Raw genomic sequence first — 57671 nt, forward strand, 5'->3', positions numbered from 1 at the left:
TCGTACAGCAACACCGGACGCCTTCCGGCTGTCACAGTCTCCCGACAATGCTAAGGTTCGGCCCTAGCTTTTGTATTTTTCCAAGGAAGCCTTTATGCCGGACGCAACGTCCCTCAGTGCTGGTTTTATGGTGGTTCACGGCAACCGCCTGGACGAGTTGCGCAGCCTGGTGGTCAGCTGGATGCGGCGCTACCCGCTGGCACCCTTGGAAAATGAAATCGCTTTGGTCCAGAGCAACGGCATCGCCCAATGGCTGAAGCTGGCACTGGCTGAGGATCCGAAAGAGGACGACATGGGCGGCTGCGGTATCGCCGCAGCGATCGATGTGCAGTTACCGGGCAGCTTCATGTGGCAGCTCTATCGCATGGTCCTGGGCCGAGATGAAATCCCTGTCAAATCCCTGCTCGATAAAGCCCCACTGACCTGGCGCCTCATGCGCCTGCTTCCACAGTTGATCGATCAGCCACACTTCGAACCTCTGCAACGCTTCCTTACCCATGACACCGATTTGCGCAAACGCTATCAATTGGCCGAGCGACTGGCTGACCTGTTTGACCAATACCAGGTATACCGAGCTGACTGGCTCGAGGACTGGGCAGAAGGTCATCATCAATTACGCAACGGTCGAGGTGAAGCGAAAGCCCTGACTGCGGCAAACTGCTGGCAGGCAGAATTGTGGCGTGCACTGTTGCTGGATGTCGGTGAACAAGGCATGGCGCAAAGCCGTGCCGGCGTCCATCAACGATTTATCGAGCGTATCAACAGCCTCGACGTTGCGCCTGATGGACTTCCCTCGCGGGTGATCGTTTTCGGTATTTCTTCACTTCCCGCCCAGGCGCTTGAAGCGCTCGCCGGGCTGGCTCGTTTCAGTCAGGTCTTGCTGTGCGTTCATAATCCGTGTCGCCACCATTGGGCGGACATCGTCGCTGATAAAGACCTGTTACGGCATCAATACAAACGTCAGGCTCGCAAGAGCGGCATGCCGGTTGTCCTGGATCCGCAAACCCTGCATCAGCATGCCCATCCCCTCTTGGCTGCGTGGGGCAAGCAGGGACGGGACTACATCAATCTGCTCGATAGCTACGACGATCCCAACAGCTATCGCTCGGCATTTCGTGACGGGAGAATCGACCTGTTCAGTGACAGTCAGCCACTGAGCATGCTCAATCAATTGCAGGACGACATTCTTGAATTACGTCCTCTGAATGAAACGCGTGAACGCTGGCCGGCAGTCGATCCAAAAGTGGATCAATCAATCCGATTTCACATCGCCCATAGCGCCCAGCGAGAGGTGGAGATCCTTCACGACCAGTTGCTCGCCCGTTTCAGTGCAGATCCCGATTTAAGGCCTCGCGACGTCATTGTGATGGTCCCGGATATCGACAGCTATGCCCCGCATATTCGTGCAGTATTCGGGCAGCTTGAACGCAATGACCCGCGCTTCATTCCCTTCACGCTCGCAGACCAGGGGCAACGTGGCCGTGACCCGCTGCTGATCGCTGTCGAACATCTGCTTAAACTGCCGGACAGTCGATTCCCCGTCAGCGAAATCCTCGACCTGCTGGATGTTCCGGCCCTGCGCACTCGCTTTGGTGTGGAGGAGCGAGACCTGCCGACCCTGCATCGCTGGATCGAAGGCGCTGGCATTCGTTGGGGTATGAACGCCGGGCAACGGGCAGGTTTGGGCCTGCCTCAGGAACTGGAACAGAACAGTTGGCGTTTCGGACTGCGTCGGATGCTGCTTGGCTACGCCGTGGGAAGCGGCAGCGCTTGCGAAGGCATCGAGCCCTACGACGAGATCGGTGGTCTGGATGCCGCACTCATCGGGCCACTGGTTGCTTTGTTGGACGCGCTGGAGATTGCCCATCAGGAGCTCTCGCGACCGGCGCCGCCCAAGCAATGGGGTGTACGGTTGCAGGCGCTGGTGCAGTTGTTTTTCCAGGCCAGCAATGAACATGACGACTACTTGCTGGCCCAGCTCGAGGAGTTGCGTGAAACCTGGCTTGAGACTTGCGAGTCCGTCGGTTTGCATGACGAGTTACCGTTGACGGTCGTTCGTGAAGCCTGGCTCGCCGGACTTGATCAAGGTCGATTGTCCCAGCGCTTTCTCGCCGGCGCAGTCAATTTCTGCACGTTGATGCCGATGCGCGCGATCCCGTTCAAACTGGTCTGTCTGCTCGGCATGAATGACGGCGATTATCCGCGCGCGCAACCGCCTTTGGACTTCGACCTCATGGGCAGCGATTATCGACCGGGTGACCGTTCGCGCCGAGAAGATGATCGCTATCTGCTGCTGGAGGCACTGCTGTCGGCATGTGACCAGCTCTATATCAGTTGGGTTGGCCGTAGCATTCGCGATAACAGCGAGCGTCCCGCATCCGTATTGATCGGTCAGTTGCGTGACCATCTGGCCAGTGGCTGGCGATTGCGCAATGCAGATGAAGATCTGCTTGAGGCCATGACTCAGGAACATCCGTTGCAACCGTTCAGCGCCCGTTACTTCCATGAAGGCGATAACCTGTTCAGCTTCGCCAACGAATGGCAGGTGCTTCATCAGTCTGGTGAGCCAGTTATCGATAACAACATCCTGGACGCTTACGTTCAGGAAGAGCCGTTGAGCCTCGGTCAGTTGCAGGATTTCCTGCGCAATCCTGTGCGACATTTCTTCAGCCAGCGATTGAAGGTGTTCTTCGAAGCCGCTGAAGTGCCGCTGGCCGATGAAGAGCCCTTTGTACTTGATGCGCTGCAACGCTATAGCCTCAGCGACAGTTTGCTCGGCGCCGCGCTGGCACAGCTTGAACGTGTGGATGAGGTGTTGGATGCGCATGCCAAACGCCTGCAAAACAGCGGTCTGCTGCCCATGGCCGGTTTTGGCGAATGCCTGCAACGAGAGTTGATCGAGCCGTTACCGGATCTGCTGCAACGCTATCAACAGCTACTGGCGTTATGGCCCACGCCACTCACCAGCGCTCTGCCGGTCAATCTCGAACTTCAAGGTCTGCGTCTGGAAGGATGGCTCAGCGGTCTGCATCAACGCGCAGACGGCGGATTGTTGTCGGTCACTACGATCCCCAACAGCATCGGTTCGATTAAATCCCGCAAGTGGCATCGTCTGACACGACCCTGGGTCAATCATCTGGTTGCCTGCGCCAGTGGCATGGAGATGACCACTGCACTGGTGGCCAGTGACGACAGTCTGTTACTCGGTCCGATTGAAAAAAATACCGCATCCCTAATCCTGGGCGACCTGTTGATGGCCTGGCAAACGGGCATGCGCCAGCCTCTGCCCATTGCGGTGAAAACAGCGTTTGCCTGGCTCGCTCAGACCGACCCGGCCAAAGCCGATGCCGCTGGCCGCAAAGCTTATGAAGGCGATGGCATGACCACGGATGGCGAGCGTCGGGAAAGTCCCGCGCTCGCCCGACAGTTCGCTGACTACGACGCACTGATCGCCGACGAGACTTTCCCTGATTGGTGCAACGCTTTGTACAAACCGATGCTTGAAGCGCCGTGGCGCTCATTGAGCAGCGAGGAAGCACGCTCATGACCGCGAAAACACCGCTGGCCCTGGCATTCCCGCTGCGCGGCAGTCAACTGATCGAAGCCAGTGCCGGCACCGGGAAAACCTTCACTATTTCCGCGCTGTACCTACGCCTGGTCCTCGGCCACGGTGGCGAATCGAGTGGCTTCGGGCGTGAATTGTTACCGCCGCAAATCCTCGTCGTGACCTTCACTGACGCCGCGACCAAGGAGCTGCGCGAACGCATTCGAACGCGCCTGGCAGAAGCCGCGCGGTTTTTCCGCGATGAAACTCCGCCGCCGGATGCGCTGATCGCGGAGTTGCGTGATCAGTACCTTCCGGAGCAGTGGCCCGGATGCGCGAATCGTCTGGACATCGCTGCCCAGTGGATGGATGAAGCGGCTGTCTCGACCATCCACAGCTGGTGTCAGCGGATGTTGCGCGAGCATGCGTTCGACAGCGGCAGCCTGTTTACCCAGACCCTGGAAACCGATCACAGCGATTTGCTGGGCGAAGTCCTGCGCGATTACTGGCGATTGTTCTGCTACCCGATGCAAGGCGATGCGCTGAACTGGGTGCGTGGTAATTGGGGCGGTCCGGCGGCGCTGTTGCCACGCGTCCGTGGATTATTCGCCAGTGAGCGCGACAGCGTCGAAGGCAAAGAGCCTGCCGAGCTGATCAACGAATGTCTGCAGGAGCGCCGGGCAGCCTTGATCGAACTCAAAATGCCCTGGCGTCAGTGGGCCGACGAGTTGCTTGCGATCTGTCACGAGGGTGTTGCGAGCAAAAGCGTTGATGGGCGCAAGATGCAGGCGCGTTACTTCGAACCCTGGTTCGAAAAGTTGAAGGCCTGGGCCGAAGACGAATTGCTTGAGCAGTTGGATATTGGCACCGGCTTCACCCGCCTGACCCCTGAGGGCATGGCTGAAGCGTGGAAAAAAGGCGAAGTCCCCCACCATCCGGGACTGGACGCCATGCCGGGCCTCAAGGCCAGTCTCGATGGATTGCCGACTCCCGATGCCGCGGTTCTGCAACACGCCGCCCAGTGGGTGGGCGCACGGTTCGAGGCGGAAAAACGTCGTCGCGCGGAAATGGGCTTCGATGACATGTTGCTGCGCCTCGATGCCGCATTGCAATCCGAGGGTGGCGAACGCCTGGCGACCTTGATCCGCGAACAGTTTCCGGTGGCGTTGATCGACGAGTTCCAGGACACCGACCCGGTGCAGTACCGAATCTTCGAAAGCATCTATCGCATCGAAGACAACAACCCCGAATGCGGCCTGTTCCTGATCGGCGACCCAAAGCAGGCGATCTATGCCTTCCGTGGTGCCGATATCTATACCTACCTGCGCGCTCGTCAAGCCACCGCAGGCCGACTGCATACACTGGGGACCAACTTCCGTTCCAGCCATGGCATGGTCGGTGCGGTGAACCATGTGTTTGCGCGCGCCGAGTCGCGCGAGGCCGGTCGGGGTGCGTTCCTGTTTCGCGAACGGAATGGCGATAACCCCGTGCCGTTTCTGCCAGTCGCCTCCCAGGGACGCAAAGAAGTGTTGAGCATCGGGGGGCAGATTGTACCCGCGTTGAACATCTGGCATTTGTCCGTCGACCAGCCCCTGTCGGGCGCGGTTTACCGACAGCAATTGGCTGCCGCTTGCGCCAGTGAAATCACCGCGTTGCTGAACGGCGGACAGCAAGGCAAGGCGGGTTTTATCCAGGACGGCAAGGACTTCAGGGGCCTGTTGCCGGCGGATATCGCAATTCTGGTGCGCGACGGTAAAGAAGCTCAGGCCGTACGCGCCGAACTCTCCGCCCGTGGTGTGCGCAGCGTTTATCTGTCGGACAAGGATTCCGTGTTCGCCGCCCAGGAAGCCCACGATCTGCTGACCTGGCTCAAGGCGTGTGCCGAGCCGGATGTCGAGCGTCCGTTGCGGGCCGCGCTGGCGAGCATCACGTTGAACCTGTCGCTGGCAGAACTTGAACGGTTGAATCAGGACGAGCTGGCCTGGGAAGCGCGGGTCATGCAGTTCCGTGGTTATCGCGAGCTCTGGCGCAAGCAAGGCGTGCTGCCCATGCTGCGTCGTTTGCTGCATGACTTCCAGCTGCCTCAGGCATTGATTGCGCGCAGTGACGGCGAGCGGGTGCTGACCAACTTGCTGCACCTGTCCGAGTTGCTGCAACAGGCGGCCGCCGAACTGGATGGCGAGCAAGCGTTGATCCGGCACTTGTCCGAACATCTGGCGCTGTCCGGTCAGGCGGGTGAGGAACAGATCCTGCGTCTTGAAAGTGACGAGCAACTGGTCAAGGTCGTGACCATTCACAAGTCCAAGGGGCTTGAGTATCCCTTGGTGTTTCTGCCATTCGTGTGTTCGGCGAAACCGGTGGACGGAAGCCGTTTGCCGCTGCATTACCACGATGAAGCGGGCAATGCTCGAGTGACCCTCAAGCCCACGCCCGAGTTGATCGCGCTGGCGGATGATGAGCGGCTGGCCGAGGATCTGCGTTTGCTTTATGTCGCCCTGACCCGGGCTCAACATGCCTGCTGGCTCGGTGTCACTGACCTCAAGCGCGGTAATAACAACAGTTCGGTGTTGCACCTCTCTGCGTTGGGTTATCTGTTGGGGGGCGGTGCTCCATTGGTGGAGTCGCAAGGTTTGAAGCGTTGGCTGGAAGACCTGCAGCAGGATTGTCCCGCGCTGAATTACAGTGAGATGCCTGAAAAGACGGATGAGCATTACCATCCGCCGCAGAACGATGCGAGCTTGCTCGCCCCCCTGATCCCCAAGCGCAAAGCCAGCGAAAACTGGTGGATTGCCTCCTACAGCGCCCTTCGCATAGGCGACAGCCTGAGCGTGGGCAGTGATGAAGCACCGGAAAACCCGCAGGCGCAAAAGCTGTTCGACGACGAGCGCCTCGATCCTGAAGCGCCGCGCGAAGTGATCGCCGGCGGTGCCGATATCCATCGGTTCCCGCGTGGTCCGAATCCCGGCACCTTTCTTCATGGTTTGCTTGAGTGGGCGGGTGACGAAGGTTTTGCCGCCACGCCGCGGGCCGTGGAAGACGCGATTGCCCGTCGCTGCAACCGTCGTGGCTGGGAAGGCTGGATCACCACGCTGAGCGATTGGCTGCAGCACTTGCTCAAGTCGCCGCTGCACATCGGCGCTGGGCAGGCGCCCGTGATTTTTGGGCAACTGAAACAATACCGTGTCGAGATGGAGTTCTGGTTCGCCAGCCATAAGGTCGATGTGCTCAAACTCGACGAGCTGGTCCGCCAACATACCCACAACGGCGTCGCCCGTGTTGCGGCCGAACCGGTACTGCTCAATGGCATGTTCAAAGGCTTCATCGACCTGACTTTCGAGCACGATGGTCGCTATTACGTCGCCGATTACAAATCCAACTGGCTGGGCGTCGATGACATGGCCTACACCGAGCAGGCGATGGAACAGTCGATCCTGGATAATCGCTACGACCTGCAATACGTGCTGTACCTGTTGGCCCTGCATCGTCAGCTCAAGGCGCGGCTTGCCGATTACGATTACGACCGGCATGTCGGAGGGGCGTTGTATCTGTTTCTGCGCGGCACGCGCTCATCCAGTCAGGGCGTGTATTTTGCCCGTCCGCCACGGGAACTGATCGAGCGTCTGGACCGGCTGTTTCAGGGCAAGCCGGAACCCAAGGCCGAACCGGCCTGGGAACAGGGAGTATTGCTATGAGCCGCACCTTTGCCGATGTGTTGCCGACGCCGTTGGCAGCCGAAAGCCTGGCAAATCTGGCGCCGTTGAGTCGCGCCGATGACTTGTTGTCGTTGCTCACGCGCTGGGTCGAGCGCGGCTGGTTGCGAGCGCTGGACAAAGCCTTCGTTGCCTTTTTGCACGAGCTCGCCCCCGACGATGATCCGCTGGTGCTGCTGGCGGCGGCATTGACCAGCCATCAACTGGGCCACGGTCACGTCTGCCTGGATCTGTTCGAGACGCTCAAGGCGCCGGATTTCGCCCTGTCGTTGCCGCCGGAAGGCGACCTGCAAAGTGGTGCGATGTTGCTGCCTTCGCAATTGCTTGAGACGCTGGACGGCGCCCACTGGTGCAAGGTCCTGGCCTCCAGCCGGCTGGTCGCATTGGCGGCCGATGGCAGCGAAACGGCGTTGCAAAGGCCGTTGGTGTTGTCGGGAAAGCGCCTGTACTTGCGCCGTTACTGGGTGTACGAGCGACGTATCGATAACGCGCTGCGCCTGCGTCTGGCAGAACACGAATCCACACCGAATGACTTGCCTCAACGCCTCACCGGTCTGTTCGGCCCGGCCCGGCCCGGCGAACTGATCGACTGGCAGAAACTCGCGTGTGCCTTGGCGACCCGCAGTGCATTCAGCATCGTCACTGGCGGTCCCGGAACCGGCAAGACCACCACGGTCGTGCGTTTGCTGGCGCTGTTGCAGGCACCGGCGGTGGAGGCTGGCAAACCACTGCGCATCCGTCTTGCGGCCCCCACCGGCAAAGCGGCGGCGCGGCTGACGGAATCCATCAGCCAGCAAGTCCGGACGCTGGAAGTGGCCGAGGCCGTACGAGAAAAAATTCCGTCAGACGTCACCACCGTGCACCGCCTGCTCGGCAGCCGTCCCGGTACCCGACACTTTCGGCACCACGCCGGTAATCGCTTGCCGCTGGATGTCTTGGTGGTCGACGAAGCCTCGATGATCGACCTGGAGATGATGGCCAATCTGCTCGACGCGATGCCGGCTCATGCGCGACTGGTGCTGCTCGGTGACAAGGATCAACTGGCATCGGTGGAAGCCGGCGCCGTGCTGGGCGATTTGTGCCGCGACGCCGAGGCAGGTTGGTACAGCCCGCAGACCCGACAGTGGCTGGAAGCGGTCAGTGGTGAACACCTCGAAACCAGCGGTTTGCAGCAAGACACTCACGGGACTCATCCGCTGGCCCAGCAGGTCGTGATGCTGCGCCACTCGCGCCGGTTCGGCGAGGGCAGTGGCATTGGCCAACTGGCTCGCTGGGTCAATCAGCAACAACCCGAAGAAGCTCGCAAGTTGTTGGCGGCCGGAAACCACGATGATGTGTTTTCCCTGCCTCTCAAAGGTGAGCACGACAGGGCACTGGAGCGCTTGTTGCTCGAAGGCCATGGCGATGGACCGCAAGGGTATCGGCATTACCTGAGCCTGCTGCGCAGTCGGCGACCGTCGCTCGACAGCACCCTCGAGGATCCGCGCTGGACCGATTGGGCTCGCGACGTGTTGCAAGCCTTCGATGCCTTCCAGTTACTGTGCGCCGTGCGCAAGGGACCATGGGGCGTGGAAGGCCTGAATCAGCGAGTGACCGATGCGCTGCTCAAGGCCAGGCTGATCGACAGCAATCAACAGTGGTACGAAGGTCGGCCAGTGCTGATGACCCGCAACGACTATGGCCTGGGCTTGATGAACGGCGACATTGGCATTGCGCTCAAGCTGCCGGAGCGCGAGGGACCCGAGGCGGGGCGCCACGTGCTGCGCGTGGCCTTCCCGCGTAACGACGGCCAGGGCGGCGTGCGCTTTGTCCTGCCGAGCCGGCTGAATGATGTCGAAACGGTGTACGCCATGACCGTGCACAAGTCCCAGGGCTCCGAGTTCGCCCATACGGCGCTGATTTTGCCGGACGCCCTGAACCCGGTTCTGACCAAGGAGCTGATCTACACCGGCATCACCCGCGCCAAACACTGGTTTACTTTGATCGAACCGCGTAGCGGCGTGTTTGAGGAGGCCGTGCGACGCAAGGTCAAGCGCCTGAGCGGGCTGATGCTGGAATTGGAAGAGGCCATACCGCCGGGGGATTGAGGACGGCAGCGCCAGACGACGGAAACTGTCCGAAGTGCCGTCTTGCGCGGCCTCGCGAGCGTTTCGACGCTATGCTATCGTTGCGGCATCATCCCGTTACGACCGAATGGAATCCCTGCATGAAAGTGGCTGTCTGGACGACAGAGCACATTGTTGCCTGCAAGCGAGTCATGCTGGCAGGCGTTCTCTGTTTGCTCAGTGGCCTCGTGTTCGCGCAAGCGCAAACGCCCCCCGGCATGGCCGATCAACGCGCCCAAGCCGTTACGCAGGTTGTACTCGGCATCCTCAGTTATGCCCGTTGGCCTGTTGAGCCAGCACAACTGCGTTTGTGCATAGTGGGCCCCACCGAATACACCGACGATCTGGTCAAGGGCACGACCCAGGCCACCGGCCGTCCTGTCACCGTGCGTCGGTTGCTGGCGGATAGCCCGTCCATTGTCGGTGAGTGCGACGCGGTGTACATCGGCAAACTGACCAGCGAGGAACGCAGCCGGCTCTTCGCTTCTCTGGCGGGGCGGCCGGTGCTGAGCATCAGCGAAAGCGACGACCAATGCACCGTCGGCAGCCTGTTCTGCCTGCGAGTCGGCGATGAGCAAGTGTCCTTCGAGGTCAACCTTGATTCCGTCGCCCGCAGCGGCGTGAGAATTCACCCCAGTGTGCTGCAACTGTCCCGCCGCAAGCCGGCGGCACCATGACGCTATTCAAACCGGATAGTCGTCCGACCTTGCGCTCCGTCATCGGTCGCGGTCATTTGATCGTCGCACTGGTGGGCGTGGCCATGGCCAGTGTTTCGCTGACGTTGCTGGGCGTGCTGGCCTTGCGGGTTTACGCCGACCACAACCTGCACCTGATTGCACGCTCCATCAACTACACCGTGGAAGCGGCGGTGGTGTTCAATGACAAGGCAGCCGCCACGGAGGCGCTGGCATTGATCGCGTCCACCGAAGAAGTGGCTGATGCCCAGGTGCTGGACGAGCAAGGCAAGTTGTTGGCCCGTTGGCAGCGACCGGAAACCGGATTTTTCTCGGACCTGGAAATGCAGATGGCCAAGGCGTTTCTGGAAAAGCCGATCAGCATGCCGATTGTCCATCAGGGCCAGGAAATCGGCAGTGTCCAGCTCATTGGTCACGGTGGCAGCCTGATGCGTTTTTTGCTCAGCGGACTGGTGGGGATCGTTCTGTGTACCGCTGTCAGCGCCTGGGTGGCGCTGTATCTCGCACGCCGACAACTTCGCGGGATCACCGGCCCACTGCGCAGCCTGGCTTGCGTGGCTCACGCTGCACGCAGCGACCGTGCCTTCGACCGGCGTGTGCCACCGGCGGCCATTGCCGAACTCGACAACCTGGGCAACGACTTCAATGCCTTGCTCGATGAACTCGAATCCTGGCAGACCCACCTGCAAAGCGAAAATGAAACCCTGGCCCACCAGGCCAGCCATGACAGCCTCACCGGGCTACCGAACCGGGCGTTTTTCGAAGGCCGGCTGAGTCGTTCGCTGCGCAACGCCAACAAACTCAACGAGCGCGTGGCGGTGCTTTTTCTCGACAGCGACCGATTCAAGGAGATCAACGATAACTTCGGTCACGCCGCCGGCGATGCGGTGCTGGTGGCCGTGGCCAATCGGGTTCGTGCGCAGCTGCGCGAAGACGATCTGGTGGCGCGTCTGGGGGGGGATGAATTTGCCGTCCTGCTGACCCCGCTGCACATGACCGAAGACGCCGAGCGCATCGCCGACAAAATCCTAGAAAGCATGGAAATGCCGATCCCGTTGCCGGGGACCAGCCAGGTGCTGACCTCTCTCAGTATCGGCATCGCCGTGTACCCTGATCATGGAACGACACCGGGGGCGCTGCTCAATGCTGCCGATGCGGCCATGTACCAAGCCAAGCGCCTCGCCAGGGGTGCTCAGCACACGTCAGGGTCGGAGCACCCTGTCGCCGATGTTCAAACCAGGAGCTAATGCCCGTGTTTTCACTCCCTCTGCGATTTTTCACGATGACCCTGTTCATGGCCGTGCTGGCGTTGGCCGGTTGCCAGACGGCGCCGCAAAAAGGCCTGACCCCGGCGCAGGTCGCGGTGCTCAAACAACAAGGTTTCGAGTTGACCGACGAGGGCTGGGCGTTTGGGCTGTCCGGCAAAGTCTTGTTTGGCAGTGACGTCGAAAAACTCAATGCGCAGAGCACCGAGATCGTCGAGCGCATTGGCAAGGCGCTGTTGGGGGTCGGAATCGAGCGGGTACGGGTCGATGGTCACACCGACGCGTCGGGTAAAGAATCGTATAACGAACAGCTGTCCGTGCGCCGCGCGAAAAGCGTTGGCATGGTTCTGACCGCGGTGGGCATGAACGAACAAAACATCCAGCTGCGTGGCTTCGGCAGCAGTCAGCCCGTCGCCTCCAACGACACCGCCGCTGGCCGAACCGAGAACCGCCGGGTGTCGATTGTGGTCAGCGCCGATTAGTCGGCAAACACCATGTCCCGTCGTTCACCCATCAACAACCCCTGATTCTGCTCAGTCACCTCCCGGATGTAATCCCACAACAGGGTGATCCGCTTGAGCTTGCGCAGGTCCTCGCGGCAGTACATCCAGAACTGCCGGGTGATGTTGATCTCTTCCGGCAACACCGGCAGCAGACGCGGATCCTGCGCGGCGAGGAAGCACGGCAGAATTGCCAGTGACCGCCCCTGCTGCGCCGCCACGAACTGTGCGATCACGCTGGTGCTGCGCAGATTGGCGCTGGCGCCGGGCAGCACGTTTGCCAGGTACAAAAGCTCCGAGCTGAACGCCAGGTCGTCGACATAACTGATGAATGAATGCTTGCCCAAGTCTGCCGGGCGGCGGATGGGCGGGTGTTTGTCCAGGTAGTCCTGGGTCGCGTACAGCTGCAATTTGTAGTCGCAGAGTTTGCAGCAGACATAGGGACCATGCTCGGGGCGCTCCAGCGCAATGACGATGTCCGCCTCGCGCTTGGACAGGCTGATGAAGTGCGGCAATGGCAGGATGTCCACCGAGATCGCCGGATAGGCATCGACGAAATGACTCAGCTGCGGGGTGATGAAAAAGCTGCCGAACCCTTCTGTGCAGCCCATTCGTACGTGGCCGGACAGCGCGACGCCGGAGCCTGATACCTGCTCGCAGGCCATGTGCAGGGTGCTTTCGATCGACTCGGCGTAACCGAGCAATCGCTGACCTTCAGCCGTCAGCACGAAACCGCTGGTCCGGGACTTTTCAAAAAGCAGCGTGCCCAACGCCGCTTCCAGCGAACTGATACGCCGCGACACAGTGGTGTAGTCCACCGCCAGGCGCTTGGCCGCGGTGCTGGCCTTGCGGGTGCGGGCGACTTCGAGGAAAAACTTGAGGTCATCCCAGTTCAGCGAGCCTAGGGACGTGATGTTTTTTTGCATGATGGACCGGCTTTTATGTGCGTTCTTATTAGAAGTTTGCACATCTATACTCCAAAAACAGTCCGATAACCAATTCGCGACACACGCCTCATCTCAAGGCGACTTTCTCGCCTTGGCTCCCTAGATAGCTCTCTAAATAAGAACAATGTCCCGGAGACCAACATGAACGCATCGCTCACGCCAAACGAAACCACTGTGCAAAAGGTCAAGCTGTTGATCGACGGCGAGTGGGTCGAGTCCCAGACCAGCGAATGGCACGACATCGTCAACCCGGCGACCCAACAAGTGCTGGCCAAGGTTCCGTTCGCCACGGCGCAGGAAGTCGACGCCGCGATCAGTGCCGCCCATCGCGCCTTCCAGACCTGGAAGCTGACCCCGATCGGCGCGCGCATGCGCATCATGCTCAAGCTCCAGGCGTTGATCCGCGAGCACTCCAAACGCATCGCCGTGGTGCTCAGCAACGAGCAGGGCAAAACCATTGCCGACGCTGAAGGCGACATTTTCCGTGGCCTGGAAGTGGTCGAACACGCCTGCTCCATCGGCAGCCTGCAAATGGGTGAATTCGCCGAGAACGTCGCGGGCGGCGTCGATACCTACACCCTGCGTCAGCCCATCGGCGTCTGCGCCGGCATCACCCCGTTCAACTTCCCGGCGATGATCCCGCTGTGGATGTTCCCGATGGCCATCGCCTGCGGCAACACCTTTGTGCTCAAGCCGTCCGAACAGGACCCGATGTCGACCATGCTGCTGGTGGAACTGGCAATCGAGGCCGGCGTTCCGGCAGGCGTGCTCAACGTGGTGCATGGCGGCAAGGACGTGGTGGACGCGCTCTGCACGCATAAAGATATCAAGGCCGTTTCCTTCGTCGGTTCGACCGCCGTGGGTACTCATGTCTACGACCTGGCTGGCAAACATGGAAAGCGTGTGCAATCGATGATGGGCGCGAAAAACCACGCCGTGGTTCTGCCAGATGCCAATCGCGTACAAGCACTGAATGCGCTGGTCGGCGCCGGTTTCGGCGCAGCGGGCCAACGTTGTATGGCCACGTCCGTGGTGGTGCTGGTGGGCGCGGCCAAACAATGGTTGCCGGACCTGAAAGCGCTGGCGCAAAAACTCACCGTGAATGCCGGCAGCGAGCCGGGCACTGACGTTGGCCCGGTGATCTCGAAAAAAGCCAAACAGCGGATTCTCGATCTGATCGAAAGCGGCATCAAGGAAGGCGCCAAGCTGGAGCTGGATGGTCGCGACGTCACCGTTCCAGGCTTCGAGAAGGGCAACTTTGTCGGCCCGACCCTGTTCTCCGGCGTGACCACCGACATGCAGATCTACACCCAGGAAATTTTCGGCCCGGTGCTGGTAGTGCTGGAGGTCAACACGCTCGACGAGGCCATCGCACTGGTCAACGCCAACCCGTTCGGTAACGGCACCGGCCTGTTCACCCAAAGCGGTGCGGCGGCGCGCAAATTCCAGAGCGAAATCGATGTCGGCCAGGTCGGCATCAACATCCCGATTCCGGTGCCGGTCCCGTTCTTCAGCTTCACCGGTTCGCGCGGTTCCAAACTCGGCGACCTCGGCCCGTATGGCAAGCAAGTGGTGCAGTTCTACACTCAGACCAAGACAGTCACCAGTCGCTGGTTCGATGACGACAGCGTCAACGACGGTGTGAACACCACCATCAACTTGCGTTAAGGAGCCGGACATGAAAATCGCTTTTATCGGTCTCGGCAACATGGGCGCGCCGATGGCGCGCAACCTGATCAAGGCCGGCCATTCGCTGCGGCTGGTCGACCTGAACAAAACCGTTCTGGCCGAGCTGGAACAACTGGGCGGCAGCATCAGCGCGACAGCCCGTGAAGCCGCTCAAGGTGCAGAACTGGTGATCACCATGCTGCCCGCCGCTGTGCACGTGCGCAGTGTGTGGCTAGGTGAAGACGGCGTGCTGGCGGGGATCGCCAAAGGTGTGCCGGCCGTGGATTGCAGCACCATCGATCCGCAGGCGGCGCGTGATGTGGCCGCTGCGGCAGCCAAACAGGGCGTGGCGATGGCCGACGCGCCGGTGTCTGGTGGCACTGGCGGCGCAGCGGCCGGGACGCTGACCTTCATGGTCGGCGCCACCCCCGAACTGTTTGCCACTCTGCAACCGGTACTGGCGCAGATGGGTCGCAACATCGTCCATTGCGGCGAAGTCGGCACCGGGCAAATCGCCAAGATCTGCAACAACCTGCTGCTGGCGATCTCCATGGTCGGCGTCAGCGAAGCCATGGCGCTGGGTGATGCGCTCGGAATCGACACCACGGTGCTCGCCGGGATCATCAACAGTTCCACGGGGCGTTGCTGGAGTTCTGAGATGTACAACCCGTGGCCGGGCATCGTCGAAACGGCGCCGGCCTCGCGTGGTTATACCGGTGGTTTTGGTGCCGAACTGATGCTCAAGGATCTGGGGCTGGCCACGGAAGCGGCCCGTCAGGCGCACCAACCGGTGGTGCTCGGCGCGGTGGCCCAGCAGTTGTATCAGGCGATGAGTCAGCGTGGGGAGGGTGGCAAGGACTTCTCGGCGATCATCAACAGCTATCGCAAACCCCAATAAGGGCTTTGGTGAGGGGCTTTGGTGGCGAGGGAGCTTGCTCCCGCTGGTTCGCGAAGCGGACCCGTTCGGGGTTAATGCGGTGTATCGGTTAGGGCGCATTGGCTGACTGTACGACGGCTTCGCCGCCGAGCGGGAGCAAGCTCCCTCGCCACAGGTACTGCATGTACGCATCGACATTTACCGGGAAATCACGTCGGGTGATCTCCCGGTTTTTTTGCATCAGGCAAACACGAAATACTTGCGCACGGTTTCAACCACTTCCCACGTGCCTTTCATGCCCGGCTCGATGACGAAAATATCACCGGCACGCAGATGGATCGGCTCCTTTCCTTCCGGGGTGATGATGCAGTAGCCCTCGCGGAAATCGCAGTATTCCCACTTCACGTATTCCACGTACCACTTGCCCGGCGTGCAGATCCAGGTGCCCATGATCTTGCTGCCGTCTTCGCTGGTGTAGGCATTGAGGTTGACGGTGTGCGGGTCGCCTTCGAGTTTTTCCCATTTGCAGGCGTCGAGGACCGGCAGGGGATGGGTGTCGCGAAGAACGGTAATCGGTGCGGACATGATGACTCCGAGCGTGAGGGATAACTGAAGTCGCACCGTATAGGGCTTGTTGCGGCATCAGTTGTCTGTGCTCGACATCGGGGTGTCCAGAAACGCTCGTTCATGAGCGCGTCCCATAAAAAACGCCCCGGTATTCATCGAATGCCGGGGCGTTTTTTTATCAGTGTTTATTGCGCCACTGGCAGGTTTCGATGCCGCGCCATGCGCAACCGGTAGCATCCGTAGATGACCAATACCCACACCGGCATGGCGTACACCGAGGCGCGCACCGGTGGAATCATCCAGATGACGCAGATGATCACGGCCATGAACGCCAGGCACAGGTAATTGGTGTAGGGCGACCAGAATGCCTTGAAGCCTGGCACGATGCCGCGCTGAACCATGGCCTTGCGAAACTTCAGGTGCGTGAGGCTGATCAGCGCCCAGTTGATCATCAGCGAGGCGACCACCAGGGCAAACAGCATCTCAAGCGCTTCATGCGGAGCGACGTAGTTGACCACCACGGCCAACATCGTGATCAGCGCCGATACGCCCAGCGCCAGTAACGGAACGCCTTGCTTGTTCAGCTTCATCAACACCTTGGGTGCATCGCCTTGTTCGGCCAGGCCATAGAGCATGCGGCTGTTGCAGTAGACGCCGCTGTTGTAGACCGAGAGCGCGGCGGTGAGTACCACGAAGTTGAGGATTTGCGCGGCGGTGTCGCTGCCGATCAAGGCAAAAATCTGCACGAACGGACTGCCGCTGTAGGCATCGCCCGAGGCGCCCAGTGTTTGTAGCAGTTGGTCCCAGGGGTACAGCGACAGCAACACGGTGAGTGCGCCGACGTAGAAGATCAACACCCGATAAACCACTTGGTTGATGGCCTTGGGAATGACCTTTCTTGGCTCGCTGGCTTCAGCGGCGGTGATGCCGACCAGTTCCAGGCCGCCGAAGGAGAACATGATGAACGCCATCGCCATCAGCAGACCGGTCGTGCCGTTGGGGAAGAAACCGCCGTGACTCCACAGGTTGCTCACCGATGCTTGCGGGCCGCCGGTGCCGCTGAACAGCATGTAGCAGCCGAGGAGGATCATGCCGATGATGGCCACGACCTTGATGATCGCGAACCAGAATTCCATCTCGCCGAAGACTTTGACGTTCAAGGTGTTGATCAGGTTGACCAGCACGAAGAATACCGCCGCGCTGACCCAGGTCGGCACCTCCGGCCACCAGAACTGCACGTACTTGCCGACGGCTGTCAGCTCGGCCATGCCCACCAGCACATACAGCACCCAGTAGTTCCAGCCGGACAGGAAACCGGCAAAGCCGCCCCAGTAATTGTGAGCGAAGTGGCTGAAAGAGCCTGCCACCGGTTCTTCAACAATCATCTCGCCCAGTTGGCGCATGATCAGGAACGCGATGAAACCGGCAATCGCGTAGCCGAGGATCATCGACGGTCCGGCGGACTTGAGCACTCCGGCGGAGCCCAGGAACAGCCCCGTACCAATGGCGCCGCCCAATGCGATCAGTTGAATGTGCCGATTTTTCAACCCCCGCTTGAGCGTTGCCGGTTGCAATATTTCATCCGCCATCTGGTTCCCTTTTGGTTGTTGTGGTCAGGCCTGATTTGAAAGGGCAGATATTACTCCGCGCGGTCCTCGCCATACAGGTGCCAGTTGGGCCAAACACCGGTTTTCAAGGCGCGCGCAACGCGTCGAGCAAGGCTCTGGCATAACCGGGCAGGCCAGTGAATGAACGTGCGCACAACAACAGTTTGCGCTGTGCCCAGTCTTCCTTCAGGGCGAAGCTCTTGAGCGGTTGATCGACGGCCCGGCGCTGGATCGCTGCCAGCGGCACAATCGCCAGCCCGGCGCCGTGAGCGACCATGCGCATTACGCCGTCGAAGCCTTCCGCACGGATGCGGATTTGCAGGCGCATTCCCGCGTGCAGTGCCTGTTCTTCGAGGTACACCGCCAGTGCACTGTTAGCGCTCAGGCCAACGTAATCGTGATGCAGGGTGTCGCTGAAGTTTGGTGTCACGCCGCTCGCCAGGGGATGGTCGGGCGGCATGATCAGCACCAGCGGATCATCGCGAAAGGGCAGGATCTCGAGGGCGTGGGTGTCCACGGCGTCGGAGACGATGCCAAGGTCTGCAGCGCCCTGGCGCAGGGCGTGAGTGATACGGGCGCTGGGCAACTCTTGCAGGTCAATGTCGAGGTTGGGATGACGGCACAGAAAGTCTGCCAGCACTTCCGGCAGGTGCTCGGTGATCGCTGTGGTGTTGCACAACAAGCGCACCTGGCCTTTGACGCCGTTGGCATATTCGGCCAGGTCCTGCTGCATGCGTTCGGCCTGTTGCAACAGGCGTCGGGCGTGTTGCGCCAGGGCTTTTCCGGCGGGCGTGGGGGTGACGCCGCGCCGACCGCGTTCGAGAAAATCGATTCCCAGCGATGACTCCATGGCGCGGATTCGTGCGCTTGCCGCCGCCAGGGATAAATGGCTGCGAGCGGCGCCGGCGGTGATGTTGCCGGTGTCGAGGATGTTCAGGTAGAGACGCAGGTCGGTCAGGTCGAAGTGCATTACAGCAACCTCAGAATATGTGTTGTCTGGACGGACGCCATCGCGAGCAGGCTCGCTCCCACATTTGTCCGCGTCAGACCGGACGACGCGTTTAACTGTGGGAGCGAGCCTGCTCGCGATGGCGTCAGTGGAAGCAATGAATTTTAAGCCTCTGAAAAAACAAGAGGCACCCTCAGTGTATGGCAGATTTTCACGCAGCCATTCCGGGCTCAGGATAAGCCCATGAATACACTCTCTGCGTTTTATCAAAACCTCGGCCTGGCCCTTTCCCTGCTGGTCATTGCGACCTTCCTGCTGGCCGGCATGATCAAGGGGGTCATCGGTCTCGGCCTGCCGACCATCGCCATGGGGCTGCTCGGTCTGGCTATGGCGCCGTCGCAGGCTGCGGCGTTGCTGATCATTCCCGCGACCCTGACCAACGTCTGGCAACTGGCATTCGGCGGGCATTTGCGTGGGCTGGTCAAACGGCTGTGGCCGATGCTGCTGGCGATCTTCATCGGTACCGGCGCCGGTACGTTGTGGATCGGCATGGCCGGCGGTCATTGGGTGGTGCGAGGCCTGGGCGCGGCGTTGCTGCTCTACGCGCTGAGCGGGTTGTTCCTGCCGACCTTGCGCATCGGCAACCAGGCCGAACGCTGGTCAGGGCCGCTGTGCGGCGTGCTGACCGGCGTCATCACCTCGGCTACCGGCGTCTTCGTGATTCCGGCGGTGCCGTACCTGCAAGCACTGGGTTTGAGCAAGGATGAACTGGTGCAGGCGCTGGGCCTGTCGTTCACGGTGTCGACCCTCGCACTCGCCGCTGGCCTGTTGTGGCGTGGGGCGTTGGGCAGTGGCGAGCTGAGCGCGTCATTGCTGGCACTGATCCCGGCCGTGCTGGGCATGTTGCTGGGCCAGTGGCTACGGCAGCGGATCAGCGCCCCCTTGTTCAAGCGCGTGTTTTTCATTGGCCTCGGTGTACTTGGCGGCCACTTGCTGGTCAGCGGGTAGCGGACGACGGGCTGAGCATCTCGATGGCGCGGATCTCGAAATCCCGCTCCAGGTATTCCTCGCGTTGCTCAAGGAACTGCTTCATGTGCGGCAGGTTCGAGTGCACATCGAGGTGGGCCTGGGATTGCCAGATCTCGAAGAAGATAAACAGCGTCGGGTCCTGTTTGTCGCGCAGCATGTGGTACTCGATGCAGCCGGGCTCGGCGCGGCTCGCTTCTACATAGCCACGGAAGAACGCTTCGAAGGCGTCGGATTTTTCCGGGCGGGTCTTGGCGTGCAGGATGAAGCCTTGCATTTCACTCATCAAAAATCTCCTCAAGTTCAGAATCGGCGCAAGTTTATGGCAACAATCGCCTGTTGATTCGTGCGTATGGGTCAAATGAGTTTTGTGAATTCAGGGCTTATTCCGCGCGAGGCGGGCCATTAACCTGCCGCCATCCAATTTCTGACCCTTCCGAGATTTCCCATGAAAAAAGTCCTGTTGCTCAATGGCGGCAAAAAGTTTGCTCACTCCGACGGCCGCTACAACGCCACCCTGCATGAAGCCGCGTTGAGCGTGCTGGATCGCGGCGGTGTTGACGTGAAGGCCACGTTCATCGACGAGGGTTACGACGTCGCCGAAGAAGTCGCCAAATTCCTCTGGGCGGACGTGATCATTTATCAGATGCCCGGCTGGTGGATGGGCGCGCCGTGGACGGTGAAGAAGTACATCGACGAAGTTTTCACCGAGGGCCACGGCAGCCTCTACGCCAGCGACGGTCGCACCCGTTCCGACGCCTCGCAAAAGTACGGCAGCGGCGGTCTGGTGCAGGGCAAGCAATACATGTTGTCGCTGACCTGGAACGCGCCGCAGCAAGCCTTCGACGACCCGACCGACTTCTTCGAAGCCAAGGGCGTGGACGCGGTGTACTTCCCGTTCCACAAGGCCAACGAGTTCATCGGCATGACCGGTTTGCCGACGTTCCTGTGCGTTGACGTGATGAAGCGCCCGAACATCGAAGCCGACGTGGCGCGTTATGAACAGCATTTGAAAGAGGTGTTTGGCCTCAAGGCTTAAGGCTCGGCTACTATCGATACCTGTAGCAGGCACTGAACTGTGACGAGGGCTTTTTTGTGGCGAGGGAGCTTGCTCCCGCTGGTGCGCGAAGCGGACCCCAAATCAGCGAACGCGGTGAATCAGGCGGACCCTGCAGGCTGATTCACGACGGCGCCGCCGCCGAGCGGGAGCAAGCTCCCTCGTCGCATCAGGCTTCTTTTGCACAGTGAATTTGCGCCGGACTATCGATAAGGGACACATGTGAAAGCCAGATCCGATGAGTTGCAGATTTTCGTCTGCGTGATTGAGTGCGGTTCGATTTCGGCTGCGGCCGAGCAGGTCGGGCAAACGCCTTCGGCGGTCAGTCGCACGCTGTCGCGGCTGGAGGCCAAGCTCGACACCACACTGATCAACCGCACCACGCGACGCATGGACCTGACCGAGGAAGGGAAGTATTTCTTCGAGCACGCCAAGCTGATTCTCGATCAGATGGACGAACTCGAAGAGCGCCTCAACTCACGCCAGCAAACCCCGTCCGGGCGTCTGCGGATCAACGCCGCCTCGCCGTTCATGCTGCACGCCATCGTGCCGTACATCGATGAGTTCCGCCGGCTCTACCCGGACATTCAGCTGGAGCTCAACAGCAACGACCTGATCATCGACCTGCTCGAACAGAGTACCGACATCGCCATCCGCATCGGCACCCTGGCCGACTCGACCCTGCACGCCCGTTCGCTGGGTTGCAGCCCGCTGCACATCGTCGCCAGCCCGGCCTACCTTGAGCAACATGGCACTCCGATGGTGGTCGAGGACCTGACGGGGCGCGCGCTGCTGGGCTTTACGAATAACGAAGGGCTCAACCAATGGCCGTTGCGTTATGTGCATGGCGATCGCTGGCCGATTCAAGCGTCGATCAGCGCGTCCAGCGGCGAGACGATCAGGCACCTGGCGCTGGAGGGCCAGGGCATTGCCAGCCTCTCGCATTTCATGACCATCGACGACATCCGCGCCGGGCGCCTGAAGGTGCTGCTGGCGGATTTCAACAGCGGCTACCGCCAACCGATCAACGCGGTGTACTACCGCAACTCGCAACTGGCCTTGCGGATTCAATGCTTCCTGGACTTCATCCAGGGCAAATTGGCGGTCTACGCGAACTCGGATTTCAAGGGCTGATTCGTGATCCCTGCGCAAGAGTGAATTGGGTCAACGGGGATTTTTCGTCCGCGATGACTACTTGATACTCGTTGCATCACTTATTCACGCAGGGAGTTTCTCCATGAACGTATTCGTTACCGGCGCTGCCGGTTTTATCGGCGGCTCCATCGCCACGGGTCTGGTCCGCGCTGGCCACACAGTTACCGGCCTGGTGCGCAGCACCGAACAGGCCAATGAATTGCGCGCTTTGGGCATCACCCCGGTCATCGGTACTCTTGACGACAGCGCACTACTGGCTGAACAGGCCCGCGCTGCCGACGCCGTGATCAACGCCGCCAGCAGCGATCATCGCGGCGCGGTGGAAGCGTTGCTCAATGCCTTGCGCGGTTCCAACAAAGTGTTCCTGCACACCAGCGGTTCGAGCATCGTCGGCGATGCGTCGGGCGGTAAATCCAGCGACGTCATCTATGACGAAGACAGCTTGCCGGAGCCGACCGTCGACAAGGCTGCACGCGTGGCCATCGACAACCTGATCCTCGCCGCAGCGAAAGACGGCGTGAACTCGGCCGTGATCTGCAACACCCTGATCTACGGCCACAGCCTGGGCGTCAAGCGTGACAGCGTGCAGCTGCCGCGCCTGCTGAAACAGGCGCGCAAAAGTGGCGTGGTTCGTCATGTCGGCACGGGCCAGAACATCTGGTCCAACGTGCACATCGAAGACGTTGTTTCCCTGTACCTGCTGGCGCTGACCAAAAACGTACCGGGCACGTTCTACTTCGTTGAAAGCGGTGAAGCGTCGTTCATCGACATGACCACGGCGATTGCCGAAGCGTTGAAGCTGGGTGAGCCACAAGACTGGCCACTGAAGGATGCCGAGGCCGAGTGGGGTTATGAAATGGCCAACTATGGTTTGGGTTCCAACAGCCGTGTGCGCGGCAAGCATGCGCGGGAACTGCTGGGTTGGGCGCCGCAGCGGACGTCTGTGGTTGAGTGGATTCGGGACGAGATGGTTTGAGTTCGCTGTAGACCGCGTCATCGTTCATTGCGGGCAAGCCACGCTCCGCCAGGATTTGCGTCGTTCACAAATTGGATGAACGACGCAAATCCTGTGGGAGCGTGGCTTGCCCGCGATTGCTTTTTTAGCCGCACGGCAACTGGCCGGGCCAGGCTCAATTCCGTAACATCCGCCCCCTCTATCCCTGCTGTGTCCTGTTCCCATGAAAGCAAAACGTCTGCGCGCCGATCTCCTGGCCGGGCTCACCACCTCATTTGCCCTGCTTCCCGAATGCATCGCCTTCGCGCTGGTGGCCCACCTCAACCCGCTGATGGGGCTTTATGGAGCGTTCATCATTTGCACCCTGACTGCGCTGTTCGGCGGCCGGCCGGGCATGGTGTCGGGCGCGGCCGGTTCGATGGCCGTAGTGATCGTCGCGTTGGTGGTGCAGCACGGTGTGCAATATTTACTCGTGACGGTGTTGCTGGGTGGCCTGATCATGCTGGCGTTCGGGTTGCTGAAACTCGGCAAGCTGGTACGCATGGTGCCGCACCCGGTGATGCTCGGCTTCGTCAACGGCCTGGCGATCATCATTGCGTTGGCGCAACTCGAACACTTCAAGAGCGGTGACGCCTGGCTCAGCGGCACGCCGTTGTATGTGATGACGGGGCTGGTGGCGCTGACGATGGCGATTGTCTATCTGCTGCCGCGTCTGACGCGTGCGGTGCCACCGGCATTGGTGGCGATTCTTGGCGTGGGGCTGGCGGTTTATCTGCTCGGCCTGCCGACCCGCACGCTCGGCGACATGGCACACATCGCCGGCGGCTTGCCGACGTTTGCCTGGCCGGACATTCCATGGACGCTGGACACCCTGCGCATCATCGCGCCTTACGCGATCCTGATGGCGCTGGTCGGTCTGCTGGAAACCCTGCTGACCCTGAACCTCACCGATGAAATCACCGAAAGCCGTGGCTTTCCGGATCGCGAGTGCGTGGCGCTGGGCGCGGCCAACATGGTGTCCGGTGTGTTTGGCGGCATGGGTGGCTGCGCGATGATCGGCCAGACCGTGATCAACCTCAGTTCCGGAGGTCGTGGCCGGCTGTCCGGCGTGGTGGCCGGTGTGCTGATTCTGCTGTTCATCCTGTTTTTATCACCCTTGATCGAGCGCATCCCACTGGCGGCACTGGTCGGGGTGATGTTCGTGGTGTCGCAGCAAACCTTCGCCTGGGCTTCGCTGCGGGTCGTGAACAAGGTGCCGTTGAATGACGTGCTGGTGATCGTCGCGGTGACGGTCATTACCGTGTTCACCGATCTGGCCACCGCCGTGCTGTGCGGGATCATCATTGCCGCGCTCAACTTCGCCTGGCAGCAGGCTCGCGAACTGTATGCCGACAGTCACCTCGAAGCTGACGGCAGCAAGCTTTACTTGCTGCATGGCACGCTGTTCTTCGCCTCGACGACGCCTTTTCTCAACCAGTTCGACCCTGCCAATGACCCGTCCGTGGTGACGATCGACTGCCGTCACCTGAGCTTCGTCGATTACTCAGCCATCGCGGCGCTCAAGACCCTGCGCGAACGCTACGCCAAGGCCGGCAAGCACCTGCGCGTGCTGCACTTGTCCGAGCGTTGCAAGAAGTTGCTCAAGCGTGCGCGGGTGAGTCACGACTGAGTAACATCGGGCAGGCGCGATGAAAATCCGCCTGCCCGATTTTCATATCCGCCGACCTCGCATGCCTCTGCGCGACAACCCTTACCCCTCCACGAAAATTACTTTCACCTCGTTTGAGTTTCACGCTTCGAAATGTTTTAAGAGTTTCACAAAACTTTCGACGTGACCCTTTCGAGGAGTACCGCATGACCCTGTCCTTCGGCTATTGGCTGCTGGTGTATGCCGCCATCGCCATCATTGCCCTGATCGTTCTGATCGCCCGTTACCGGCTTAATCCCTTCATCGTCATCACCCTGGTGTCCATCGGCCTCGCGCTGCTGGCCGGCATGCCGCCGTCCGGGGTGGTCGGTGCCTACGAGGCCGGCGTCGGCAAGACCCTGGGGCATATCGCGCTGGTGGTGGCGCTGGGCACGATGCTCGGCAAGATGATGGCCGAGTCCGGCGGTGCCGAGCAGGTGGCGCGCACCTTGATCGACCGTTTCGGCGAGAAGAACGCGCACTGGGCGATGGTCTGCATCGCGTTCCTGGTCGGGCTGCCGTTGTTCTTCGAGGTCGGTTTTGTGTTGCTGGTGCCGATCGCCTTTACCGTGGCGCGCCGGGTCGGGGTGTCGATCCTGATGGTCGGGTTGCCGATGGTCGCGGGTCTCTCGGTGGTGCATGCCCTGGTGCCGCCGCACCCGGCGGCGATGCTGGCGGTGCAGGTGTATGGGGCGTCGGTCGGGCAGACTTTGATGTATGCGATTCTGATCGGCATTCCGACCGCGATCATCGCCGGTCCGCTGTACGCGAGGTTCATCGTGCCGCGCATTCAATTGCCGGCGGAAAACCCGCTGGAGCGGCAGTTCCTCGAACGCGAACCACGCGACAGCCTGCCGGGTTTCGGCATCACCATGGCGACCATTCTGCTGCCGGTGGTGCTGATGCTGATCGGCGGCTGGGCCAACCTGATTTCCACGCCGGGTAGCGGCTTCAACCAGTTTCTGCTGTTCATCGGCAACTCGGTGATCGCCTTGCTGCTGGCGACCTTGCTGAGCTTCTGGACCCTCGGCATCGCCCAGGGCTTCAACCGCGAATCGATCCTCAAGTTCACCAACGAATGCCTGGCGCCGACCGCCAGCATCACCCTGCTGGTCGGCGCTGGCGGCGGGTTGAACCGGATTCTGGTGGACGCCGGGGTGACCGATCAGATCGTCAGCCTGGCCCATGAATTTCACCTGTCGCCGCTGCTGATGGGCTGGCTGTTCGCCGCGCTGATGCGCATTGCCACTGGCTCTGCCACCGTGGCCATGACCACCGCGTCGGGCATCGTCGCGCCGGTGGCCATTGGGCTGGGCTATCCGCATCCGGAGTTGCTGGTGCTGGCGACGGGCGCGGGGTCGGTGATCTTTTCCCACGTCAACGACGGCGGCTTCTGGTTGATCAAGGAATACTTCAACATGAGCGTCGCCCAGACCTTCAAGACCTGGACCGTGCTGGAGACCATCATTTCCGTGGTCGCCTTTGCGTTGACCGTAGGTCTTTCTTACCTGATTTAACCGGAGCCGCCTGCCATGGACATCCTCTATCAGATCCGCGCCCGTCAGGATTCCTTCAGCGCCGGCGAAGGACGCATCGCCCGGCTGATGCTCGACGACGTAGGGTTTGCCTCTGCCGCCAGCCTCGATGAGCTGGCGCTGAAAGCGGAAGTCAGCACCGCCACGCTGTCGCGTTTCGCCCGCACTGTGGGTTGCCGCGACTTGCGCGACCTGCGCCTGCAACTGGCTCAGGCCAGCGGCGTCGGCAGCCGTTTTCTCGACCCGGCGGGCACGCCCGATCAGTCGGCGTTCTACGGGCAGATTGTCGGCGATATCGAGTCCACTTTGCGCCAGCATCTGGCGGCGTTCGACGAGTCGCGTTTTGCTGATGCAGTCAAACTGCTGGGCAAGGCACGGATGATTCATGCGTTCGGCATGGGCGGTTGCTCGACCTTGTGCAGCGATGAACTGCAGGTGCGGCTGGTGCGGTTCGGTTACCCGATTTCGGCGTGCCACGACCCGGTGATGATGCGCGTCACTGCGGCCAGCCTGGGCGCGGAACACGCGGTTATTGTGTGTTCGCTGACCGGCATCACTCCAGAATTGCTCGAAGCCGTCGCGCTGGCGCGCAACTACGGCGCACGGATTGTCGCCATCACCCGGGCCGACTCGCCGCTGGCGCAATTGGCCGATGTGCTGCTGCCGCTGCAGGGCGTCGAAACCTCGTTCATCTACAAACCCACGGCGGCGCGCTACGGCATGCTGCTGGCCATCGACGTGCTTGCCACCGAACTGGCGCTGGCCAATCCTGAAGACAATCAAGAGCGTCTGCGGCGGATCAAACTTGCCCTGGACGATTACCGCGGCGGCGACGATCACTTGCCGCTGGGAGACTGACATGATGTACGACACGCTGATTCGCAACGCTCTGATCATCGATGGCAGCAACGCCCCCGGTTACCCCGCCGACCTGGCGATTCTGAATGGCCGCATCGAGCGCATCGGCGACTTGCACGACGCCACAGCCACTGAAGAAATCGACGCGGCAGGGAGGGTGCTGGCGCCAGGTTTCATCGATGTGCACACCCACGACGACACGGTGGTGATCCGCCAGCCGCAGATGCTGCCCAAGCTCAGCCAGGGCGTGACCACCGTCATTGTGGGCAACTGCGGGATCAGCGCTTCGCCGGTAAGTTTGAAAGGTGATCCACCCGACCCGATGAACTTGCTCGGGACCTCGGCGGCCTTCGTTTATCCGACCTTCCGCGACTACCGCACGGCGGTCGAGGCGGCGAACACCACCTTGAACGTCGCCGCACTGGTGGGCCACACCGCGTTGCGCAGCAATCACCTCGACGACCTGTTCCGCACCGCCACGCCGGATGAAATCAGCGCGATGCGTGAGCAACTGCGCGAAAGCCTTGAAGCGGGCGCCTTGGGCTTATCCACAGGCCTGGCCTACGCCAGCGCCTTCTCGGCCTCCACCGATGAAGTGATGCAACTGACCGAAGAACTGACCGCGTTCGGTGCGGTGTACACCACCCATTTGCGCAGCGAGTTCGAGCCGGTGCTGGAAGCCATGGACGAGGCGTTCAAGATCGGTCGCCATGCGAAGTCACCGGTGATCATTTCCCACCTCAAATGTGCCGGCGCTGGTAACTGGGGGCGGAGTCCTCAGCTGTTGGCGTCGCTTGAAGCGGCCGCGAAAACCCACCCGGTGGGCTGCGATTGTTATCCCTACGCGGCGAGCTCTTCGACCCTGGACCTCAAGCAAGTCACCGACGCCCATCGCATCACCATCACCTGGTCCACACCACACCCGGAATTGGGCGGTCGCGACCTGCTGGACATTGCTGCGGAATGGAGCGTGCCATTACTCGAAGCTGCTCGCCGACTGCAACCGGCCGGCGCGGTGTATTACGGAATGGACGAGAACGATGTGCGAAGAATCCTCGCGCATCCGCTGTCGATGGTCGGCTCTGACGGACTGCCGGAAGACCCGTTTCCGCATCCGCGGCTGTGGGGCGCATTCCCGCGGGTGCTCGGACATTTCAGTCGCGATGTCGGGCTGTTTCCGCTGCACACGGCGGTGCACAAAATGACCGGATTGTCCGCGGCGCGATTCGGCTTGAAACAGCGCGGCGAAATCCGTGAAGGGCATTGGGCGGACCTGGTGTTGTTCAATCCTGCAACCATTCGCGATGTCGCCGATTTCAGTGACCCGCAACGCGCGGCAGAAGGCATCGACGGCGTGTGGGTCAACGGTGTGTTGAGTTACAGCGAAGGGCAGGCAAACGGCAGAAGGGAAGGGCGGTTTCTGGCGCGGGAAGGGGATTTGCGTGACGGGTTTCAGTAAGCATTTCGAGTGCTGCGTCACAGTGGTGGCACATTGCGATTAAAGAAAGCCCTCGCCAAGCCGAAGCGCTGACACTAGCCCGGCTACACTCTGGGCCTTTCCAGTCTGGGAGCAACTTTATGAGCTGCGGCAAAACCACCCCGATCCTGCGGATTTTCGACGAAAACAAAGCCGTGGAGTTCTACGTCGACTTCCTCGGTTTCAAGATCGACTGGCAGCATCGTTTCGAGTCGGATTTTCCGTTGTACCTGCAAGTGTCCCGTGGCGAATGCGTGCTGCATTTGTCCGAGCACCACGGCGACAGCACACCGGGTTCGGCGCTGCGCATCGAGACCGATGAACTGGAAGCGTTCCAGCAGCAATTGCTCGCCAAGGAATACAAGTTTTCGCACCCACAGATCCAGGCCATGCCGTGGGGCAGCCAGGACATGACCATCGCCGACCCGTTCGGCAATCGGTTGGTGTTTACCAATGCGATCAGTGTGTAACGCGGCGGGGTCGAGTCAGATCTGCCTTGGCGCCAGATAGAGCGTTGAATACCAGGCCGGGCGGATCCGAATTATCTGTTGCTTGTCGAAAGCCATCGCGGGCTTGCCCGCGATGGGGTCAGTGATTCAATGCTGACTGAATGTCAGACGCGGAAATGGCTGACCATCATCTGCAACTGATTACCCAACCGTGCCAGTTCAACACTGGACTTGGCCGTTTCGTCGCTGGCCGCGGCGGTCTGTTCGGACACGTCGCGCACATTGATGATGCTGCGGCTGATCTCTTCGGCCACGGCGCTTTGCTGTTCGGCAGCCGCGGCGATCTGCTGGTTCATCGACTGGATGTTGGACACTGTGCGGGTGATGTTTTCCAGTGACACACCGGCCTTGCGGGTCAGGGCGACGCTGCTGTCGGTGAGGGCGCGGCTGTTGTTCATCACGGTCGACACTTGTTGCGTGCCGTTTTGCAGACCCGCCACCAGGCCTTCGATTTCCTCGGTGGATTTCTGCGTGCGCTGGGCCAGGCCACGAACCTCGTCGGCCACCACCGCAAAACCACGACCGGCTTCACCGGCACGGGCGGCTTCGATGGCAGCGTTGAGCGCCAGCAGGTTGGTCTGCTCGGCGACGGCCTTGATCACGTCCATGACGCTGCCGATCTTGTCGCTTTCCTGTTGCAACACGCTCATGGCTTCGGTGGAACGCGCCACTTCGCTGGCCAGGCGTTCGATCTGGGCGATGGCTTCGTTGACCACCTTGTCGCCTTCGCGGGCTTCGCCGTCGGCAGCGGCTGCGGCTTGCGAGGCTTCTTCGGCGTTGCGTGCGACTTCCTGCACGGTGGCCGTCATTTCGTGCATGGCGGTGGCCACCTGATCGGTCTCGATCTTCTGGCTGTTCACGCCGGCGCTGGTCTGCCCGGTCACGGCCGACAGTTCTTCGGCAGCGCTGGCGATCTGGGTCACGCCGTCGCGGATGCCGCTGATCAAGTCGCGCAGGGTCACGCCCATGCGTGCGATGCCTTGCTGCAACACACCGAGTTCGTCGCGGCGAGTGACCTTGACGTCCTGGGACAGGTCGCCGCTGGCGATGCGTTCAACCACGGCCAGCGTGTCGCGCAGCGGGCCGGTGATCTGACGGGTGATGATCACGGCGGCAATGACGCCCACCAGCAACGCCAGCAAGGTACTGATCAGTTGCAGGGTGCGGGCCTGTGCGCTTTCGGCGTCACGACGGTCGAGCTGGATCTGATACAGCTGCTCGCTGAGGCTCACGATGGCGCCGCCCTGGTCGGTCATCTCCTTGCGTGCCTGCACCGCATCGACGCTCGCGGTCTTATAGGCCTGCAAAGCGCTGCGGTAATTGTGCAGCGCGGTTTCCAGTTGACGCAGGGCGTCCTGCTGAGAGTCGGCGAAATGCACATTCAGTTGTTTCAGGCTGGCGATGGCCGCGTCCAGTTGGCCGACGGCTTTCTGCTCGGTCTCGGCGTTGGTGGTCGCGGTGTAGCCGCGCACTTCGTAGCGGGCCAGCATGAACGCTTCCTTGGCGGCGGTGATGGCCTGGAATTGGTCGAAGCGCTGATCGCTCAGTGGCATTTGCTGTACGTGGGTGTTGATGGCGTTGATCAGCGAGTACGCGTTTTCCGCATTGGCGCCCATGGCGTCGCGTGCGCTGTTACCGGTGCGGTAGGCGCTGCGCATTTTGTTCAGGGACGTTTTGTACGCCTCAATCTGCGTGCCTTGCTCTTTGAGCAGCTTGATGTTTTCCGGGCTCTTGAATTTCACCAGCAGCGCTTGTTGCTGAGCGGCAAATGCATCCAGGGTGGTCTGTACATTCTGTGCGGCGGTTTCATCGCCGTTGGTCAGCATGTATTGCAGGCGAACCACACGCAGTTTGGTCAGGCCGGCATTGAGCTGGGTGATGTCGCTCATCCAGTTGCTGCGGTCAATCAAGCCGCCCAGGCTTGTCCAGCCGGTGAGGGCGAGGATGCAGGTCAGTGCCAGGACCAGGCCAAACCCCAGGCCCAGTTTCATGTTCACGCTGATGTTGCCGAACCAGCTATTCATCAAATTCCTCCAGGAACGTTGCGCTTTTTGGTCGTCGGTTGGCTGGAAGATTGTTGTTTTTGGTAGCCAAGGATATGTAGCAGGTCTGTATCGGCAGCAAGCACGAGAGCTGAAAGGATTTTGTTGGAGCGATGTGTAACAAGGTTTTTGAGGGTGAATTAAGCTTTTTTTCACATCGGTTTCACCCCTGGCGGACGCCAGGCTCCCTACCCTCGCGGCATCGAATCAAGGGATGCATGCCGGTGAGGCGGCCTGATGTGGAACTGAGACTGAATCTGTTCGGGGTAACGCGCTCGATTGATCTGAGCCGTTTGACCCGCTATCGAAATACTGCGGTAGTGCTGGCCTCTGTGCTGTTGGTGATTCCGCTGACGGTCTGGCTGTTGCGGCCTGCCGCGGTGCCAGACCTGGCCCACGGCAATGTCGCCGGCGCCCAGGCGTTACTGAGCGGCTGGGCCAAGGGGGACCTGATTGTGCTGGTGCGTCATGTCGAGCGCTGCGATCACTCCAAAGCCGCGTGCCTGAGTGGCAATGACGGCATTACCGATCGCTCCCGCAGTGTCGCGGTGAGTGTCGGTGCGCAGTTCGAACAGTTGGGGCTGGAAAAGGCAGACATCTACAACAGCCCGATGATTCGTACCGCACAGACCGCCGGCTATATGTTCAACAAGGTGAGCGCCAATGAAGACTGGCTGATCAGCTGCAAGGGCACGATGCTGCGCGACGCGCTGGCGCACAAAGTGGCAGGTCGCAATCTGATTCTGGTGACTCACAGCGAATGCATGGCGCAGATTGAGAAAGACCTCAAGTTACCGGCTGCCACCCTCGGTTACGGTGCCTCTTTGTTTATCTCCGCCGCCACACCACAAACACCGCAAATGCTCGGTTTCATCGAAGCTTCCGACTGGCGCACGGTGACCTCCCAATGAGTAAGTCCCTACGCTTTTACGGCTTCAATTTCGGTATTCCGCTGGCCTGTGCGGCGATGGTTTTCCTGTTGTTCGACATGACGAAAATCGACATCGCGTTCAGCAATCTGTTTTTTGATCCGGTGACCCAGACGTTTCCGCTCGACCAGGTTCACTTCTTTGAAAAGCTCACCCACAAGTGGGCGCGCATCATTCCGAACTGGACCGGTGAACTCGCGTTGATCGGCGCGATGCTGTCGTTTGTCTGGCCGCTGACCAACCCGCAGAAGCATCCGCGCCTTGGCCGTTTTCTGGTGCGGAGCAAAGCCGCTTCGGTGCTGCGATTTACCCACGACCATCGTCGGGACTTTCTGTTTGTAGTGTTCGCGTTTGCCATTTGCACCGGTGTGATTCATTTCCTCAAGTCGCACACCAGCGTGTATTGCCCGATTGAAACGACCCTCTACGGCGGAAAAATTGCCCATATGGAGTGGTACAGCAACTTCCAGTTGTTCAGGGAGGCCGGCGATGGCCGCTGCTGGCCGGGCGGGCATGCTTCGGGCGGGTTCACCATGCTTGCGTTGTACTTTGTTGCGCGCCGTTACCGCTGGCGCCATTCGAAAGCGCTGATGTACGGCTCGCTGCTCCTCGGTTTCGTCTACGGCACGACTCGGGTTCTGCAAGGCTGGCATTACATGTCCCACACCCTCTGGGCCGGGATCTTCGTCTGGCTGGCGTGTTTGCTGACTGCGTTGGCTTTTTATGGGCGAGCGCGCCTGGAGTTGCCCGTGCTGCAAAAGCACAAAGAGCCGCTGGTTTTAATCCAGTCGACCAGTGTTTCCTGAAGGCAAAAAAAAGCCCGCGGGAGGGCGGGCAAACCGTAGTTTCTTGAATGAGCGAGGGCAATGTACCGGTTGGCGAGGTGTGTCGGGGTGAAGAAAAATTTATGTGGCGCAATGGCCTTTCGCTGCGAAGGGTTATTGGCTTTTTTATAAACACACCATAAATGCCATGCCACTCCCCCGACGTCACCGTGTGCCTGACATGATGCTCCCACCGCCGCACGCCCAATCCCTCCCGCCGATCCAGCGACGCCCGACCGTCAGGTCCATGATCAGCGTCGGTTGCGACCCCGCGTCAAGCAGCGCACCCCCCGCCGTCAGGCAACGGATCTCGGCCTGAAGTCCGCACACCAGCACGTGTCCCACTTGCAAACTGGACAGATAATCTATGGCCATCAGACGATGGCGCGTAGCCATGCCTGATGAAAATGCGATCAGCGTGGATCAGGTTTTCATCGTCCGGTGTGGGGGGGCGCCGAGTTATTTCTCGAAAAGTGGTTCCAGAGGCGGTGTCGCCTGAGTCATTGGATGTCGATATGTCATTTATTAATGTCGTCAATAAAATGGCGAATAATCGTTGTCGAGAGCCGTGTGGCGGCTTAATGGACAAACTATTGACAGTGCGTCGCCGATCTCACATTATCTGCGCCGCATTAATGGCCTTGCGCCATAAAATCGACGTTGCCGGACACTACCGACTGAACCTTTGAGATTGAGAAGATGTCGCAGTCTCAGGCGTGAGAGGCTAAGTGCCATCAGCTCGAATCAATGATCTACAGAGTCACCGTTTGGCGGACTTTACATACGAAGTGTCCGTGTGAATCTTCAGGAATAAACTTCATGCTTGATGGGCGAATACTGGTTACCGGCGGTGCAGGATTTATTGGGTCACACCTTGTGGAAGCGTTGCTTGGCAAAGGCTACAAGGTTCGCGTACTGGATAATTTGTCGACCGGAAAGGTCGGTAATCTGCCGGTGGGTAACGCCAATCTGAACCTGGTCGTCGGCGATGTAGCGGACGATGCCGCGGTAGAACAAGCCATGCGTGATTGCACTGCAGTCGTGCACCTGGCGGCGGTGGCCTCGGTACAAGCCTCGGTAGATGATCCGGTCAGCACCCATCAAAGCAACTTCGTTGGCACGCTCAACGTGTGTGAGCACATGATGAAGGCCGGTATCAAGCGCGTGGTATTCGCGTCCAGCGCGGCCATCTACGGCAACAATGGCGAAGGCTCTGCGATCGACGAGGACACCCCCAAGTCCCCGCTCACGCCTTATGCCAGCGACAAACTGGCCAGCGAGTATTACCTGGACTTCTACCGCCGTGAACATGGCCTGGAGCCGGTGGTCCTGAGGTTCTTCAATATCTTCGGCCCGCGCCAGGACCCTTCGTCGCCGTACTCCGGCGTGATCAGCATTTTCACCGAACGGGCCATGGCCCGGCAGCCTGTGGCGATTTTCGGCGACGGTGAACAGACCCGTGACTTTGTCTACGTCCAGGACCTGGTAAGCATCCTCGTCCAGGCCGTGGAAGCCAACGAACCGAGCCCCGGCGCGGTGAATGTCGGGCTCAGTCGTTCCACCAGCCTCAACGATCTGATCACTGAACTGGGGAACGCCACCGGCAACCCTCTGACGGTGACTTATCAGGCGCCGCGTCAAGGCGATATTCGCCATTCACGCGCTAATAACGCTCGCCTGCTCGAGCGTTTTACGCTGGCGACACCGACCTCCATTGGTGACGGTTTAGCACAGCTTTTGCGCAGTTTGTAACCCGCCCGTTCCACCCATTGGTGTGCAGGCAGTCTCGGTTCAGTTCCTTTCAAGAGTGAATTATGGAAATCGTTTTTCGCAGGACGCGTGTCCGCTCAGTCGCCAGGCGTCTATTCGCTGCCGTGGCACTCTTCGTGAGCGGACCAGCCGTCCAGGCTGCAGCGGTACAGTCTCCATCCAGTGTGGCTTTCTGGTATGCCGAACAGCCACCGCTGTCTGAACTGGCTCAGTTCGAATGGTCTGTGGTCGAGCCGGGTCACATGACGGCCAACGATGTCAAAACCTTGCGCAAATTAGGCAGCCAGCCGTTTGCATATGTGTCCGTCGGCGAGTTCGATGGCAACAAGGCTGAAATCGACAAGGCGGGGCTGGGCAAGGCGGTCACGTCGGTGCGAAACGACTCATGGGACAGTCAGGTCATGGACCTCACTGCGCCAGCCTGGCGGGAGCACTTGCTCGGCCGCGCCAAAGCGCTGCAAGCGCAAGGGTATGCCGGTCTGTTTCTGGACACCCTCGACAGTTTTCAGTTATTGCCAGAAGCGTCGCAGCAAGCCCAGCGTGTTGCCCTTGCCAGTTTCCTGCGCGAACTGCACAGCCGTCAGCCAACGCTGAAGCTGTTTTTCAATCGTGGATTTGAAGTGTTGCCCGAGCTTGATGGCGTGGCGGCAGCAGTGGCTTTTGAATCCCTGTACGCCGGCTGGGATCCTGCCGCCAAGCGTTATCGGCCGGTCCCGGAAGCTGATCGCCAGTGGTTGATGGGTGAGTTGCAACCCCTGCGCGCCAAAGGCATACCGCTGGTTGCGATCGACTATCTGCCGCCGGAGCGTCGTGAAGAAGCACGCAAGCTGGCCAAACGCCTGCGCGATGAGGGTTTCATTCCCTTCATCAGCACGCCTGAATTGGACTCGATGGGTATCAGTAACATCGAAGTTCAGCCGCGCCGGATCGCAATGATCTACGATCCGCGTGAAGATGAACTGACCAGCAACGCCGGCCACACAATGCTCGGCGGTCTGATCGAATACCTGGGATACCGGGTTGATTACCTGGCTGTGGACAGCTTGCCGGAGCATCGTTTCAGCGGTCTGTACGCGGGCATTATCACCTGGATGGCCAGTGGTACTCCGCAGGACAGCGCTGGGTTCAACCGTTGGCTCAACAAGCGCCTCGACGAGAAGGTGCCGTTAGCGTTTTTCGCCAGCCTGCCAATTGAAGACAAAGTGTTGCTCAAGCGTCTGGGGTTGAATCTGTCCAGCCCGCCGGGCACTCAAACCTTGAACATCACTTATCAGGACAAGTCGTTGATCGGGGCCTTCGAAGCACCGGTACAGGCCCGATCCCGCGACCTGAGCGCTATTTCCGTACTGCCCCAGGGGCCAAAACCCGCGCTGTTGCTGACGGGCAAAAACGGCCAGACGTTCGCGCCGGTGGCGGTTGGCGAGTGGGGCGGTCTGGCACTTTCTCCGTATGTCCTGGAAACGAACAGCGAACGCAGCCGCTGGATCATCGACCCGTTCGCCTTTCTCCAGGCGGCCCTGCACTTGCCGGAGCAGCCTCGTCCGGACACCACCACGGAAAACGGTCGGCGAATCGCGACGGTGCATATCGATGGCGATGGTTTCCCTTCGCGCGCCGAAGTGCGTGGTTCGCCGTATGCTGGCAAGCAAGTGCTCGACGATTTCATTCGGCCCAACCCGTTTCTGACCTCGGTATCGATCATTGAGGGGGAGATTTCGCCGCGCGGCATGTTCCCGCATCTGGCTCGTGAGCTGGAGCCGATTGCGCGTGAGTTGTTCGCCAGCCCTAAAGTCGAAGTCGCCACGCACACCTTCAGCCATCCGTTTTTCATGCAGCCGGAACAAGCCCGGAAACGGGAGGACTTTAACCCTGAGTACGGCTTGAAAATGGCCATCCCGGGTTATGACACGATCGATTTTCGCCGCGAGATCTTCGGTTCGCGCGACTACATCAACCAACGTCTCACCACCCCGGAAAAACCGGTAAAGATGGTCTTCTGGCCGGGCGATGCCTTGCCGTCGGCAGCCACCATAAAACTGGCCTACGACGCTGGCCTGAAAAACGTCAACGGCGCCTCGACCATGCTGACCAAGGCCAAGCCATCGCTGACCGGGTTGTATCCGCTGTTGCGTCCCACCGAAGGTGGCTTGCAGTACTACGCGCCGATCATCAATGAGAACGTCTACACCAATCTCTGGAAAGGCCCGTATTACGGCTTCCGCGAAGTGATCGAGACCTTTGAACTGACCGACAGCCCGCGCCGATTACGCGGTCTGCACCTCTATTACCACTTCTACTCGGGCACCAAGCAGGCCTCGATCAAAGCCATGAACGACATCTATGCGTTCATGAAAGACCAGCAGCCGATGTCATTGTGGATGAGCGATTACATCGATCGGTTGCACGGCCTGTACCAGTCGAGCCTGGCGCGTACGGCCGAAGGCGCCTGGCAGGTTCGAGGGATGGATGCATTGCGCACTGTGCGGCTTGACCCGCAAATGGGTTGGCCGGATCTGCTGCGCTCCCAAGGTGTCGCCGGGGTGCGTGATTTGCCTCAGGGACGCTATGTGCATTTGAGCAGTGACCAGGCGCTGTTGGTCTTGCGTCCTGACCGGGATGACAGACCTGCGCTGGAGGAGGCCAATCTGCCGTTGGTGGACTGGCGTTATCTGGATGATCGGCGCGTGAGCTTTTCGTTTGCCGGAGAATTCGATCTGAGCTTCTCGGTTCGCTCCTCGAGCGCTTGCCGGGTGGAAGTGGATGGCCAGCGTTTCACGGGCAAGGCATCCGCCGGTCTGTGGACTTTTCAGTTACCCATGAAGCAGGTGAGTAATGCTCAACTCCTCTGCAACTAACTCCTCGGTAACTAAAAGCGGCCGTCTGCTCAATCCCTGGGCATTGGCGGCGGTAGCGGTCGCAGTGGGGGGAATACTGTGGGCGACTTTCCAGCGTGAGGAAGTGTTCCAGCCCGATGGTCGAGAGCCGGATGCAGTGTCGGCCAACTATGCCGAGTTGCTGCTGGCGGCCCACCCGTCGGACGACCACCTGCGCCTGCAATTGGTCGATCTGTTGATTCGTCTCGGTGACTACACGAAGGCGCGCCAGTATCTGGAGAGTTGGCCTGATCCTGCGCCGGAGGTACAGGCGTACTACCGGCTTGAGCTGGATACATTGGTGGCGGTGAACAGCGAAGATCCTGCTGTGCGGCTGGCGCTGGTGGAGCGGCTCAACAGCTTGGACCATCGCAAGTTGTCACTGCCGCAATTACAGAACCTGGCCCGCCTGGCGTTGTCGTTGCAGGCACCCGCCATGGCGGCCAGCGTCTATGAAGAAATTGCCGACCGTGACCCCACGCTGCGTACCGAGGCGTTGAGGTCTGCTGCCCAGTGGCATTTGGCGGGCGAGCAGCCGGGCCTGGCGGCAGACATCTATCTGCGGCTGAAAAGAGACAGCGTGCAGCCCGCTGAACGTCGAGAGTTTGCCCAATTGGCGTTCAACAGTCTGCTGGCTGATGGTCGCGGCGAACAGGCAACGCAAGTACTGGCCGATGAACTCGGTGGGCTCAAGGATCCGCAAGGCGATTCGGTCTGGCTGGAGCAGGGCGTTGACGTCGCGGTTGCGAACAACCGCTTCGACCTGGCTCAGCTGTTCCTCGAGCAGTGGCGCGTTTTTCAGCCGGACAATACGCAACGTCTCAGAAAAGAATTCAGCCTGCGTCTGGCATTGAACGAACTCAACGGCGCGTGGGAGAGCGGCCAGCAATTGCTCGTCAGTTTCCCCGATGAGCAGGCATTGCTGGAACAAATGGCGCACCTGGGCGAATGGCGTGGCGACAACCGCGCGGCACTGGATTACTGGATTCGTTTGCTCGAGCTCAACGAAACGGCGCCAGTCCGTGAGCACGCCTGGCGTCTGGCAAGCCAGGAGTTCGATTTTGACCGGTCGATTCCATTGCTTGAAGAAATCATGGACCAGCGAGCGCTGACCGACATCGAGCTGGATGCCCTGATTTATGGCCATGAATCGCGGGGTACACCGCAGCAGGCCGAATCATGGCTGCGCCAATACCTACGCAAATACCCGGCCCATCGTCTGGCCTGGACACGATTGCTGCAAAATCTTGAAAACACCGGGCAGTTTGCGAAAAAGACCGAGGTTTATCAGGACATGTCGAAACGTTTCACGCTGACTGGCGCCGAACGGGTCGAATGGGCTCATACCTACCTTCTGCTGTTTGACAATCGCCAGGCCTGGGAAGTCGTTAAGGCGAATGACCCTGCCATCTCCGATCAGGATTACTGGCGTGTGCGGGCCTTCCTGGCCTGGGAGCTGGAGCGTGACGATGAGTTGCAGTTGTCCATGGAGAAACTGCTGACCCTCAAAGGTGCGCTGGACAGTAACGAGGAGACTCAGTTGATCTCCAGTTATCGCATCAGCAATCCGCAGCGCGCGCTGCAATTGACCGTGGCCAGTTGGGAGCGCACCCACAATCCGCTGCGGCTGGTCGACGCGCTGCTGATGGCTCAGGAGTTGGAGGATTGGCCACTGGTAGAGACGTTGCTCAAGGACGCCAGCCAGAATCCGGAGATTGACGAGCAGGCTCAGGTGCTGGCGGTGCGCGCCGCCCTGGCCGTGCAGCAGGGGCAATACGAAGAGGCAGAGCGCTTGTACCTGTCGGGTTTATCGCGTTATCCCAATGACAATCTGTTTCGCGAGCGTCTGATGTGGCTTTACATCGACCGGGGTAACACGGCGGCGCTCAAACCGCTGCTGACCCGGTGGCGGAGTCAGGCGCGGAACGACCAGACCCTTTGGCTGGCGTTTGCCAGTGCCAGCCAGATATTCGGTCGCGACAGCGAAGCGTTGGCCTGGTATCGCATGTACCTCAAGAACAACTCGCAGGATTGGCTGGTGCAGGCGGCTTATGCCGATGCGCTTTACAGCGCCGGGTATCAGGATGCGGCCCAGCGTCTGCGCTTGAAGCTGTTGCGCAGCCCAGAGGGTGAAAACCTTCAGCCATCGTCTCAGCGCTACACGACCTGGCTGCGCCTGATGGCCAGCAGTTATTCGCCACGGGCGGCACAGCGAGAAGTGTTGAAGTGGAAAGATGGTTCGCCGGCCATGTTGCAATTATGGTTCGAACGCCTGTTGGCACGTCTGGATGCGACAAACCAGGAGGCGCAAAAAGACGAGTGGCTGGCGTGGGCGCAGAGCCAGGGCCTGAAGGTCGAGCGTTACGAGCAGATTCAACAGGCCCTGCGCAGCCGTAACAAAGCCCAGGTCGAAACACTGTTGGCCGGTAGCGATCTGAACCCGGCCCAGCGGGCCCAGGCTTTGACCCGTCTGGGGCGTCTGGGTGAAGCTCTCGACACCAGCCTCTCTGCGCTGGGTGACGATCAGCCTGCCGACGTGCGTGAGCAACTGCGCAATCAGGCGGTAGAACTGCAGGAGCGCACGCCTCAGGGTATGTTGTTGTCCTGGCAGGCGCAGAATTTCGGCGGTGTGCAATTTGATGCCCCGACGTTGCAGATCGCACACAACCTGGGTGATCACTGGTACGCCGATCTCGAACTGGAACAGGGTTCGTACAACGACGAAGATATCGAGTCATCCAAGCTCGGCCCGGAGCGTAACGCCGCCCTGACCCTGCAACGCTCGGTTGAAGACGGTAGTTACAAACTGTTCGCCGACACCAGTCAGCGCAAGGACGATGACCGTAATGGCCTGGGGCTGTCGCGCACCTGGGAATTGGGCGTGAGTGATGAACTGGAAACGGGTGTGGGCTGGCATCGCAAGAGCGAGGACAGCGGGCTGATGCGCGCTTTCGGTCAGCAGGACAGCGTTTGGCTGGGCGGTCGTCACAGCCTGACGGCCCGCGACCAGCTCAGTTGGGAAGTCTCGCAGCGTTCGTTTTCAACGCGGGCGGGCGACAGCCTCGGCGATGGTCACGCCCTGAAAATGGAGTTGAACCACACGCTGGAGTTCGCCGGTCCCAACTGGACCGTGCGCAGCGGTGTCGACTATCAGAAAAACCGGGTCAAGAACACCAATCTGGACTACCTGTCGAGTAACTATGGCGGCGCGATAAAACAGTTGGCGCCTGAAGTGGTCATCGATGAGGACACCGGTTTGCCCGAGCCGATCGATCCACTCGACATCGAAACGGTCACCGCCAAGGACCTGCTGCAAAGCCGCTACGGCCAACTGTATGTCGGCAGCACCTGGCGTCGCGGTATACCGGGCGCGCTGGTGCGCACCAAGCCGCAATACACCTGGCTGGTGGACGCGACGGCCGGTTGGCAATGGACCGATCAAACCTTCAATTACGGCCTCAACACCGGCATCGGTTTTGAAGTGCTGGGTGACGACGAACTGGCCCTGACCATCGGTTACCAGTCCGCGCCACAAGGCGGGGATGGTAAATCGGGCGGAACACTGGGTGTGAGCTACGGCGTGCGGTTTGGACGCTGATCATGGAATGTCTACGGAGAAAAACTATGCAAGCAATTCGTAATCTGGGCCTGGCCCTCGCCGTCCTGTTCGTCGCCGGTTGCGCCAGCTTCACCGATGAATCCAGCCCGAACCTGCCGCGCAACGCGCAGTGGGGCATCGTGCCGATGGTCAACTATTCGCAGACGCCGCAGGCCGGTGAGCGCAGCGAGCAGATCCTGCTCAGTGTTCTCAGCAGTCACGGTCTGCAACCCCAGGTTTACCCGGCCAGCACCCAGGGCGAACAAGCGCTGATGGATGACAACGAGCGTCTGGCCGGAGCCCTGGAATGGGCACGCGAGCAGAAACTCGATTATGTGATCGCCGGCAGCGTGGAAGAGTGGCAGTACAAGAACGGCCTGGACGGCGAGCCGGCGGTGGGCATCAGCCTGCGCGTACTCGAAGGCAGCAGCGGTCGCGTACTCTGGAGCAAGAGTGGCGCACGTGCCGGTTGGTCCCGTGAAAGCCTCGCGGGCACCGCTCAAACGGTGCTCGACAAACTTGTCGGCGCCCTTCGGTTCGAGTGATTGCAATGAATTCTCCCCACATGGATTACAGCCTGGCGCCTCAAGCCAGCGGCCCGGTGTCTTGGCTGGAAACGTTTCTGGTCACCGGCGCGGCGATCGGCCTGGGCTTGTGGCTGACCCCTGAAGACCCGTTGCAGGTACACGGCGGGTTCCCCTGGCCGATTCTGGCGCCGCTGTTGTTGGGCGTGCGTTACGGTTTCGTGCGTGGTCTGTTCAGCGCCAGCCTGTTGGTCCTGGCGATGTTTGCCCTGCGCTACAGCGGTCTTGAAGGCTACGCCCGGATCGATCCGTCATTCATTGTCGGCGTGCTGGTTTGCGGGATGCTGGTGGGTGAGGTTCGCGATCTGTGGATGCGGCGTCTGGAGCGGCTGCAGATGGCCAACGAATATCGTCAGTATCGTCTCGACGAGTTCACCCGGTCGCACCAGATTCTGCGGGTCTCCCACGACTTGCTCGAGCAGCGCGTGGCCGGTAGCGACCAGAGCCTGCGCAGCTCCTTGCTGGGCTTGCGCGAAAAGTTGAGGGTGATGCCGGACGCGGGCGATGCATTGATCGCGCTGGCAGATCCTATCGTGGCGATGCTTGGGCAATACGGCGCATTGCGCGTAGCCGGTCTGTACCGCGTTGACGAGCGTGAAGAAAATGTCTTGCCTGACGCGTTGGCAACGATCGGCGTGATGGGGCCGTTGGGCACCGAGGACGGCCTGGTCAAGCTTTGCCTGGAGCGCGGCGAACTGGTGAGCGTACGTCAGGAGTTGATCGATTCCGGCACCTCGGCGCAGTTCTCGTCGTTGCAGGCGTGCATCCCGTTGATCGATGCCGAGGGGCGTCTGCTGGCAATTCTGGCGGTTCGGCAGATGCCGTTCTTTGCCTTCCAGGATCGCACCCTGAGCCTGTTGGCGCTGCTCGCCGGGCACATCGCCGACCTGTTGCGCCGTGACCCGCAAGTGCTGCAACTGCCCGACGCCGATGCGCAGCAGTTCACCCTGCAGCTCAAACGCTCGCTGGTGGATGTCGAGAAACACAAATTGCCGGCCGGTTTGTTTGCCTTTGAAATGACCCGCCCCAACGACGAGCTGACGCGTCTGTTGGAACGCAGCCAGCGCGGCCTCGATTTGCACTTGCCGGCGCGCAACAATCGCGATCATCAACTGTTGCTGGTGCTCTTGCCGTTGACCAGTCCGCAGGGCACCGAAGGTTATCTGGCGCGGATCAGCCTGTTGTTGCATGAGCACTTTGGTATTGAAAGTGACATGGCGAGCCTGGGTGTGCGGGTGATGCCTTTCAATCTGGAGCCTGGCTGTGAACGCGACGGGCTGCGTAATTTCCTGTTCAACGAGTGTGGCCTGAATGATCAGCAAGTGGCTGTTTAGCGGAGCCTTGTTGTTTGAGGCGGGCAGTTGGGCCAGTTTGTGGCTCGCGGCGCCCGAGTTGCAACAATTGCTGGTATTCACCCTCAGCCATGGTCTGGCATGCGTGCTGCTGTGCGCCGCGGTGTGGCTGTTGTTGCCGGCACGCTACCGTGCGCCGTTGCCCTGGAGCCCGCTGTTCATTTTCAGCCTGGCGTTCTTTGTGCCGGTGATCGGCATGGTCGGTGTGGTCGTGTCGATCTTTCCAGCGCTGTACCTGCCGCGCAAACGCGACAAACAAGCCTGGCAGGCTGTCGGTATTCCGAGCCTGCCGTATCGCGCGCAGCTGCAATTGCATTCGCCGATCTTTGCCGACGGCGGTTTGCAGGATGTGCTGCGCCATGCGCCCGATCCGGACCAGCGTCTGGCCGCATTGCTGGCCACGCGACGCATGCCGGGCAAGGAAGCGGTGCCGATCCTCAAACTGGCGCTGGGTGATCCCAGCGACGACGTGCGGCTACTGGCGTACTCGATGCTCGACAAGCAGGAAAGCGACATCAACCTGCGCATCCAGATCGCTCTCGGGCAACTCAGCGGCGCCAATGCCAAAACCGCGGGTGCGCTGCATGGCACGCTGGCGCGCTGGTATTGGGAGCTGGCGTACCTCGGCCTGGCGCAAGGCAGTGTGCTCGAGCACGTGCTCGACCAGGCCAGCGAACACGCCGAGCAAGGGCTTGAAGCGGGCGAGGGCGGTGAGCTGTTTTTGCTGGCCGGACGCATTGCGCTGGAGCGCGGTGATATCGAGCGCGCCGAAGTGCTCTTGCATCAGGCCCAGGACAACGGCATGGGCGCAGCGCAGGTTCTGCCGTTCCGCGCTGAACTGGCGTTCGAGGCCGGTCGTTATCACGAAATTCCCGGGTTGCTCGAGAAACTGCCCGAGAAAACCCGTCAGCGGCCACCGTTCGCTGAACTGGTGAGGAGCTGGTCATGAATCACAAGGAAGCGGCGCCGACGGCCGACATCTGTCTGCTGCTCGAAGGCACCTGGCCTTACGTGCGCGGCGGCGTGTCGAGCTGGATTCATCAGATGATTCTCGGCCTGCCGGAGCTGACCTTCTCGGTGATGTTCATCGGCGGCCAGCGTTCGGCCTACCCGTCGCGACGCTATGAAGTCCCCTCGAATGTGCTGCACATCGAAGAGGTGTTTCTCGAGGATGCGACCCATCCGGCCAACACCCGCGGAACGCCGCGAGAGGCCGACCCGCAGCAGTTGCTGGATCTGTATCGCTTCCTGCACCACCCGGATGCGCCGGAGCCTGAGCTGGGCGAACGCCTGCTCGACTGCATCGCGCAGGGCCGCATGACCCTCGACGACGTGCTGCGCAGCCGCGCCAGTTGGGAAGCGTTGAGCGAAGGGTATCGGCTGCATTGCGCCGACCCCTCCTTCGTCAATTATTTCTGGACCCTGCGTTCGATGCAGTCGCCGTTGCTGATGCTCGCCGAAGCGTCGCGGAAAATGCCGCGAGCACGGATGCTGCATTCGATTTCCACCGGTTACGCCGGGCTGCTGGGGTGCATTCTCAAGCAACGCTGGAACTGCACCTACCTGCTCAGCGAGCACGGGATTTACACCAAGGAACGCAAGATCGACCTGGCCCAGGCCAGCTGGATCGCCGAGAGTTCCGGCCAGGCGCTCAATCGCAGCCTCGACGCCGGCTCGGGTTACATCCGCACGTTGTGGATACGCTTCTTCGAACGCATTGGCCAGCTGACTTACAACAGCGCCGACAACATCATCGCGTTGTATGACGGCAACCGTCAGCGGCAGATCAAGGACGGCGCCGACCCGGCCCGCACGCAGGTCATTCCGAACGGCATCGACCTGCCGCAGTGGACCGCGGCACTGGAATCCCGTGCGCCCGGTATCACACCCGTGGTGGGTTTGATCGGGCGTGTGGTGCCGATCAAGGACGTGAAAACCTTCCTGCGGGCCATGCGCGGTGTGATCAGCGCCATGCCGGAGGCCGAAGGCTGGATCGTCGGTCCCGAAGAGGAGGACCCGGAATACGTCAGCGAATGCCGCAGCCTGATGGCCAGCCTGGGGCTGGAGGGCAAGGTGCATTTCCTGGGCTTCCAGCGCATCCAGGACATCCTGCCGAAACTCGGCCTGATGGTGCTGACCTCGATCAGCGAGGCGCAACCACTGGTGATCCTCGAAGCCTGGGCCGCCGGTACGCCGGTGGTCAGCAGTGATGTGGGCTCGTGTCGTGAATTGATCGAAGGCGGCAGCGCCGAGGACCGCGACCTCGGCCTGGCCGGCAAAGTGGTGGCGATTGCCGATCCACAAGCCACCTGCGCCGCGATCCTCGAACTGCTGCGCAGCCCGCAGCGCTGGCAGGCCGCACAGGCCAGCGGCTTGTTGCGGGTCAATCGTTATTACACGGAAGCCTTGATGCTGCAGCGTTATCGCGACTTGTATCAAGCAGCCATGGAGAACAGTTAAATGGCCGGCATTGGCTTCGAACTGCGCAAGATCCTTTCGCGCGACTCCTACACCGCGACCTTGCACGCTTATGTGTATGCCGGCCTGATCAGCTCCGGGCCCTGGGTGTTATCGATCATCAGCGTGATGCTGGTGGGGATCATCAGTCTGGGGCTTGTGATACCCAACACGCTGGTGGGGCAGTTTCTGGTGACGGTGACCTACCTGATGGCCACCTCGCTGATTCTCACGGGAGGCTTGCAGCTGTTTTTCACCCGGTTCGTGTCCGACCGTTTGTTCGAGCACAAATACGAACAGATCCTGCCCAACTTGCTGGGCATCCTGTTGCTGGTCACGCTCGCGGCCGGCGTGCTGGGCATCATCGTGCTGGCCGTGTTGTTCGATCAACCGCTGATCTACCGGGTGCTGGTGCTGTCGAATTTCGTGGTGCTGTGCAACTTGTGGCTGGTGATCATCTTCCTGTCGGGGATGAAGGCCTATAACCGCATTCTGCTGGTGATGCTGGTGGGCTACACGTTGATGGTGGCAAGCGCCTATGTGCTGGCTTTCCTGCAAATACCGGGCCTGCTGCTGGCACTGTTGATCGGGCACAGCACGCTGCTGTTCCTGTTCCTCTATGACATCTTGCGCGAGTACCGTGCGGAGAAACTGATCGCCTTCGATTTCCTTGATCGTCGCCACGTCTTTCTCAGCCTGCTCGCCACCGGTTTCTTCTACAACTTCGGTATCTGGATCGACAAGTTCCTGTTCTGGTTCAACCCCGGCACCTCGAACATCGTCATCGGTCCGCTGCGTGCGTCGATCCTGTATGACCTGCCGATCTTCCTTGCCTACCTGGCGATCATCCCGGGGATGGCGGTGTTCCTGGTGCGCATCGAAACCGATTTCGCCGAATGGTATGACCGTCTGTTCCGGGCGATCCGCGAGGGCGAAACCCTGCAGCACATCGGTTCGCTGAAAACCGAGATGACCTTGTCGATCCGTCAGGGGCTGCTGGAAATCTGCAAGGTGCAGGGGCTGACGGTGGTGCTGCTGTTCCTGTTCGCGCCGCGTCTGCTGGATTGGCTGGGTATTTCCAGCTACTACCTGCCGTTGTTCTACATCGACCTGATCGGCGTCAGTATCCAGGTGGTGTTCATGGCGTTGCTCAACGTGTTCTTCTACCTGGACAAGCGCACCGTGGTGCTGGAATTGTGTGTGCTGTTTGCGGTATTGAACGGGGCGCTGACGATGTTGAGCATGTACCTTGGCCCAAGCTTCTTTGGCTACGGGTTCACCCTGTCGTTGCTGGTCTGTGTGCTGCTGGGGCTGCACCGACTGTCCACGGCGCTGGAAGACCTGGAGTACGACACGTTCATGCTGTCATCGCGCTGACCGGTTGTTGCCGGTATAAAAAAGGCACTGGCGATCATCGCCCAGTGCCTTTTTTTTCGCTTGATGGCTTCCGACTGACGTCACTTGAAAGGCCAGGTTGCGCTGCTAACCTTGATCATTCGGAGCTGCCGACGACAGACGATCTGTTCCGGGCTACCTCTTGATGCGAGTGCCACTCGATCGATCAAGCCGTCCCCGCCCCCTCCCATCGACTCCTGCGATATCTCCGACACGTGTCTTTCGATAGCGCTCTGGAGATGCCACATGAAACTACAGTTGCTGAGTTCTGCGCTCATGCTCGCCGCAATGGCGACGGCCAGTCTGACCTTCGCCGGTGAGACGGCCCCAGCCACCCCCTCGAAATCAGCCACCCCCGCCGTCAAACAGGAGATCAAACTCACGCGTGTCACGCCCGAGTACTGGCGCGTCACGTTCCACAATCCGCCGTATAACATCTACGGCCCGGAAACCATGCCGCAATTGAACGAGGTCATTACCGCGCTCGAGACCGATCCGAAGGTCAAGGTGGTGGTGTTCGACAGCGATGTTCCGGATTTTTTCCTTACCCACTATGACTTCGTGCCGCCACTGACGGACACGACGAGCCTCCCCAACGGCCCCACCGGCTTGCCTCCGCTGCCGGACATGCTGGTTCGCCTGAGCAAGGCGCCGGTCGTATCGATTGTGTCGATTCGCGGTCGCGCCACCGGTGTCGGCAGTGAGCTGTCACTGGCCAGCGACATGCGCTTTGCCAGTCGCGAAAAGGCCATCCTGTCGCAATGGGAAATCGGCGCTGCGTTGGTGCCGGGCGGTGGCCCCATGGCTCGATTGCCGCGGCTGATGGGGCGTGGGCGCGCACTGGAAGTGCTGTTGACCGGTAACGACATCGATGGCGACCTGGCTGAACGCTATGGCTACGTCAATCGTGCGCTGCCCGACGCCGAACTCGACGCGTTCGTCGACACCATGGCCCGCCGTATTGCCCGGTTCGACAAACAGTCGATCACCGACATCAAACGCCTCGTCGACGCTTCAAGCCTGCCACCGAACGACGCCATCGCTGCCGAATGGGACGGGTTCATCGGCTCGGTGAAACGTCCGGCGGCACAGCAACGGATCAAACAGTTGATGGAGCTTGGCTTGCAGAAGAATGCGGATGTTGAAAAGCGCCTGGCGCATCACACGGGCACTCTCGGGGACTGATCAAAAAGACCCTCACCTATCAGGAGTTACTGTCATGAGCACTGCACTGGAAACCGTTCTGTACACCGCAAAAACCCACACTGTCGGCGGCCGCACGGGCACCGGAAAATCCAGCGATGGCGAGCTGGACGTGAAATTCAGCTCACCGGGCTCGGGCAAACCGGGGACCAATCCGGAGCAGCTGTTTGCACTGGGGTATTCAGCCTGCTTTATCGGTGCAATCCAGGTGGCGGCGGGCAAAATGAAAATCAAACTACCGGAAGACACATCGGTGGACGCCGAAGTGGACCTGGGCAAAACCGGTGGTGGGGATTTTCAGTTGGCGGTCAGGCTCAACGTCAACATTCCCGGCCTGGAGGAGGGCGTGAAACGGGAATTGGCAGAGGCTGCGCATCAGATCTGCCCGTATTCGCGGATGACGCGGGGGCATGTGGCAGTGGAGTTGAAAGTCGTTTGATCGCCGGATAAAAAATCAAGGCAAACAAAAGCCGTGAAGCTTCGATTTCTCGATGCTTTACGGCTTGGTTTTACTGACTCAGGCAGGCCATGGCCTTGGTGATAAGGTGGCGCGATTGAGTCCTCCCACTCTGGTGATCAAGTCAGACGGGGCCAGCACAAAATTGTTCGCTATTAACCAATACGCCTACAATTTGAACGTATCTACGACGTTTCTGAGTCGCCCAGCTTCTGAATCCAATGCTGCACAGGCTCTGAGGGTAGAGCCCAGATTGTCAGTGGTCTGGCGATTCAACTGGCTGATCTCATGCACATCCCTTGTCAGTTGATCGACGGCTGTTGTTTGCTCTTCAGTCGCAGCAGCGACCGTAAGGCACATCTCATCAATCTCACCGATTTTCGAGACGACGTACACAAGGCTGGCCCCAGCCTGTTTCGCGACGAGCACGCTTTGGCTGCCGATTTCATTGCTGTGCAGCATGGTTCGGGAAGCCTGGGCGCCGCCGGCCTGTAACGCTTCGATGACCTGGCGAATTTCTTCGGTCGCATTCTGGGTATGGTGGGCAAGGTTTCTCACTTCGTCCGCCACGACGGCAAAGCCGCGTCCCGCCTCTCCGGCTCTGGCCGCCTCGATAGCCGCATTCAGGGCCAGCAGATTGGTCTTTGCGGAAATCGTCGAAATGACCTCCAGGACTGTTCCGATGTTGATGGTTTTGGCGTTGAGGTCTTCGATCTGCGAGCGGGTCAGTTCGATATTTGCCTGCAGGTCGCTCATGGCTGTGACTGTGTTCTCGACCAGTTCGCAGGTCGACTCGATCTGCAACCTGGCGCTGGAAGCACCTTTGGACGCCGCCGAGGCGCTGGAAGCGATCTCCTGCGCCGCTGCACCCAACTGTTCGATTGCGGCAGCCACGCTCGTGGTGTAACCCGACTGGTGTTCCGACTTTTCCACCGAGGAGTCGGACGCCGACAGTACCCGCCGCGTCGCTTCACCCAAGGCATCCGTCGTCGAGGATACTTCGCTGATAGAAGCGTGGATACGATCGCTGAAGCGGTTGAAGCTCATGGCCAGTTGCCCGAATTCGTCCTTCGACAGGATCGACAATCTACGGGTCAAGTCGGCATCGCCTTGGGCGATATCTTCCATCGCGTGGCTGATCGAATGCAGGGGCCTCATCAGCACGCGAATCAGCAGCCCGAGCAGCAGCAAAGTGGCCAGGCCCGCAACCGCCGTCGCGATGATCGCGGAGTTGCGGAACGCGGAGACACTGGCCAGGGCCGCTTGTTTGTCGAGCACGATACCGATGTACCAATCCTGCGAAGGCAGGCCGTTGACCGGTGAGAACAGGGTGAATTTGCTGCCATCAACCGACGTGGCTTCGACCAGCCGGTCGCTCAGGGTCAAGGTGTTGCCCGGAAACAGATCGGCCACGCTTTTACCTATCAGCGCCTGGTCAGGGTGAACCAGGATCTTGCCCTCCTTGCTCACCAGAAAGGCGTAGCCGTTGCCATCGAACGCCTGGGCATTGAGTGTTTGCGAGATCGTCTCGATTTTCAGGCTGGCGCCCAGTACCCCGAGTGTTTGCTGCCCGGAAGGGATGGCGACCGCCTGGGTAATGATCCGGTAATCGATCCCTGCGCCTACGTAAGGTTCGGTCATCGCGGCTCCGTTGGCGATGGCGTCCTTGTACCACTGGCGCTGTCGGGCGTCGTAGTCCGCAGGCATTTCCCGTGGCGGATAGATCTGAAACTTGCCGTCACGGGTGCCGGCATACGTGGCAATGAACTGCTCCATCAGCACTTGGTTTTGTAATGTGGCCAGGACGTTTTCTGCCGTGGGGTTGTGCCCGATAAACTCGGCGACGCTTTTCATCAGAATCAGCCGGCCGGTCAGCCAGCTCTGGATGTCATGCGCCATGGAGGCGGCGAGGGCGCGTGTGTTTTGTTCGATTTTCTGCGCGTTGTCTTCGCGCAGGCGAATGTCATTCAACACGGAAAATGCGCAAAACACCGTCATGATCACCAAGGAGGCGATCAGCAATATCTTCTGATTAAATTTGAGATGTCCCATCGTTCACTCTCCGGGTTTGAATCGGTACACCACGTATTCAGGCTGAGGATTCCGGGGTTGGATTATCAACCCCGGGACCTTGTTACTTGCGAACGCAATTGCCTCCTTGTAAAAACGGAGCTGTCAGTTATCCGAAGTTTGCTTTGTTGTACCTGTTAAAACATCGCGTCAGGATAAAAGCGCCCCTGCGGCAGCCAACTTCATGGCGAGCCAGATACTTTGACTTGCGTTATTGGTTGGTAAATTTGTAAGGCGTCCAGCACAGGTTGTGGCTGAAAGTTGTCTGGGTGTTTTGCCGTTACCACAATGCCAAGGTGTAACTAAGGATCAGGCGTGTTTCATCCAGGTCATTACCAAAGTTTGACCTGACGGTTGCGTTTCTGACTTTCAGTCCGACGTTTTTCAGCGAGCCCGACTGTATGACATAACCAATGTCGGTGTTGCGCTCCCACTCTTTACCGGTGTTGTTGCCGGCGACCAACGCGTTGTCTCCCTGGACATAACGACTCATGAACGTCAGCCCCGGGAGGCCCAGCGCGGCGAAGTTGTAGTCATAGCGCAGCTGCCAGGAGCGTTCCTGGGTATTGGCGAAGTCATTGATCTGGACGAAGTTGACCAGGTACGGATCGCTATTGGCAATGTAGGGGAAGGGGTCGTCACCGCTCATGCGTTGATAGGCTGCGGTGAATACGTTGGAGCCCAGGGTGTAGGCCACCAGGCCGTTCGCTGCCCGGTTATCGAGGGGGCGAAAGTTGCCGTCGTCGGTGCTTTTCGAATAGCGCAGGTCGAACTTCAGCGACTGTTGCTCGGCGAGGGGGATCTCGTAGACCACGCCGCCAAAGTACTGCCGATAGACGTTTTCCAGGTTGCCGTAGTACAGGCTGGTGCTCAGGGCCTTGTTGAAACTGTAGGTGCCGCCGGCAAAGCGAAAGTCATCGCTGACGCCGCCAATGCGGTTACCCGTGAAGTCTTGATAATTTGAAGAACTGTTGAACTTGATTTGCTCCAGCTTGCCGCCTTGCAACATGAGCTTGTCGATGTCCTTCGACGTCAGCAGTGCGCCTTCGAACGTCGACGGCAGTAAGCGCGTGTCATTGCTCGAGACCACGGGCGTACGGAAGGCGAGTGAACCGACCTTCAGAATGGTTTCCGATACCTTCGCCTTGGCCGTCAGCTCGAGTTTGGAGTATTCGTCCTGTGAGCCTCGGCCGTTTTTCGAACCAAGGTCCGCCGGCAGCAGGCCCGTGCCGCCGGAACCATCACCGCCGTCAAGCTTGATACCGAGCATGCCGACAGCGTCGACGCCCAGGCCCAGAGTACCTGCGGTATAACCCGACTCGAATCGCAACATGGCTCCCTGCGCCCACTCCGCCGCAGAGTCACGTTGGGTGGTGGGCGGTCCGTTACGAAAGTCACGGTTGAAGTAGAAGTTGCGCAGTTCAACGCTAGCCTTGCTGTCGGCAATAAAATCTGCAGATGCCGGAAATGGGAAAACCAACGCGCAAGTACCCGCGACAGCGAAAGTCGTTTTGATCAACATGCTCTTTATGCTCCAGATAACGGCAGATTTATTGGTTGAGTTTTTATCGTTATTTTGAATGCGCAGTTACATCTACAGTTTTCTGCAGGCAGCACGCGGCAACGGAGTTATTACCCCGTTGTGCGTACTACCGGCGAAAAGAAGAGTGTTTAAATCAATTAATGGTCTTGATGCGGCCAATCACGGAGCCGGCTTCAAAATAGTCACCGGCCTGTTTGGCGATCTGCACCTGACCTTCACAAGGTGCCAGGACCGAGGTTTCCATTTTCATGGCTTCTACAACCGCGATCACTTGCCCGACGCTCACCGACTCGCCGTCTTCGACGACCCAGGTATGCAGATTCCCCGCTACGGGTGTCAGTACCGCCTGAGGATCAGAGACCTCGGAGGCGGCCGTGCTTTCGCTGACGGTGTCCGCTGCGTTCAGGCTGACGCCTCGCAGCAGCGCAGCCGGAAGGCCGAGTTCGTGGCGCTTGCCGTCGATCTCGACAAACGTGCGCAGGATGCCAGGGTCGGCCGATACAACGGCACGGGGGGCGAGAGTGATCTGTTCGGCGAAATCGGTCTCGATCCAGCGCGTGTGTACGGCGAATTTATCGGTACCGGTGAAGTCGTCATGGTCCATCACGGCTCGGTGGAACGGCAGCACCGAGGCGATGCCCTCAATGTTGAACTCAGCCAGCGCGCGCCGGGCGCGGACGATGGCCTGTTCGCGGGTGGCGCCGGTGACGATCAGTTTGGCCATCATCGAATCGAAGGTACTGGGCACTCGCGAGCCGCTTATCACGCCGCTGTCCAGACGCACACCCGGGCCAGACGGTGGCAGGAAATCAGTAATCTGACCGGGGGTGGGCAGGAAGCCCTTGCCCGGGTCTTCCGCGTTGATGCGAAATTCGAAGCTGTGGCCACGCGGGGTCGGCGTCTCACTGAAGGACAACGGGAAACCGTCGGCGATCCGCAGTTGTTCGATCACCAGATCGACCCCAGTGGTCTCTTCGGTCACCGGGTGCTCGACCTGCAAACGGGTATTGACCTCAAGGAACGACAGGGTGCCATCCTGGCTCAGCAGGAACTCCACCGTGCCGGCACCGACATAGCCGGCTTTGGCGCAGATATCCTGAGCAGATTGATGAATACGCTGGCGCTGTTCGTCGCTGATAAAGGGCGCTGGCGCTTCCTCCACCAGCTTCTGATTGCGCCGCTGCAAGGAGCAGTCCCGCGTGCCGACGACGACGACCTTGCCGTGCTTGTCGGCAAGGATCTGCGCTTCGATGTGCCGAGGACGGTCGAGGAACTGTTCGACATAGCATTCGCCACGACCAAAGGCTGCTTCCGCTTCGCGCACGGCGGAGGCGAACAATTCAGCCACTTCATCCATGCGCCAGGCGACTTTCATGCCGCGTCCGCCGCCGCCAAAGGCCGCCTTGATGGCAATTGGCAGGCCATGCTGTTCGGCAAAGGCCAGTACTTCGGCGGCGCTTTCGACCGGGCCAGGCGTACCGGCCACCAGAGGCGCACCGACCAGTTGGGCAATTTTCCGCGCCTCGACCTTGTCGCCGAGCACGTCGATGGTCTCCGGGTTGGGACCGACCCAGATCAACCCTGCGTCGATCACCGCCCGGGCGAAGTCGGCCCGTTCAGACAAAAAACCATAGCCGGGGTGCACGGCATCGGCGCCGCTGCGTTTGGCGACGGCGATCAGTTTGCCGATATCCAGGTAGGTCTCGGCCGGGCGCTGGCCATTCAGTGAGTAGGCTTCGTCGGCTTGGCGCACATGCAGGGCGTCGATGTCCGCGTCGGCATAGACCGCGACAGACTGCACGCCGTAGTCGCGGCAGGCGCGGGCGATGCGGACGGCAATTTCACCACGGTTGGCAATCAGTAATTTTTTCATGGAAGTTTTTTCACATCGGCAGTTGAAGAAGAGGCTTCCGTAATGGCTTGAATCTCTTTGAAGCCGTCCAAAGGGTTGAAGCGAATCTGCGCATTGACAGGTATCTGGCCAGCCAGGTCGAGATGGTAGCTGGCGACTGCGGCGATCACCGGATAGCCACCGGTCAACGGGTGATCGGCGAGAAACAGAACCGGTTGGCCGCTGGCCGGAACCTGAATGGCTCCGACGGAAGTGCCTTCGCTGGGCAACTCTTGGTGGTTGGTGCGCTCCAGCGGGGTTTCACCGGCCAGACGAATACCGACGCGGTTGGACTGTGAGGTGACGCGCCAGAGTTGGCTGCTCAGGCGCTGGATAGCTTCTTCGGTAAACCAGTCGGTGCGCGGCCCCATCACCACGTCAAGGGTGACGATGTTTGCCGCCGTCGGTAGTTCAAAGGCCGGGGCTTCGTTCAGCGATACGCTGGTGCCGGTGGTCAGTGTGGCAAAGCCCAGTCGGTCGCCGACGGCGAGCGCCGGGGGGCCAACCTGGGCCAGTGTGTCTGTGGACAGGCTGCCGAGCACCGGCGTGACCTCAAAGCCGCCTCGAATCGCCAGGTAGCTGCGCAGCCCCGCCAGCGGTGAGCCCAGGCTGACACGGTCACCCACATCCAGCTCGATGGGCTGGTAGTTGCCTGCCTGCCATTGCAGGCCACTCGCGTTGGTGATGGTGACCGGGGTTTGCGCACCGGTGACGGCGATCATGGCACGGCCATGGCAAACGAAGCTCAGGCCGCCGAGTACCGATTCCACACAGGCCATGTCCGAGCGGTTGCCGACCGCGCGGTTGGCTGCCCGCAGGGCGCCCAGGTCCAGCGCGCCGGAACGGGATACGCCTTGGCCGGTCTGGCCGGGACGGCCCATATCCTGCAGTACGCTGTGCAAACCAGGGGTCATGATTTCCAGATAGGCACCGGTGGGCGTAGCGGCACTTGCCGGTACCGAGGGGGCAGGCAGGCCGCCCGCCGGGAGCGGGCCAGCATCGGTGAACCGCACTTTATAGCCTGGGCGCAGCAAGGCCGATTCAGCGCGGTTCAGGTCCCACATTTGCAAAGGCGTTACGCCGATGATCTGCCAACCACCGGGGCTGGCTTGCGGATAAACACCGCTGAATTCCCCCGCCAGAGCAACCGCACCTGCGGGTATGCGGGTGCGTGGCGTTTGTCTGCGAGGCACCTGGAAATCGGCACCGCCGGTGAGGTAGGCGAAGCCCGGAGCGAATCCGCAAAAGGCCACGCTGTAGTCCTGGGCGGTGTGGCGTCGGACCACTTCGGCGCGGCTGATCCCCAGCAGCGTGGCGACCTCGTCGAGGTCTTCACCATTGTAGTGGACGGGAATTTCCACCCGGCGATGCTCGATCGCGCGGCGCTGGCTCAGGTCCTGGCCAGCGATACAATCAACGAGCGCCTGCTGCGTAATGGCGCTGGGGCGAAACTGGATCAGCAGGGTCCGTGCGGCAGGAATGATTTCTTCCACGCCCGCAATAGACTCCGCGATCAGGGCGTCGAACAACGCCAGGGTCTCGTCCAGGTCTTTCAATTCGACGAGCAGGGCGTCCAGGTTGACCGGTAGAAAGCGCACGGGAGACTCCTAGACGTGGTAAGTGCTGTCGGGCACATCGGTGATGAACATGTGGCCGGGCGCATGCGTGATCGCAAAGGGCACACCCGAAGCCGCTACCGCAGCCTGTGGCGTCACACCGCAGGCCCAGAAAACTGGGACCTCGCCAGGCTCAATGCGCACGGCGTCGCCAAAATCGGGTCGGCTCAGGTCCTGTATGCCCAGCAGCGCAGGCTCACCGATGTGCACCGGGGCGCCGTGGACGGAGGGATAACGCCCGGAGATTCCACTGGCCTCTGCCACGCGATCGGGCGGGATCGGGCGCATGGACACGACCATTTCACCCTGAAGGCGTCCCGCCGGACGGCAGGCGCGATTGGTGCGGTACATGGGCACGTTGCAGCCATCTGCGATATGCCGCACTTCGATGCCCGCTTCTTGCAAGGCGGTTTCAAAGGTAAAGCTGCAACCAATCAAAAACGCCACCATATCGTCGTGCTCAGCCCAGGCTTGGGTGGCGTCGCTGACTTCCTCGACCATTTTTCCGTCCCTCCAGATGCGATACAGGGGGATATCGGTGCGCAGGTCTGCGCCTTCAGCCAGCACTGTTCTCGGACTGCCCGCATCGCTGACGTCGAGGACCGGACAAGCTTTCGGATTGCGCTGGGCGTATAGCAGAAAGTCGTAGGCCCATTCGCGCGGCAAGGCGATCAGGTTGGCCTGGGTCATGCCCGGGGCGATACCGGCTGTGGGGGTTACCAGTCCGCCACGATAGGTTTTGCGTGCTTCCCGGGCGGCGGCAATGGCCGACTGGCGGGCGCGGGCGAAGGCATTCATGGACGATCTCCTGCAAAAGGTCGCAGGGACAGGTTGGCGTGCTCGAGGACTCGGCGCAGTTCGCGAGCCATTTCCACGGCAGCGGGGCTGTCGCCATGAACACAGATTGAGTCAGCCTGGATTCGGGTTCGACTGCCATCAATGGCCTCGATGGTGCCGTCTTCGACCAGGCGAAGCATGCGTTGGGCCACTAGCTGGGGATCGTGCAACACAGCCCCCGGCTCGCGTCGTGAAACCAGGGTGCCTTGCGGTGTATAGGCACGGTCGGCGAAGGCCTCCGCGACACACTGCAAGCCCTCGTTACGCGCCAACTCAATCAGCTCGGAGCCGGCCAAAGCCACCAGTATCAGCGTGGGGTCGATGGCGCGGATAGCGGCGATCACCGCCAGCGCCTGGCGGCGGTCGTGGGCGATGGTGTTGTACAGGGCGCCGTGGGGCTTCACATAGCGCACCGAGGTGCCCGCGGCCTTGGCCAGGCTTTGCAGCGCGCCGATCTGGTAGATCACGTCGGCAGTCAACTCATCGCTGGCCAGGTCCATGTTTCGTCGGCCAAAGCCCACTTTGTCCGGGTACGCGACATGGGCGCCAATGGTGACGTTTTTGGCTGCTGCGGCTTTCAGTGTCCGCAGGATGCCCGCCGGGTCTCCGGCATGAAAACCGCAGGCGACATTGGCGCTGGTCACGATATCGAGCATCGCGTCATCGTCGCCCATGCTCCAGGCGCCGAAGCTTTCGCCCAGGTCGCTATTGATATCTATCGTTGGCATTCACGTGACTCCTTATTCGTTATCAGGCTCAGACGACGTTGAGGAAGGCAAAGATCGGCCCGACGGATTTGATTGCCATGTACCAGGTCAGCATGCAGGTCAGGGCGCCCAGCACCAAGAGCCAGCGTGGGTAATGGTAACCGTCCATGAGGTCGGATCGGCGCCAGCCGACGTAGATGAAGATGCTCAGGCCGATTGGCAATATCAGGCCGTTGAAACCGCCTGCGAAGAGCAGCAGTGCGGCAGGAGCCGTACCCATCAGGACAAAGATCAGCAGCGATAGGGCGATGAACACTGTGGTGGCGCGGTTGCGCCCCTGCTCAGTGATGTTCGGCTTGAACACGGTGATAAAGGAGATGGAGGTGTAAGCGGCGCCGATCACGCTGGTGATACTGGCGGCCCAGAGGATGAGACCGAAGACGCGCAGGCCGATCTGCCCGGCCGCTGCCTGGAAGGCTTGTGCGGCCGGATTGGCGCCTTGACCCGAGGTGTCGATGATTACGCCGCTGGCAACCACGCCGAGGATGGCGAGAAACAGGATGTAGCGCATGAGGCCGGTGACCAGGATGCCGCTCAGGGCTGCTTTGGTCACTGCCTGGAGATTTTCAACCCCGGTAGTGCCGCGATCCAGCAGTTTGTGAGCCCCCGCATAGGTGATGTAACCACCCACCGTACCTCCGACAATGGTGGTAATGGTGGCGAAGTTGATCTGGTCCGGAAGAACGGTCTGGTAGAGGGCTTCACCCAGTGGCGGGTTAGAGGCAAAGGCTACGAACAGCGTCAGGCCAATCATCACCAGGCCCAGCACG

At 60.4% G+C, this 57671-nt stretch carries 43 protein-coding genes and 1 pseudogene (1 of these 44 running past the window's edge); 29 read left to right on the plus strand and 15 right to left on the minus strand.

Annotation, left to right across the window (positions count from 1 at the left end; genetic code table 11):
* The first annotated feature begins 94 nt into the window (after nt 1-94).
* From recC to ACM6IQ_RS16195, 6 genes are all read left to right on the plus strand, one after another.
* Entirely contained in the window at nt 95-3547 is a 3453-nt protein-coding gene (gene recC / locus ACM6IQ_RS16170; RefSeq protein ID WP_414879313.1) for an exodeoxyribonuclease V subunit gamma, read from the plus strand.
* Nucleotides 3544-7236 carry an exodeoxyribonuclease V subunit beta gene (gene recB, locus ACM6IQ_RS16175; RefSeq protein ID WP_414879314.1) on the plus strand — a complete coding sequence of 1231 codons (3693 nt, stop codon included), beginning with the start codon at nt 3544-3546 and terminating at the stop codon, nt 7234-7236. Before recC ends, recB begins: the two co-directional genes overlap by 4 nt.
* Nucleotides 7233-9341: an exodeoxyribonuclease V subunit alpha gene (gene recD / locus ACM6IQ_RS16180; RefSeq protein ID WP_414879315.1), complete on the plus strand. Its 2109-nt coding sequence runs from the start codon at nt 7233-7235 to the stop codon at nt 9339-9341. The genes recB and recD overlap by 4 nt, the downstream gene beginning before the upstream one ends.
* A 119-nt stretch (nt 9342-9460) precedes the next feature.
* Complete coding sequence (locus ACM6IQ_RS16185; protein ID WP_414879316.1) at nt 9461-10036, plus strand: YfiR family protein; 576 nt, start codon at nt 9461-9463, stop codon at nt 10034-10036.
* The gene (locus ACM6IQ_RS16190; RefSeq protein WP_414879317.1) at nt 10033-11301 is read left to right on the plus strand and encodes a diguanylate cyclase domain-containing protein; all 1269 of its coding nucleotides are present in this window, start codon (nt 10033-10035) and stop codon (nt 11299-11301) included. The genes ACM6IQ_RS16185 and ACM6IQ_RS16190 overlap by 4 nt, the downstream gene beginning before the upstream one ends.
* Nucleotides 11301-11801: an OmpA family protein gene (locus ACM6IQ_RS16195; protein WP_414879318.1), complete on the plus strand. Its 501-nt coding sequence runs from the start codon at nt 11301-11303 to the stop codon at nt 11799-11801. Before ACM6IQ_RS16190 ends, ACM6IQ_RS16195 begins: the two co-directional genes overlap by 1 nt.
* Here ACM6IQ_RS16195 and ACM6IQ_RS16200 read toward each other — a convergent pair.
* Nucleotides 11798-12745: a LysR family transcriptional regulator gene (locus ACM6IQ_RS16200; RefSeq protein WP_017336412.1), complete on the minus strand. Its 948-nt coding sequence runs from the start codon at nt 12743-12745 to the stop codon at nt 11798-11800. The two genes, ACM6IQ_RS16195 and ACM6IQ_RS16200, sit on opposite strands and share 4 nt — an antisense overlap.
* Before the next feature lie 162 nt (nt 12746-12907).
* Between ACM6IQ_RS16200 and ACM6IQ_RS16205 the strand changes: the two genes are divergently transcribed.
* Both ACM6IQ_RS16205 and mmsB read left to right on the plus strand, forming a co-directional pair.
* The gene (locus ACM6IQ_RS16205; protein WP_017336413.1) at nt 12908-14434 is read left to right on the plus strand and encodes a CoA-acylating methylmalonate-semialdehyde dehydrogenase; all 1527 of its coding nucleotides are present in this window, start codon (nt 12908-12910) and stop codon (nt 14432-14434) included.
* Nucleotides 14435-14444: 10 nt separating this feature from the next.
* Nucleotides 14445-15332, plus strand: a complete 888-nt coding sequence (gene mmsB / locus ACM6IQ_RS16210; protein ID WP_414879319.1) for a 3-hydroxyisobutyrate dehydrogenase — start codon at nt 14445-14447, stop codon at nt 15330-15332.
* 219 nt (nt 15333-15551) lie between these two features.
* On the opposite strand, the gene ACM6IQ_RS16215 is transcribed toward mmsB, so the two are convergent.
* From ACM6IQ_RS16215 to ACM6IQ_RS16225, 3 genes are all read right to left on the minus strand, one after another.
* Nucleotides 15552-15896 (minus strand): cupin domain-containing protein, encoded by a 345-nt coding sequence (locus ACM6IQ_RS16215; protein ID WP_008024653.1) that lies wholly within the window; start codon nt 15894-15896, stop codon nt 15552-15554.
* A 167-nt stretch (nt 15897-16063) separates the two neighbouring features.
* Nucleotides 16064-17467, minus strand: a complete 1404-nt coding sequence (locus ACM6IQ_RS16220; protein ID WP_414879320.1) for an amino acid permease — start codon at nt 17465-17467, stop codon at nt 16064-16066.
* Between the two features lie 103 nt (nt 17468-17570).
* The gene (locus ACM6IQ_RS16225) at nt 17571-18455 is read right to left on the minus strand and encodes a LysR substrate-binding domain-containing protein (protein ID WP_414879321.1); all 885 of its coding nucleotides are present in this window, start codon (nt 18453-18455) and stop codon (nt 17571-17573) included.
* A gap of 222 nt (nt 18456-18677) precedes the next feature.
* Between ACM6IQ_RS16225 and ACM6IQ_RS16230 the strand changes: the two genes are divergently transcribed.
* Nucleotides 18678-19442 carry a sulfite exporter TauE/SafE family protein gene (locus tag ACM6IQ_RS16230; protein WP_017336417.1) on the plus strand — a complete coding sequence of 255 codons (765 nt, stop codon included), beginning with the start codon at nt 18678-18680 and terminating at the stop codon, nt 19440-19442.
* Here the strand turns inward: ACM6IQ_RS16230 and ACM6IQ_RS16235 are convergent.
* Nucleotides 19432-19746 (minus strand): putative quinol monooxygenase, encoded by a 315-nt coding sequence (locus ACM6IQ_RS16235; RefSeq protein ID WP_017336418.1) that lies wholly within the window; start codon nt 19744-19746, stop codon nt 19432-19434. The two genes, ACM6IQ_RS16230 and ACM6IQ_RS16235, sit on opposite strands and share 11 nt — an antisense overlap.
* 162 nt (nt 19747-19908) lie before the next feature.
* Here ACM6IQ_RS16235 and ACM6IQ_RS16240 point away from each other — a divergent pair, with 162 nt between their 5' ends.
* The 8 genes from ACM6IQ_RS16240 to ACM6IQ_RS16275 all read left to right on the plus strand — a co-directional run bounded on the left by ACM6IQ_RS16240 (nt 19909) and on the right by ACM6IQ_RS16275 (nt 28654).
* Entirely contained in the window at nt 19909-20499 is a 591-nt protein-coding gene (locus ACM6IQ_RS16240) for an NAD(P)H-dependent oxidoreductase (protein WP_017336419.1), read from the plus strand.
* 240 nt (nt 20500-20739) lie between these two features.
* Nucleotides 20740-21651, plus strand: a complete 912-nt coding sequence (locus ACM6IQ_RS16245; RefSeq protein WP_414879322.1) for a LysR family transcriptional regulator — start codon at nt 20740-20742, stop codon at nt 21649-21651.
* 103 nt (nt 21652-21754) lie between these two features.
* Complete coding sequence (locus tag ACM6IQ_RS16250) at nt 21755-22648, plus strand: NAD-dependent epimerase/dehydratase family protein (RefSeq protein WP_017336421.1); 894 nt, start codon at nt 21755-21757, stop codon at nt 22646-22648.
* A gap of 202 nt (nt 22649-22850) precedes the next feature.
* Entirely contained in the window at nt 22851-24296 is a 1446-nt protein-coding gene (locus ACM6IQ_RS16255) for a SulP family inorganic anion transporter (protein WP_414879323.1), read from the plus strand.
* A 185-nt stretch (nt 24297-24481) separates the two neighbouring features.
* Nucleotides 24482-25831, plus strand: coding sequence for a gluconate:H+ symporter (locus ACM6IQ_RS16260; RefSeq protein WP_052909684.1), 1350 nt, complete (start codon nt 24482-24484; stop codon nt 25829-25831).
* Between the two features lie 15 nt (nt 25832-25846).
* Entirely contained in the window at nt 25847-26707 is an 861-nt protein-coding gene (locus ACM6IQ_RS16265) for a MurR/RpiR family transcriptional regulator (RefSeq protein WP_414879324.1), read from the plus strand.
* Between the two features lies 1 nt (nt 26708).
* Entirely contained in the window at nt 26709-28166 is a 1458-nt protein-coding gene (locus tag ACM6IQ_RS16270) for an N-acyl-D-amino-acid deacylase family protein (RefSeq protein WP_414879325.1), read from the plus strand.
* A gap of 119 nt (nt 28167-28285) precedes the next feature.
* Nucleotides 28286-28654 (plus strand): glyoxalase superfamily protein, encoded by a 369-nt coding sequence (locus tag ACM6IQ_RS16275; RefSeq protein ID WP_017336425.1) that lies wholly within the window; start codon nt 28286-28288, stop codon nt 28652-28654.
* A gap of 143 nt (nt 28655-28797) precedes the next feature.
* On the opposite strand, the gene ACM6IQ_RS16280 is transcribed toward ACM6IQ_RS16275, so the two are convergent.
* The gene (locus ACM6IQ_RS16280; RefSeq protein ID WP_414879634.1) at nt 28798-29661 is read right to left on the minus strand and encodes a methyl-accepting chemotaxis protein; all 864 of its coding nucleotides are present in this window, start codon (nt 29659-29661) and stop codon (nt 28798-28800) included.
* 42 nt (nt 29662-29703) lie between these two features.
* Nucleotides 29704-30717 (minus strand): annotated as a pseudogene (locus ACM6IQ_RS16285) (methyl-accepting chemotaxis protein); the annotation flags it as partial.
* 257 nt (nt 30718-30974) lie between these two features.
* Here ACM6IQ_RS16285 and ACM6IQ_RS16290 point away from each other — a divergent pair.
* Complete coding sequence (locus ACM6IQ_RS16290; protein WP_017336427.1) at nt 30975-31646, plus strand: histidine phosphatase family protein; 672 nt, start codon at nt 30975-30977, stop codon at nt 31644-31646.
* A complete protein-coding gene (locus ACM6IQ_RS16295; protein WP_414879326.1) occupies nt 31643-32470 on the plus strand; it encodes a phosphatase PAP2 family protein in 828 nt (275 codons plus the stop codon). The genes ACM6IQ_RS16290 and ACM6IQ_RS16295 overlap by 4 nt, the downstream gene beginning before the upstream one ends.
* A gap of 183 nt (nt 32471-32653) precedes the next feature.
* On the opposite strand, the gene ACM6IQ_RS16300 is transcribed toward ACM6IQ_RS16295, so the two are convergent.
* Complete coding sequence (locus ACM6IQ_RS16300) at nt 32654-32863, minus strand: hypothetical protein (RefSeq protein WP_414879327.1); 210 nt, start codon at nt 32861-32863, stop codon at nt 32654-32656.
* 444 nt (nt 32864-33307) lie between these two features.
* On the opposite strand from ACM6IQ_RS16300, the gene ACM6IQ_RS16305 reads away from it, so the two are divergent.
* From ACM6IQ_RS16305 to ACM6IQ_RS16350, 10 genes are all read left to right on the plus strand, one after another.
* Nucleotides 33308-34240, plus strand: a complete 933-nt coding sequence (locus ACM6IQ_RS16305; protein ID WP_017336429.1) for an NAD-dependent epimerase/dehydratase family protein — start codon at nt 33308-33310, stop codon at nt 34238-34240.
* A gap of 62 nt (nt 34241-34302) precedes the next feature.
* On the plus strand, nt 34303-37113 hold the full coding sequence (locus ACM6IQ_RS16310; protein WP_017336430.1) for a bifunctional glycoside hydrolase 114/ polysaccharide deacetylase family protein: 2811 nt from the start codon (nt 34303-34305) through the stop codon (nt 37111-37113).
* On the plus strand, nt 37091-40729 hold the full coding sequence (locus ACM6IQ_RS16315; RefSeq protein ID WP_414879328.1) for a tetratricopeptide repeat protein: 3639 nt from the start codon (nt 37091-37093) through the stop codon (nt 40727-40729). The genes ACM6IQ_RS16310 and ACM6IQ_RS16315 overlap by 23 nt, the downstream gene beginning before the upstream one ends.
* 26 nt (nt 40730-40755) lie before the next feature.
* Nucleotides 40756-41274: a hypothetical protein gene (locus ACM6IQ_RS16320; RefSeq protein ID WP_017336432.1), complete on the plus strand. Its 519-nt coding sequence runs from the start codon at nt 40756-40758 to the stop codon at nt 41272-41274.
* Between the two features lie 5 nt (nt 41275-41279).
* The gene (locus ACM6IQ_RS16325) at nt 41280-42647 is read left to right on the plus strand and encodes a PelD GGDEF domain-containing protein (RefSeq protein ID WP_017336433.1); all 1368 of its coding nucleotides are present in this window, start codon (nt 41280-41282) and stop codon (nt 42645-42647) included.
* Nucleotides 42625-43614 (plus strand): tetratricopeptide repeat protein, encoded by a 990-nt coding sequence (locus ACM6IQ_RS16330; RefSeq protein ID WP_017336434.1) that lies wholly within the window; start codon nt 42625-42627, stop codon nt 43612-43614. Before ACM6IQ_RS16325 ends, ACM6IQ_RS16330 begins: the two co-directional genes overlap by 23 nt.
* Entirely contained in the window at nt 43611-45125 is a 1515-nt protein-coding gene (gene pelF / locus ACM6IQ_RS16335) for a GT4 family glycosyltransferase PelF (RefSeq protein WP_017336435.1), read from the plus strand. The genes ACM6IQ_RS16330 and pelF overlap by 4 nt, the downstream gene beginning before the upstream one ends.
* Complete coding sequence (gene pelG / locus ACM6IQ_RS16340; RefSeq protein ID WP_017336436.1) at nt 45126-46499, plus strand: exopolysaccharide Pel transporter PelG; 1374 nt, start codon at nt 45126-45128, stop codon at nt 46497-46499.
* 264 nt (nt 46500-46763) lie between these two features.
* Nucleotides 46764-47702 carry an enoyl-CoA hydratase/isomerase family protein gene (locus tag ACM6IQ_RS16345; RefSeq protein ID WP_017336438.1) on the plus strand — a complete coding sequence of 313 codons (939 nt, stop codon included), beginning with the start codon at nt 46764-46766 and terminating at the stop codon, nt 47700-47702.
* Nucleotides 47703-47736: 34 nt separating this feature from the next.
* Entirely contained in the window at nt 47737-48159 is a 423-nt protein-coding gene (locus tag ACM6IQ_RS16350; protein WP_017336439.1) for an organic hydroperoxide resistance protein, read from the plus strand.
* 186 nt (nt 48160-48345) lie between these two features.
* Here the strand turns inward: ACM6IQ_RS16350 and ACM6IQ_RS16355 are convergent, their stop codons facing one another.
* The 7 genes from ACM6IQ_RS16355 to ACM6IQ_RS16385 all read right to left on the minus strand — a co-directional run.
* Nucleotides 48346-50229: a methyl-accepting chemotaxis protein gene (locus tag ACM6IQ_RS16355; RefSeq protein WP_414879329.1), complete on the minus strand. Its 1884-nt coding sequence runs from the start codon at nt 50227-50229 to the stop codon at nt 48346-48348.
* A gap of 298 nt (nt 50230-50527) precedes the next feature.
* Nucleotides 50528-51769: an OprD family porin gene (locus tag ACM6IQ_RS16360; RefSeq protein ID WP_017336441.1), complete on the minus strand. Its 1242-nt coding sequence runs from the start codon at nt 51767-51769 to the stop codon at nt 50528-50530.
* A 154-nt stretch (nt 51770-51923) separates the two neighbouring features.
* Nucleotides 51924-53663 (minus strand): acetyl/propionyl/methylcrotonyl-CoA carboxylase subunit alpha, encoded by a 1740-nt coding sequence (locus tag ACM6IQ_RS16365; protein WP_414879330.1) that lies wholly within the window; start codon nt 53661-53663, stop codon nt 51924-51926.
* Nucleotides 53660-55279, minus strand: coding sequence for a 5-oxoprolinase/urea amidolyase family protein (locus tag ACM6IQ_RS16370; protein WP_414879331.1), 1620 nt, complete (start codon nt 55277-55279; stop codon nt 53660-53662). The genes ACM6IQ_RS16365 and ACM6IQ_RS16370 overlap by 4 nt, the downstream gene beginning before the upstream one ends.
* Before the next feature lie 9 nt (nt 55280-55288).
* Nucleotides 55289-56095, minus strand: a complete 807-nt coding sequence (locus ACM6IQ_RS16375; RefSeq protein WP_017336444.1) for a putative hydro-lyase — start codon at nt 56093-56095, stop codon at nt 55289-55291.
* Nucleotides 56092-56862 carry a LamB/YcsF family protein gene (locus tag ACM6IQ_RS16380; protein ID WP_414879332.1) on the minus strand — a complete coding sequence of 257 codons (771 nt, stop codon included), beginning with the start codon at nt 56860-56862 and terminating at the stop codon, nt 56092-56094. The genes ACM6IQ_RS16375 and ACM6IQ_RS16380 overlap by 4 nt, the downstream gene beginning before the upstream one ends.
* 28 nt (nt 56863-56890) lie before the next feature.
* Nucleotides 56891-57671, minus strand: the 3' portion of a protein-coding gene (locus tag ACM6IQ_RS16385; protein WP_031318365.1) for an NRAMP family divalent metal transporter. 452 nt of this gene lie beyond the right edge of the window; only the last 781 of its 1233 coding nucleotides appear in the window; its start codon lies beyond the right edge, outside the window — the gene reads right to left on this strand; the stop codon is at nt 56891-56893.

Source organism: Pseudomonas sp. IT-P100 (genome assembly GCF_949767185.1).
In the GTDB taxonomy this organism is placed as follows: Bacteria; Pseudomonadota; Gammaproteobacteria; order Pseudomonadales; family Pseudomonadaceae; genus Aquipseudomonas; species Aquipseudomonas fluorescens_B.

Bases quoted from the DNA above. Each gene is read 5' to 3' on its own strand.
- ACM6IQ_RS16315 (WP_414879328.1), top strand. From the start codon at position 37,091: ATGCTCAACTCCTCTGCAACTAACTCCTCGGTAACTAAAAGCGGCCGT.
- ACM6IQ_RS16185 (WP_414879316.1), top strand. From the start codon at position 9,461: ATGAAAGTGGCTGTCTGGACGACAGAGCACATTGTTGCCTGCAAGCGA.
- ACM6IQ_RS16350 (WP_017336439.1), top strand. From the start codon at position 47,737: ATGAGCACTGCACTGGAAACCGTTCTGTACACCGCAAAAACCCACACT.
- ACM6IQ_RS16190 (WP_414879317.1), top strand. From the start codon at position 10,033: ATGACGCTATTCAAACCGGATAGTCGTCCGACCTTGCGCTCCGTCATC.
- ACM6IQ_RS16240 (WP_017336419.1), top strand. From the start codon at position 19,909: ATGAAAAAAGTCCTGTTGCTCAATGGCGGCAAAAAGTTTGCTCACTCC.
- ACM6IQ_RS16215 (WP_008024653.1), bottom strand. From the start codon at position 15,896: ATGTCCGCACCGATTACCGTTCTTCGCGACACCCATCCCCTGCCGGTC.
- recD (WP_414879315.1), top strand. From the start codon at position 7,233: ATGAGCCGCACCTTTGCCGATGTGTTGCCGACGCCGTTGGCAGCCGAA.
- ACM6IQ_RS16360 (WP_017336441.1), bottom strand. From the start codon at position 51,769: ATGTTGATCAAAACGACTTTCGCTGTCGCGGGTACTTGCGCGTTGGTT.
- ACM6IQ_RS16345 (WP_017336438.1), top strand. From the start codon at position 46,764: ATGAAACTACAGTTGCTGAGTTCTGCGCTCATGCTCGCCGCAATGGCG.
- ACM6IQ_RS16380 (WP_414879332.1), bottom strand. From the start codon at position 56,862: ATGCCAACGATAGATATCAATAGCGACCTGGGCGAAAGCTTCGGCGCC.
- ACM6IQ_RS16325 (WP_017336433.1), top strand. From the start codon at position 41,280: ATGAATTCTCCCCACATGGATTACAGCCTGGCGCCTCAAGCCAGCGGC.
- ACM6IQ_RS16305 (WP_017336429.1), top strand. From the start codon at position 33,308: ATGCTTGATGGGCGAATACTGGTTACCGGCGGTGCAGGATTTATTGGG.
- ACM6IQ_RS16300 (WP_414879327.1), bottom strand. From the start codon at position 32,863: ATGGCCATAGATTATCTGTCCAGTTTGCAAGTGGGACACGTGCTGGTG.
- ACM6IQ_RS16205 (WP_017336413.1), top strand. From the start codon at position 12,908: ATGAACGCATCGCTCACGCCAAACGAAACCACTGTGCAAAAGGTCAAG.
- ACM6IQ_RS16260 (WP_052909684.1), top strand. From the start codon at position 24,482: ATGACCCTGTCCTTCGGCTATTGGCTGCTGGTGTATGCCGCCATCGCC.
- ACM6IQ_RS16295 (WP_414879326.1), top strand. From the start codon at position 31,643: ATGAGTAAGTCCCTACGCTTTTACGGCTTCAATTTCGGTATTCCGCTG.
- pelG (WP_017336436.1), top strand. From the start codon at position 45,126: ATGGCCGGCATTGGCTTCGAACTGCGCAAGATCCTTTCGCGCGACTCC.
- ACM6IQ_RS16255 (WP_414879323.1), top strand. From the start codon at position 22,851: ATGAAAGCAAAACGTCTGCGCGCCGATCTCCTGGCCGGGCTCACCACC.
- pelF (WP_017336435.1), top strand. From the start codon at position 43,611: ATGAATCACAAGGAAGCGGCGCCGACGGCCGACATCTGTCTGCTGCTC.
- ACM6IQ_RS16230 (WP_017336417.1), top strand. From the start codon at position 18,678: ATGAATACACTCTCTGCGTTTTATCAAAACCTCGGCCTGGCCCTTTCC.
- ACM6IQ_RS16280 (WP_414879634.1), bottom strand. From the start codon at position 29,661: ATGGGCGTGACCCTGCGCGACTTGATCAGCGGCATCCGCGACGGCGTG.
- ACM6IQ_RS16200 (WP_017336412.1), bottom strand. From the start codon at position 12,745: ATGCAAAAAAACATCACGTCCCTAGGCTCGCTGAACTGGGATGACCTC.
- ACM6IQ_RS16275 (WP_017336425.1), top strand. From the start codon at position 28,286: ATGAGCTGCGGCAAAACCACCCCGATCCTGCGGATTTTCGACGAAAAC.
- ACM6IQ_RS16270 (WP_414879325.1), top strand. From the start codon at position 26,709: ATGATGTACGACACGCTGATTCGCAACGCTCTGATCATCGATGGCAGC.
- ACM6IQ_RS16365 (WP_414879330.1), bottom strand. From the start codon at position 53,663: ATGAAAAAATTACTGATTGCCAACCGTGGTGAAATTGCCGTCCGCATC.
- recC (WP_414879313.1), top strand. From the start codon at position 95: ATGCCGGACGCAACGTCCCTCAGTGCTGGTTTTATGGTGGTTCACGGC.
- ACM6IQ_RS16195 (WP_414879318.1), top strand. From the start codon at position 11,301: ATGCCCGTGTTTTCACTCCCTCTGCGATTTTTCACGATGACCCTGTTC.
- ACM6IQ_RS16320 (WP_017336432.1), top strand. From the start codon at position 40,756: ATGCAAGCAATTCGTAATCTGGGCCTGGCCCTCGCCGTCCTGTTCGTC.
- mmsB (WP_414879319.1), top strand. From the start codon at position 14,445: ATGAAAATCGCTTTTATCGGTCTCGGCAACATGGGCGCGCCGATGGCG.
- ACM6IQ_RS16375 (WP_017336444.1), bottom strand. From the start codon at position 56,095: ATGAATGCCTTCGCCCGCGCCCGCCAGTCGGCCATTGCCGCCGCCCGG.
- recB (WP_414879314.1), top strand. From the start codon at position 3,544: ATGACCGCGAAAACACCGCTGGCCCTGGCATTCCCGCTGCGCGGCAGT.
- ACM6IQ_RS16355 (WP_414879329.1), bottom strand. From the start codon at position 50,229: ATGGGACATCTCAAATTTAATCAGAAGATATTGCTGATCGCCTCCTTG.
- ACM6IQ_RS16330 (WP_017336434.1), top strand. From the start codon at position 42,625: ATGATCAGCAAGTGGCTGTTTAGCGGAGCCTTGTTGTTTGAGGCGGGC.
- ACM6IQ_RS16235 (WP_017336418.1), bottom strand. From the start codon at position 19,746: ATGAGTGAAATGCAAGGCTTCATCCTGCACGCCAAGACCCGCCCGGAA.
- ACM6IQ_RS16265 (WP_414879324.1), top strand. From the start codon at position 25,847: ATGGACATCCTCTATCAGATCCGCGCCCGTCAGGATTCCTTCAGCGCC.
- ACM6IQ_RS16250 (WP_017336421.1), top strand. From the start codon at position 21,755: ATGAACGTATTCGTTACCGGCGCTGCCGGTTTTATCGGCGGCTCCATC.
- ACM6IQ_RS16225 (WP_414879321.1), bottom strand. From the start codon at position 18,455: ATGCACTTCGACCTGACCGACCTGCGTCTCTACCTGAACATCCTCGAC.
- ACM6IQ_RS16220 (WP_414879320.1), bottom strand. From the start codon at position 17,467: ATGGCGGATGAAATATTGCAACCGGCAACGCTCAAGCGGGGGTTGAAA.
- ACM6IQ_RS16310 (WP_017336430.1), top strand. From the start codon at position 34,303: ATGGAAATCGTTTTTCGCAGGACGCGTGTCCGCTCAGTCGCCAGGCGT.